The following is a 53,211-nucleotide window of genomic DNA, read 5'->3' on the forward strand; positions in this document are numbered from 1 at the left end:
CTCGGCCTCGGCGACCAGTTCATTGGCGCGGGCGATGTCACGCTCGGACTCCGGGGTGGCATCGCGTTTGTACAGCTCTTCCTTTCGGGCCAGATCGACCTTGGCAAGCTCCAGATTAGCCTCCGCCCGGTCCAGATCGGCTTTCCGGGCCTCCAGGGTCGCCTCATAAAGATCGGGTTCGATGGTGAACAACAGGTCGTCTTTTTTGATAAGCGCACCGTCTTCCACATCCTGAGTTTCAAGAAAGCCGTTCACGCGGGCAACAACATCCACCTTGTTAATGGCCTCGGCGCGCCCGATGAACACGGCCTCATCGGTAATTTCTTCGGTATAGGCCGCTGCAATAGACACTTTCGGCGGCGGCGCGTCGCTTTGATCCTGGGCCAGCGCCGTGAACGAGACGCCCAAACTAGTCAGGGCCGCGATGGCCAAGACCGGACCTCTGTGTCGGAAGAAAGAATTCTTTAATGCAAGGGACATGGCGGGCGCCTCATTAGACCTAAGGATATTGCGCCGGGGCGGCTCTGTTGCCTCGACGAGTCGTGCTGATTTCTTGGCAGGATGGCCGTTTTGGAACTTTATCTCAAGCTTCTTGAATGCGTCAGCCGGGTGGTGCGCCCGGAAATTATTCCGGTTTCAAGCGGACTTACGCCAAGATCCTATGGAGTTTTGGCGCCCAAACCCGGTTTTTGCCCCATTTTAAATGAAAACGGAGGCCAAATGGCCTCCGTAACTAGGTGTCGTGATCCAAAATATCAGTCGCGCTGTCCAGCGAACCTGGATTGCCAGTCTTCGCGCTGTTCGTCCGTGATCTTGGCGAACAGAACGTCCGGCACCGTGAACGTGTGACCGGAGGGCAGGGCGTCCAGCGCGGCAGCAACATCGTCAGGCCAGCTGGTGTCCAAAGTGTTCATTGCGCTCAGCATCTTGGCTGAGGCTTCTGGGATGAACGGTGCGCTGAGTACGGCGTAGAGGCGGATCAGATTCAGGCCCAGACGCACCTGAGCGGCGGCCTGTTCAGGGTCTTCCTTGAAGGTCGACCACGGGGCGGCAGCCTGCAGGTATTCGTTGCCCGCAACCCAGATCGCTCGCAGTTCCTGCGCGGATTTGCGAACCTCCATCGCCTCCATATGCGCTTCATAGGCGCGGACTCGTTTGGACAGCTCATCAATCAGCGCTTGCTCGCGGTCGCCATAAGCGCCACCTTCAGGAACTGCCTCACCAAACTTAGAGCGGCAAAACTTTGTAATGCGGCTGACAAAGTTACCCAGAACATCCGCGAGGTCCTTGTTCACCGACTGCTGGAAGTTCTCCCACGTGAATTCGCTGTCGCTGCTTTCGGGCGCATGGCTCAAAAGCCACCAACGCCAGTAGTCGGCCGGCAGGATTTCCAACGCCTGATCCATGAACACACCACGGCCCTGGCTGGTCGAGAATTGACCACCATCGTAGTTCAGGTAGTTGAACGACTTAATGTAGTCGACAAGCTTCCAACGTTCGGATGACCCAGATTCTTCGTTGTACGTATTGGTGCCCAAAATCGTTGCTGGGAAGGAAAGGGTGTGGAAGGGCACATTGTCCTTGCCCATGAACTGGACATAACGGACATCATCCGCTCCTTTGTCGGTGCGCCACCAGCGCTCCCAGTCGGCCTCGGTCCTGCCGTTGGCATTCGCCCATTCCTTGGCGCAAGCGATGTATTCGATCGGCGCGTCGAACCAGACGTAGAAGACCTTGCCTTCCATGCCGGGCCAGTCCTGATCTCCCTTCTTGACCGGTACACCCCAATCCAGATCGCGGGTGATGCCGCGGTCTTGCAGGCCGTCACCGTCATGCAGCCACTTCTTGGCAATCGAGGTGGTGAGGATCGGCCAATCTTTCTTGCTGTCGATCCACGCGTCCAGCTGATCTTTCATCGCAGATTGACGCAGGTAAAGGTGCTTGGTCTCGCGCACCTCCAGATCGGTCGATCCGGATATGGCCGAGCGCGGTTCGATCAAATCGGTCGGGTCCAGCTGTTTGGTGCAGTTTTCACACTGGTCGCCCCGCGCACGTTCATAACCGCAGTTGGGGCAGGTACCTTCAATGTAGCGGTCAGGAAGAAAGCGGCCATCGGCGTTGGAATAGACCTGTTTTTCGCTGACTTCGCGGATCAGCCCTGCATCGTCCAGCTTTCCGGCAAAATGCTGGGTCAGCGTCTTGTTCTGCTCACTGGAAGAACGGCCAAAATGATCAAAGCTCATACCAAAACGCTTGGCGATGTCTGCCTGAACCTCATACATATCTGCGCAGTATTCTGCCACTGGCTTGCCCGCTTTCGCTGCGGCCAGCTCGGCAGGTGTGCCGTGTTCGTCCGTGGCGCAAAGGAACATGACCTCGTTCCCCCGGCCACGCAGGTAGCGCGCGTACAGATCAGCCGGCAATTGCGAGCCGATCAGGTTACCGAGGTGCTTGATCCCGTTGATGTAAGGGATCGCTGAGGTGATGAGAATCCGAGCCATGTTCCGTTTCCGCGTAACTGTCTGCGCGCCCGTCTACATTATGTAACCGGCCAGCAAAACCCCGGCTTTGGTTCGGACGTCATTTTAGGCACGGGTCGCCGGGAAAATCGGCCTGAGTTGCAGCCTTGGATTGCATCGTATTCTCCGCATGCAATACCTCAGAGTTGTAAATTGGAATCGCAAACTCTTGAATTTCCGCAATGACTTCCCATCTATCATGTATACCACAGTATACAATAACGAGGGCAAACAACTGATGTTCGACTTTCTGCTTGAGGGTGCATTTGTGCCCTTCACTTTGGCGCTTGCGCTTCTGTTCGGCCTGCTTGTGCTGGAACTGATCGCATTGGTCCTGGGTGGAAGCCTTATGGCGGGCGAGGGCGATGTCGATCTGGATGTTGTGGATGCCCCCGATCTGGATGTCGGTGATTTCGGTCTGGATATTGATGCCGACATGGATCTGGGCGATTTCGAATTGGCCGAGATCGAGGCAGACGCGCCAGGCGCGGTCTCTGCGGGACCTTTAGCGTGGCTGGGGATCGGCAAAGTACCGTTCATGATCTGGCTGGTGGTTCTGCTGGCAGGCTTCGGTTTGTCCGGTATGGGCCTGCAACTGACGCTGCGCGACCTGTTAGGCTTTGACCTTCCGCCTTGGATGGCCGCGATTCCCGCCGGTGCCTTTGGCCTGTGGTTTGCACGTGGCTTTGGCGGCATCTTTGCTCGTCTGCTGCCCAAGACCGAGACCGAGGCGATGTCGGAGCGCCTGCTTGCCCGTCGCCGTGGCGTGATCACCCAAGGTACCGCTTCGCGCGGACGCCCCGCCGAGGTGCGCGTCATGGATCGATTTGGCAATACCCACTACCTGCGCGCCGAGCCGTTGCAGGACAAGGACACGCTTGAGCAGGGCACCGATGTGCTTGTGCTGCGCGACCGACGGCGCGACCGGTTCGTTCTGGTCGGCATGTCTGAATAACCAAAATTTCTAACCCCATCACGGAGGATTTTGCATGGAACTCACATTCCTAGCCGTCACAGTTGTGACCATTCTGGCAGTAGTTTTGTTTATCGGCCTTGTGCTTGGCCGTCTTTACCGCCGCGCGACCCGAGAGATCAGCCTGGTGAAAACCGGTGCTGGCGGTAAGAAAGTCATCATGGATGGTGGCGTCATCGTCGTGCCGTTGCTGCACGAAGTCAGCCCCGTCAACATGAAAACCCTGCGCCTTGAGGTTCAGCGCAGCGGTGAGGCCGCCCTGATCACCAAGGACCGGATGCGCGTGGACGTGGGCGTCGAGTTCTACGTTTCTGTCATGGCGACAGAAGAGGGCATCGCACGTGCTGCGCAAACCCTTGGCGACCGTACATTCGACGTCGAACAGCTACGGGAAATGATCGAAGGCAAATTGATCGACGGTCTGCGCGCTGTTGCGGCCCAGATGACGATGGACGGTCTGCACGAAAACCGCGCTGACTTTGTGCAAGAGGTGCAGAATGCGGTGTCCGAAGACCTTCTAAAGAACGGTCTGTCCCTGGAATCTGTTTCGCTGACTGCATTGGACCAGACGCCGTTTGAGGCGCTGGACGAGAACAACGCCTTTAACGCTGTGGGTATGCGCAAATTGGCCGAGGTGATTGCGACCTCAAAGAAAGAGCGTGCGCAGATTGATGCCGATGCCGAAGTCGAAGTGCGCCGTGCAGCGATGGAAGCTCAGCGTCAGAAGCTGTTGATCGAAAAGGACGAAGAGCAGGCGCGCATCGAGCAGACGCAGCAGATCGAAACGCTGCGCGTGGCGCAAGAGGCCGAGGTTGCAGCCCGGACCGAAGACTCGGTACGCGAAACGGAACGCGCACGGATCGGACGTGAAGAAGCCATTCGCGCCGCAGACATCGAGCGTGAGCGTAAAATCCGCGAGGCCGAAATCTCGAAAGAGCGTGAACTGGAAGTCGCCGAGCAAGAGCGCCAGATCATCATCGCGCAGAAATCCGAAGAGGAAAGCCGCGCCCGTGCATCTGCCGATCTTGCCCGTGCCGAGGCAACCAAAGCGACCGAAGCCGTGGCGACCGCGCAGAAGGTGGCCGAGGCCGAGCGTATCAAGCAGATCGCACTGATCGAAGCCACACGTGAGGCCGAGCGTCAGGCAACCGCGATCCGACTGGCTGCGCAAGCTGACAAAGAGGCCGCTGCTGACCGCGCCGAAGCCCGCCGTGAAGAGGCGCAGGCCGAAGCGGACGCTCTGAACATCCGCGCCGAGGCCAAGAAGAACGACATGCTGGCCGAAGCTGAAGGTAAGCGTGCGATCGTCGAAGCAGATAACGTACTGTCAGTTGATCAGATCCGCATGAAGGTTGATTTGGCGCGGATCGAAACCATGCCGTCGATCATCGCGGAGATGGTTAAACCAGCTGAGAAGATCGACTCGATCAAGATCCATCAGGTTGGCGGTATCGGTGGCACCAATGGCGGCGGCGCATCGAACGGTGACAAGCCGGTCGTCAATCAGGCTCTGGACTCGATTATGGGTATGGCCGTGCAGATGCCGGCGCTCAAGAAGCTGGGTGAAGAACTGGGCTTGTCGATGGAAAACGGTGTCGGGGGTGTCGTCAACGGTGCGCTTGAATCGACGGTTGAACCTGCCGAAGAAGGCGGCGTGATCGAAAAAGGATCGCGGACAGAACACTAATCGAAAGGGGCCGGGGTTTTCCCGGCCCTTTTTTATTGCTTTTCACGCGACCGTTTCAGCAGACGACCGATGGTGAACGACGTGCGTGGTGCGTAGACATAGTTGGTCCGCTCTTCGGGCGTCGGGCGTGAGCGCATTCGGGCCAGGCCAAAGATGATCAGGAAAACATGGCCGACCGCCACAAATGCAAACAGGGCTCCGGGTCCGAACTGCTGTATCAATGTCGATGAGATATAGGGTGAGGCTATCGCACCCAAAGCGAACCAGAACATCAGTGCCGCGGATAGCTCTACCCGTTCTTCTGCCGTTGCAAAATCGTTTGCATGAGCGGAAGAGACCGAGAAGATCGGGAAGGTTGTCAGGCCAAAGAAAACAGCGGCCAGCATGACGCCTACCGTTCCTGTTCCGCTGGCCGCCATTGTGACACCGCTGCTGACGACCGCAGCAACGGATAGCCAGATCAGCACCCAGCGCCTGTCATATTTGTCGGCCAGCCAGCCAACCGGGTACTGCGCCAGTGCGCCACCCAATACGAATGACGCCAGGAAGAATGCGATCTGGTCCACGTCCAGCCCAACTTCCTGACCGTAGACCGGACCAACCATCCGAAACGACGCAGAGCTGAGCGCCGCAACGATCACCCCTGCAACAGCCAGAGGCGAGCTGCGCCAGGCCAGTTTGGGCTTTAGCCGAGGGGCGTCGGGTGTTTTCGGCTGGCTGGCCCGTGTCAACGTCAGCGGCAACAGGGATGCACAACACAGAATCGCCAGCAAGTTGTAGGACACGTATGAAGCAGGCGGCAGAACCGCGATGATCAACTGCGCGCACAAAGACGCGCCCATATCCGCGATGCGATAAGTCCCCATGGCGCGGCCGCGCGTTTCGTTTGTGACTTTCGCGTTCAGCCATGCCTCGATCACCGTATAGGCCCCGGCGACACAGGTTCCGGATGCGACCCGAAGGGCTGCCCAGATGTACGGGTTTTCGGTCAACGTATGCCCAATAAGACCCATTGCACCCAAGGCCGTGCAGACCGCAAAAGCGCGCGAATGTCCGACACTGCCCATCAGGCGGGGGGACCACCAGCAGCCAATGAAGAAGCCAACAAAATGGGCCGAACCCAACATACCGATTTGTCCGGTCGTGAACCCAAGCGTGATGCCGGATATCGCATCCAATGGACCAACGCCGCCCGTCGAGAGCTGCAGAAGAATGACAGAAAGAAACAGGGCGGCAAAAGAAATGATCGTGCGCATAGTGCGCCCAGCATTACCCCATCAGCGAGCGTTGCGCGTGATAATTCGACCTCTGCGCGTCGTTTTTTGTCCTTTGGGTGTCAGGCCTTGCGGGTCAACTCGGCCCGGATGTTCAAAGACACGGTATCGGCGACCAGATCGGGATAACCAGAGGCGCCGAATTCGTGGCGGTTCAACGCGCCCGACAGTCGAATTGACAATGCGTTCAGATTATCAGCCTCGCTTCCGGGTTCGCGGTACAAATTGGCTTGCAGGGTCACCGGGCGTGTGACCCCGCGCACAGTCAGGTCTCCGGTGATGGTTGCGCCTTCGGAAATGCGGCCTGTAGGGCCAAGCTGTATTCGGGTGGATTTGAACGTAATGCTCGGAAATTCCTGCGCGTTTAACACGCTTTTGCTTAGCATCGGGCCGCGGGCAAAGGGCAAGCGGGTGCGCGCCGCGGCTACATTCAGCACGACGGTGACACGGCTGTTTTGCAACTGATCCGTGTCGACTCGAATATCTGCTGATTGGATCGGCATCGTGCCTGACTGCGCAACCCCCGAGAGCATGAAGGAAAATCCGACGGACGTCCCGGCTCGAGACAATTCATATTGGACCAACGCAGCATGAGTTGGCCGTGCCAACGGAAGGCTCGCCAGACCCGCAACCAGAAAGCGCCGCGTCAATGATCTCATGCCAAAACCTCTTGTCTGTGGGCGCGCGAGCGGCTGAGCAGAAACAGCAGAATTCCGATGTTCAGGCCGTTCCATAGAATGCCGTTTACGAAAGCCAGTTGGTAATTGCCGGTCACGTCGTAAATCCAGCCGGACATCCATCCCCCCAGCGCCATGCCCATGATCGTCATCATCATGACAAACCCCACGCGCGCGCCGGCCTCTCGCGGGGGCATATATTCGCGCACAATAAGGGCATAGCCGGGAACGATGCCGCCTTGTGATAGGCCAAAAAGCAGGCTGATCAGGTAGAGTGAGGCCATCCCGTCATAAGGCAGGAACAGAAACAGCGCGAGGCATTGCAGGACCGAGCCGATCAGAACCGTCAGAACGCCGCCCAGTTGATCGGCGACCATGCCTGATATTACTCGGCTGATCACACCTCCGAACAGCATCAGGGACAACATCTCGGCGCCGACTGTGGGTCCGTAACCCAGCCCGACGCAATAGGACACGATATGCACCTGAGGCATCGACATCGCGACACAGCACGAAATACCGGCCAGACCGAGGATGTATTGAAGTGCCCGGGGGGAAATGCCAACGCTGCGCGCCTTGATTTGTGCGGCGGACGCGGCGGTACTGTGCGCCTCGGCCGGGACCTGTCGACGCAACAGTAGGGACAGGGGGATCACGACCAGCAGAGTTATGACGGCCAGCGTCAGGTAGACCTGCTGCCAACCGTCGTGTGCGAGTATGCCGGACAGCAATGTCGGCCAGATAGCCCCAGACAGGTAGTTTCCGCTTGCCACCAGACCCACAGCGATCCCGCGCCGTTTCATGAACCAGTGCGAGATGTCGGCGATCAATGGTCCAAAGCCGATGGATGCCCCGAGGCCCAACAGAAGATGTGCGACCGACAACATCACAATATTGGGCGCCAGTGTCGCCAGCAGATAGCTGGTCGCGCTGAGGATTGCGGCCTCGATCAGGGCTTTGGTCACGCCCAGCCGATCCACCAACTGCCCCATCCAAAAATTGCCAAGGGCGAACCCGATCATGGCCAATGTGTAAGGCATCGCGGCCTCGGCCCGTCCGGCGTCGAATTGGGTTTCGATGGCGGGCATCACCACGATGACAGCCCACATTCCCACATTTGCCACGGTTGCGATGATCAAAGTGATCGCAAGTCGCAGCCAGGAGTATCGGCTATCGTGGATCGCGTGGCTCATCCCGAAACGCTAGGGCTCGGCCCTTGCTTTGGCCAGTCACAAACCCCGTGAGGGGCGCGTGATCACACGGGTGTGTCTTCTGTGGCGATCTGTTGCAGGTGCAGACCGGCGCGCGGTTTGGTCTGCGTGGCATGCCAACTGACCGGGGGCAGGGCGCGGGCGCGGCGGCGGGTCAGGGTCCAGCGTCGGGCCTCTGCCTGATGGTTTGCGGCCATGTGCCAGCGCGTCTCTACCCCCTGTGCACCACCGTCACCAGGGGTCAGCAGCACCCCAAGCGGAGCACGCCCCATCGCACCACCCTGTTCCGCAGCCAGATGCATGCGCCGCACTGGCGTCAGCCCTGGCGCGCCCGGCAGATCACCGACAACCAGAGGCATGGCCGCGCTGCGCAGCGCCTCTTCTACGCACCACAGCAGGTCTTCGGACCGGGTCGGGCGCACAAAGATGAACCGGGCGGGATCGGCAAAGGCCATCATGCCATCGGGGTTAAGCTGGCCGGGCTCCCATGCGGGCGCGATCCACAGCACCGGCCCCTGCATCTGCCCCGCCAGCCACATGGCAAAGCTGCGCCGGGCGGGGCCGCAGGCCTCGTGTACGCGGGCCAGTTGCAGTCTGATCTGCGGATGAAGATCTATCCCCGGCACCTCACGTGCGGGTTTGCGGCCAAGAAGATGTGTAGACATGCTGTCAGGCTAGCATGTTCTCACTTTGTTCTCAATTGTGGAATTGCGGCAACGGATGCCTTAACGCGACAAAAGCAGGCGGCCATTGGCGAACTGGATATTCGAGAACCGATGCAGGTAATCCATACCCAACAAGGATTTGTCCAATTCCCCTTCATTCACCCAGGCCGAGATATTCTGGTCCGTGATTGGCCCCAATGCCAGCGTGTCCAGGCGCACGGGCGCGGTCCGCACAACTCCATTGGCCGTGTTTGCCCGGCCGAAATAATTCAACTGATCGGGATCAATGCCAACACGTTCGGCATCCCGCGAGCTTAAAACAATCTGGCTTGCGCCGGTGTCCACCAGAAAGGTGATCGGTTCTCCGTTCACATCAATGGGCAGATAATAGTGCCCGTCGGAGGCGCGCGGAACCTCTATGGTCTGGCCGGTGACAGTCATTTGCGGGGCAGGGCCAACAGTGGTGCGGATGTCTTCCCACAGGCCGACAACGGCAATGACACCGATAAAGATAAAGACCCACGCCAAAGCCTGCTGCAGCGTTTTGTTCAGAGACTGGCGGTTTTGTGCGACAAACCACGCCACAACGGCCGTACCAAGCACGGCTAGATATACCAAACGTCCAATGTTGTCGCCGTCCATAGCGCTCCTCACCATATTCTCCGAAAGATATATGGGGTTTTACGACGCAAAACCAAAGGCCTTGAGGCCGTCCAGGATGAATTGAACCGACAACGCCGCCAGCAGCATCCCCAACAGCCGCGTCAATACATTCAGGCCGGTTTTGCCCAGCAAACGCGCGATCAGGCCGCCGGACAGGAAGAAGGTCAAAACCACGGCCATGACGGCCAGCATGACGATACAGGCCTCGACAATGCCAAGAATGCCCGGGTGCTGTCCGGCCAGCAGGATAATCGTCGCAATTGATCCGGGACCGGCGACCAGTGGAATGGCCAGCGGGAACACGGACGGGTCGTGGTGTTCCTCTTCTTCCTCGACCCGGTCTTCACGGCGTTTGGTGCGTCGTTCGAACAGCATGTCCAATGCAGTAAGAAACAACAACGCGCCCCCGGCGACCTTGAATGCCTCCATCGAGATACCGACAAAGCCCAGCACCGCTTCGCCAAAGGCGGCAAAGGCAATGAGTATGCCAGAGGCCACGGCACAGGTGCGATAGGCCGTCCGGCGACGGGCGCGGGCGTCCATGTCCTGAGTTAAAGCCACAAAAATCGGCGCGGTGCCAAAGGGGTCAATCACCACGAACAGGGTGGTGAAGGCAGTGATGAAAAAGGCGAGGTCGATCATTTGCCGGCACCTGGTTGGAGGTCTAACAGAACGGCCACAGCTTTTTCCGCCAGATTGCTTGGAACATAGACGTGGTCGTGGTGATACCCCGCGACCATGTTTGCCGGAATGTCACTTTGGGCAAGTGCATCGGACACAGCGGCAGTCAAGCCAACGCCTTCTAGTGAGGAATGAACCCGCAGGGTGATGCACTTCATATTGATGGCGCCAGCGGGTGCAGCGTCGATTGGCACGATAAGGGACAGTCCTTCGGCCTCCGTGCAACTGGCCCGCGTCCCTTCGGGCCAGGCTTTGTCATGCGGCCAAACGACAAAGGCAAATTCCCCGTCCTGAAGTTCAGGGCGCATGCCTGCGATCATGGCAGTCGTTTCGATTACGGGTTTCGTCATGTCGCTTCGGCCTTTTCCAGGCGTTCGGCCGCGACGACCCAAAGCGCCTCGGCTTTTTGCATGGCTTCGACCACTTCGGCAAATTTCCGGTTCCACGTTGCAAGATCGTTTTTCCTGTCGTCCTCGTAAAGCGCAGGATCTGCCAGCTTGGCCGACAATTTATCATGCATATCCGTTAGCTTCTCGATCCGGTCCTCGCATTTGCGAAGGTCCGCCCGCAGGTTCAGCACTGCCTCGCGCGAGGGGCGCTTGGGCTTGATCACTTGCGGTTTCTCTTTGGCCGGTTTGTCGCGTCCCAGCAGCATGGTGCGATAGGTCTCGAGATCTCCCTCGAAGGGTTTGACCGTTCCGTCCGAGACCAGCCACAGATGGTCCGCGACCAGCGACAATAGGTGCATATCGTGGCTGACCAGAACCACCGCACCGGAATAGGCGGTCAACGCTTCGACCAGCGCCTCGCGGCTTTCGATATCCAGGTGGTTGGTCGGCTCGTCCAGGATCAACATATGCGGCGCGTCGATGGTGGCGATCAGCAGAGACAGGCGTGCCTTTTGGCCGCCCGATAGACGACCAACTTTAGTTTCAGCCTGATCCGCGTTCAGCCCGAACCCCGCCAGACGCGACCGCCACTTGCCCGGCGCCTCGTTCGGGCGCAGGCGTCGCAGATGGTCCAGCGGCGTTTCGTCCACATAAAGCTCATCCACCTGATGCTGCGCAAAATAACCAATACGCAGCTTGTTGCTGCGGGTCATCTTGCCCGCCATCAGGGGCAGGCGGTCGGACAGCAGCTTGGACAGGGTCGACTTGCCCTGACCGTTCTTGCCCAGCAGCGCGATCCGGTCATCCTGGTCAATACGCAGGTTCAAGCGGCGCAGCACCTCGGTTTCACCATAGCCCGTCACGCCGCCTTCAATCTGAATGATCGGCGGGGACAGCTCTTCCGGCTCGGGGAAGGAGAACGCGCGCAGAGCGGCCTCTTGAGGGGTTGAAACCAGTTGAATGCGCTCGATCATTTTCAAGCGTGACTGGGCCTGAACCGCCTTGGATGCCTTGTAGCGGAAGCGATCCACGAAACTCTGCAGATGGGCGATCCGGGCCTTGGCTTTCACGTTCTCGGATTCCGCCTGTGCCAGTCGTTCAGCACGGCGTTCTGCGAATTTGTCATAAGGAACCGCGTAATAGGTCAGTTTGCGGTCTTCCAAATGCAGGATCGACCCTACCGCGCGGTTTAGCAACCCGCGGTCGTGACTGATGATGATGACGGTGTGCGGATATTTGGCCAAATAGCTCTCCAGCCACAGCGCACCTTCGAGGTCCAGATAGTTCGTCGGTTCGTCCAGCAACAGCAGATCGGGCTGAGAAAACAGCACCGCCGCCAATGCCACGCGCATCCGCCAGCCGCCCGAGAAATCGGAGCAGGGCCGCAACTGGTCGTCATCATCAAACCCAAGACCTTTGAGGATCGAGGCGGCGCGCGCTTCGGCGGACCAGGCGTCGATATCTACCAGGCGGGTCTGAATTTCGGCGATGCGTGTGGGATCGGTCGCGGTGTCGGCCTCGTCCATCAGCGCGCTGCGCTCGGTATCGGCGGCCAGAACCGTGTTGATCAGCGACACATCCGAGGAGGGCACCTCTTGCGCCACTCCGCCAATTCGGGCACGCTTTGGGACATTGATATTGCCTGACTCCAGCGCCAATTCGCCTCGGATCAGTCGGAACAGGGTTGTCTTCCCCGTGCCGTTCCGTCCCACAAGGCCTACCTTGTGGCCGTCGGGAATAGTCGCACTGGCCCCATCGAACAGGGGGCGGCCTTCAACCGCGTAGGTTATGTCTTGAATCCGTAGCATGACGCGCTCTTAGCAGAGCCTTGGTGCCGCCGCCAGCAGCTTGATATGTTCAATATCCAGGCAATGTGTTAGCGCTGATCCGGTTGGCATTACTCGACGGTTTTCATCATGCGCGCGGCTCAGACGCCTCCTTCTTTGGTCACTTTGATCTTCGCCACGGCGTTGTCGGTTTTGTCGTTGAACATGTTCCTGCCGTCGCTTGCGCGAATGGCCGAGGGGTTTCAGGTCGACTACGGTCTGATTAACCTGTCAGTCGCCGGGTATTTGGCGGTATCCGCCGTGTTGCAATTGATCATGGGGCCGTTGTCCGACCGATATGGTCGCAGACCGATCCTGTTGATTTGCATGGCAGTTTTCACAGTGGCATCGGTTGGCTGCGTATTGGCCGAGTCGATCTGGATATTCCTCGGTTTCCGTCTACTTCAAGCAGCGGTGGTGGCCGGACCCGTGCTGTCCAGCGCCTCAATCCGGGATCTCTATGCCCCGAACGAGGCCGCCAGCAAACTGGGCTATGTTGCGATGGCAATGGCTTTGGCACCGATGCTTGGCCCGATGCTGGGCGGTGCATTGGATATGCTGTTCGGTTGGCGAGCCGGGTTCATTTTGTACTCGGTCCTTGGGGCGGGGATGCTGGTGCTCTTGTGGGCGGATATGGGTGAGACGAATACGAACCGATCCGCAACATTCTCAGCTCAGTTAAAGGAATACCCACACCTGTTTCGCGCGCGTCGGTTCTGGGGTTACGCGCTGTGCGCGGCATTCTCGATCGGCGGGTTCTTCAGCTTTATCACCGGTGCGCCACTGGTCGCCGCGGTCTGGTTCGACCTGAGCCCTGCCATGCTGGGTCTGGGGATCGGAATTATTACCGGCGGCTTCATGGTGGGCAATTTCATCACCGGGCGTATCGCAGCACACACGAAGCTGACGACGATGATCCTGATCGGTCGGGTCGTTGCCTCTATTGGGCCTTTCTGCGGGTTGCTGTTGTTCACAGCAGGTCTGGGTTCAGTCTGGGTATTCTTCGGCTCGGCCATTTGCGTGGGGTTTGGTAACGGGCTGACGAATGCCAACGCCTCGGCCGGGGTAATGTCCGTGAGACCCAATCTGGCAGGCAGCGCCGCGGGGCTTTCCGGGGCACTAATCGTGGCGTTGGGCGCAGTTCTGACCTTGATGACCGGCGCGTTTGTTAGCCCTGAAAATGGGCCCTTTCTGGTGTTGGGCATGATGTTCGCCAGCAGCTTTGTCGGATTGCTTGCGGTGCTTTACGTTCGCCGGATCGACGCGTCAGAGCCCTTGCCGGACACAATCTGATCGCCAAGACCCACTGGCGCAATCATTCCACTTTTCATGAGGCACATACCGTGTTAGGCGGCGCGCGATGGATTTCGGCGCGTACCTCGCGCCATATAGTAAGGAGAGGCCGATATGGCACTGGAACGCACATTCTCGATCATCAAACCTGATGCAACCCGTCGCAACCTGACTGGCAAGATCAACGCCAAGTTCGAAGACGCTGGCCTGCGCATCGTTGCGCAAAAGCGCATTCACATGACCAAAGCTCAGGCTGGCAAGTTCTACGACGTACACGCCGAGCGTCCGTTCTATGACGAACTGTGCGAATTCATGTCCTCCGAGCCGGTTATCGTTCAGGTTCTGGAAGGCGAAGGCGCCATTGCCAAGAACCGCGAAGTCATGGGCGCAACCAACCCCGCAGACGCAGCACCTGGCACCATCCGCGCGGAGTTCGCTGAATCGGTTGGCGAAAACTCGGTCCACGGTTCGGACGCGCCTGAAACTGCTGCGGTTGAAATCGCATACTTCTTCTCGGGCATCGAACTGGTCGGCTAATCCGCCGTCAGACGAAGTTCAGGGCCGTATCCCATTGGGGGTGCGGCCTTTTTCGTTTCAGACCTGTTTAAGATCTTTCGGTGCAACGCGTATGCCAATTGCATCCAGATCAGAAATCATCTGGGTTTCCGGGGCGGTACTAACGCTGGATTTTATTACGTCGAACTTTACGCGTAGCGCCTTCTTTTCCTCACCCTTGCAGTCGTTCCAGGGGCGCCCCTGCAATCCCATCACCAGCACGTAGTATCCGATGAAATGCGGTCGGGTGCCCGCCTGCAATAGCCGCGCATAGGCTTCATCCGCTCCCAAATCGCGCAATTCCTGCGCAGAATGAATGCCTGCGCGTGCGCAGGATTGTTCAAATGCCGGGCCGAGATTGCGGATCGATGAAACAGGATCAGACATACCCCCGTCTTAGCCAAATGCCCGGACAGAGTCATTCGGTTGTTCGAGCAAAATCAGATGTTTTGGTCATTGCTGTTGATCAACGGAGTTAGTCGTTGATCGGATCGCAGGAATATGAATTCATGATCACGTACTGGATCCTCGGTGAAAGGGACGCTCTTAATGGCTCGGGTCAAAAACTGTTTTGTTATCCCGGGCACATTCGATGAGGCGGGTTTTACTAAATCTTTGAAAGAATTGGCATTGCGGTTCGAGGCCGCTGAACCTGCTGGAAATTTTGATATTCTGGATTGTCATGACCAATCCCTCAGGGCATCTAGCAAGGTATTGATCCAAACCGATGGGTCATTGTTTTTGTTGCGCGGCGGAACAGCCAAAACCCAGCAGTGCAAGGGTAAGGGCAAGTTCGTGCAGGATTTGCCTGACGGATCCGTCAAAGCGGGTCTAGCGGGCTTTACCAAGTTGCGCGCGTTGATGAGCGTCGGGGCGGGCAGGGCCAAGCACCGATCGTTTGCCATTCTGGGTGACCTGCAAAAGACACAAGTGCGTGGCACGATGATGTTGATGTCCTCGGATCAGGGGCAGGTAACAGTTGTAACCGTTCAACACATGCGCGGATATGACCGAGCGTATAAGACTGTTTGTGAAAAGCTGACGAAATTGGAGGGTGGCAAAAGCAAGGCTAAGCCATTGTTCGACTGGTTGTTTCCCGACGCGACCATATACAAGGCCAAGCCCGAAATCCGCGTTAGTAAACAAGAGCCATCAATCGAGGTCGCCACCGACATCATTCGCACCTATCTGGCGGTCGCGCGCCAGAATGAGGCGGGCGTGATCGATGATATCGATACTGAATTTCTGCATGACTACCGCGTTTCCCTGCGCCGCGTGCGATCTGTGATCAGCCTGTTCAAGGGGGTGCTCTCGCCTGAACAAACCGCTGCATTAAAGCGCGAGTTTTCCGGTCTGATGGAACCCACTGGCCGAGCGCGGGATTTGGACGTCTATCTGTTGGAAAAAGACAGTTACTTCAATCTGATACCGCCGAACCTTCATGAAGGTGCCGTGGCCATGTTTGCGCAATTCGAAAAGGAACGCAGCCAGGCACTTGAACGTCTGTCTCGGCGCTTTCGGACGCAGAGTTATGACAATCAGATGAAAAAGTTGACCGAGCTTTTCGCTGATCCGACAAACCTGCAGCCTGGCCCAAATGCAGATCGGCCTGCCTATGAATACGCGCGCGCCCTGATCTGGAAGCGATATCGCAAAACCTGCAAACTGGCGCGCGGCATTACGCCAAACACGCCTGACGAAGCTGTGCATAATCTGCGGATCGACTGCAAAAAACTGCGTTATCTTATGGAGTTCTTTGCGCCTTTGTTCGACGCAAAGGCATTTAAAACGATCATCAAGCCATTGAAAAAGCTGCAGGATAATCTAGGCCTGTTCAATGATTTCTCAGTCCAACAAGAGGCGCTTCTGAATTTTGTGAAACAGCACACCAATAAGCAAGGTCGCGCTGATGCGCAGTTGGCCTTGTCCGTGGGCGGGGTGATATCTGTTCTGGATCAGCGCCAAATGGCGGAACGTGACCGTGTCATCGCAAGTTTCAAGCATTTCGACAGCCCGGACATCCGGCACCTGTTCCGCAGTTTGTTTCATCAAAAGGAGGGCTGAGGAGTGAAGATCATTGCCTGTTACAGCAACAAGGGCGGTGTGGGTAAAACCGCGACCTCGGTCAATCTGGCCCGTGCCTACGCAGCAGCGGGGCACAAAGTTCTGCTGTGCGATCTGGACCCGCAAGGGGCATCCGGGTTCTATCTGCGCGTCAAACCATCCAAAAAGCTGACAGATGCAAGGTTCTTTGAGGATGTCGCGCGGTTTACCAAGTCCATTCGCGCCAGTGACTTCGAGGGGCTGGACGTGCTGCCAGCAAACATGACCTTTCGGGATTTTGACGTCTTCCTGTCACGGATGCGGAACACGAGGTCGCGGCTGAAAAAAGCGCTGATCTCTGCGGGCAGCGATTATGAGGTGATCATTCTGGATTGCCCGCCCAACTTTTCGACCCTGTCGGAAAACATCTTCAAAGCGGCCGATCAGATTGTGGTTCCGGTCATCCCGACGACCCTGTCTGAACGGTCTTTCGATCAGTTGGTCGGGTTTTTTGATGCCAACAAGTTGTCGAAGAAAAAGCTGACGGCATTCTTCTCTATGGTGCAACAGCGCAAGACCCTGCACCTTGAGACTATGGATGCGATGCGAAAGCTCTATCGCAAGCGGTTCCTGCGCAGCTCAATCCCGTTTGCGGCGGATATCGAACGGATGGGGCAGAACCGTGCGCCGGTCAGTGAATTCGCCCCGCGCAGCGCCGCCAGTTTGGCATATCAAAAGCTGTATGATGAGATGGAAAACGGAGTGGTTTCAAAGCGATGAGCACCGAAATTGAACGCAAGTTTCTGGTGGCGGAACTGCCCGATCTGAGCGGCGCGGATAGGGCCGTCGTACGTCAAGGCTATCTGACTGCACCAAGCGATTCCACGGAACTGCGTCTGCGGCAGAAGAATGACGGGTACTTTTTAACGCTCAAAGGGGCGGGCTCCTTGGTGCGGGTGGAACGCGAGGCCGAGATCACGGCCGAGCAATTCGAAACCTTCTGGCCGGAAACCGAAGGACGTCGGGTTGAGAAAGAACGCTATACCGGAAAAATGCCAGACGGTCGGGTGTTTGAGCTGGACATCTTTCTGGGAAACCTCGCGCCGCTGCGGCTGGTCGAGGTGGAGTTCGACACAGAGGCCGAGGCGCAGGCATACACGCCTCCCGACTGGTTCGGAACAGATGTGACGGCAGATAAACGTTATAAAAACAAAATGATGGCGATCAAGGGTGTGCCAATCTAGGGCATACGCGCCAGTTTGATTGTTGCCTCAAGACCCGGGTCGCAATTGCGCGCCTCGAATGCGCCCTGATGCATGTGTGAAATCGCTGCCACCAGCGCCAGGCCCAGGCCTGAGTTGCGCTCGGTCCTTGCGGGATCGAGCGTCACAAAGGGCACCTGCAGGCGTGGCAAATCCTCTTCAGGGACACCCGGACCCCGATCACGCACGCTCAGGCAGGTGTAGGGACCGCTTTCTGACAGGGTGATCGTGATCGCCGTCTTTTCCGGGGCATAACGCATGGCATTTTCCAGAAGATTCGACAGCGCTTGAGATAGAAGCGGGCGGTGTCCCTGAACAGTGTTGGCGGTGCCGACGACCTCCAGCGAGATGCCCTGATCGGCGGCAACTGGTTCGTACAGCTCGACGACGTCACCAATCAGTTGCTGCAGATTCACGGGTTCGAATTGTTCCCGCCCGACGCCAGCCTCGGCGCGTGAGATTTCAGTCAATTGCCCTAGAACACGCAGCACGTGGTCGATCTCGGCCGCAGCGCGGGCCACGTCGACCTCGCGGTCCAGATCACTTTTGGACGGGTCAGACAGCGACTCGACCCTTTGCCGCAGACGGGACAGGGGGGATCGCAAGTCATGCGCGATTGAATTTGAGGTTGTGCGCAGATTGCTGATCAGTTCCTCAATCCGATCCAACATGCTGTTCAAGGTTCCGGCCACTTGATCCAGCTCATCCCCGGTTCCGCGCAAGGGCATGCGGCGGGACAGATCACCTGACACGATGTTTTCCGCCGTTCCCGCAAATTCGGACAGGCGCGTGAACACCAGCCGGGTGAAAAGCCAGCCGGTTAGAAGGCTCAGCGCCAACGCTATCGCAAGCGCCAAGCCAACCGCGCGCAACAGCGCCCTGTCGAATTGTTGCCGCGCAAGGGCATCGCGCCCAACCAGCAGGCGTTCGCCGCCGGGCAAGCGCACCGAGGCGGCCGAGATCGGCACCAATTGGTCGTTATCGGCGCGTCGAAGATCCAGATCGACCCAACCGCTGCCTGCTGTAACATCCGCAGGCCAGTGCTTGAGGTTTCCGGCCAGCTTTACACCGAACCGGTCAGTCAAAAGATACAAAGCATCCCGTTCGGACGCGGTTGGAATCCTGCGTTCAATGGCCTGCAACAGCCCAAACAGGCCGCGCCGTTCATATTCATCAGCCAGACCGGTTAATTCGGCGGATACCACTGAACGGGTCTCGCCCTCGATACTGCGATTGGCGGTGAAGTATACAAGCCCCAGCACGATTGCGGTCAGCAATGTGCTGAGGACCATGCTGGCAAGGACGAGGCGGGTACGGGAATTATTGAACGAAAGTCGCAAGTTATCCATCGGATATCATGTAACCCGCACCTCGAACCGTTTCAATCAATGGCGGCCTGTCGCCTTCATCCAGCTGGCGGCGCAGCTTTGATATATGGACGTCGACCACATTGGTATTCGGGTCGAAATGATAATCCCAGACACCTTCCAGCAGCATTGTGCGCGATACAACGCGGTTCTTGCGGCGCAGAAAGAACTCAAGGATCTGGAACTCACGCGGGGTCAGGGAAATCTCTTGTCCGTCGCGAGTGACTTTACGAGTCAGCAAGTCCATCTCAAGATCGCGGCAGGTCAGCGTCGCGGTCTCCTCAGATTCCTGCGGGCGTCGCAACAGGGCTTCGATCCGCGCATGCAGTTCTTGGAACGAAAACGGTTTGACCAGATAGTCATCCGCACCCGAACGTAAGCCCTTGACCCGTTCGTCAACCGCACTCATCGCGGTCAGCATCAGGGTAGGGGTCTTGACCCCGGCCGCCCGCAAAGATCGGATTAGCGAAAGGCCATCAAGACCTGGAAGCATCCGGTCCAGCACAATGGCGTCAAACCCACCATCCGTGGCGTGGTACAAACCCTCGCGCCCGTCTGCGGCCTGCTCGACCACATAACCTTCCTCGCCAAAGCCCTTGGCGATGAACTCACGAGTGTCCTCGTCATCTTCGACGATCAGCAGGCGACGGCTCATATTTTGCGTTCCTTTCTAGCGGGATTTAAACACAAAAATCCGGCAAAGCACATGATTTGCTTAAATTACGTGCCGGGTGCGTTGCAGCGCACCCGGCAGTCTCAGCGGAATGCGGACAATTCAATCCGCCGAGGAGGCGTACGCCAGAAATCCCCATCAAATGGCGCACGCGGACTTCGGATCAGGCGATTTCTACCGCCACGAAGATTTGGTTTCCGCCACGGTTGATCAGCACCAGCGCAGGATCAGTCTTTTCGCTGTCCAGCGCGGCCTTCAGCGCGTCGGGTGAGGCGGTTTCCTGACCCCCCAGCTTTACGATCACGTCGCCGCGTAGCAGGCCGGCCTTGGCAGCAGGGCTGTCTGGCTTCAGATCAGTGACGACCACGCCGTCGACATTCTCAGCAACGCCCATCTGAGCACGGTTGCTGTCGGTCAGCGGTGCGACGGTCACGCCCAATGCAGTGCCCGAGATACCTTCGTCCACGGATTTGTCGATCTCAGCCGAGGCGCTTTGATGCTGACCGATTGTCAGTTCAATCTGCTGTTCCTTGCCATCGCGCAGAACGGTCATGACACTGTCGGTACCGACTTTGGTTGTGCCCACAAGGATCGGCAATTCACTGCTGGAGTCGACGGATTCGTCGTTGAAGGTCAGGATGACATCACCTTGCTCAAGCACGCCCTCGGCCGGGCTGCCTGCGACGACATCCGACACCAGCGCGCCGGTTGAGGCGTCGATACCCATCGCTGCTGCGATCTCGGGGCTGACATTCTGGATCGAAACACCCAGCCAGCCGCGGCTGACCTGGCCGTCATCGCGCAGATCGGCCGCGATATGTTCAACGATGTTCGAGGTCACGGCAAAGCCAAGACCAACCGAACCGCCGGTAGGAGAGTAAATGGCCGAGTTAACGCCAATCACTTCGCCTTCCATGTTGAACAGCGGACCGCCCGAATTGCCTTTGTTGATGGCTGCATCGGTTTGAATGAATTCAGCGTAAGGTCCGGCCGAGATGTTGCGGCCCTTGGCCGAAACGATGCCCGTGGTCACGGTCGAATGCAGGCCAAACGGATTGCCGATCGCCACGACATCTTCACCCACGCGGATAACGTCGCTGTCACCGATCTCGACGGCCTGCAACGCTTCGCCAGCGTCGATCTTCAGAACGGCGATATCGGTCAGCGGGTCGGTGCCCACAATCTCGGCCTCGAAACTACGATCGTCGCTCAGACGGACGGTCACGGTCGATGCATTGTCGACAACATGGTGGTTGGTGATGATGTACCCGGCTTCGTCCAATACAAAACCCGACCCCAGACCTTGGGATGGTCCGCGCTGCGGTGCCTGAAAGCCCTCAGGCGCGCCGAAGCGCTTGAAGAACTCACCAAAGGGGTGGTCTTCCAAATCAAAATTCTGTCCTTGTCCCGGCGCTTGTACGGGTACGATGTCCTGTTCCGCGATGATGGTCACCACCGACGGCGACACGCCTTCGACCAGATCGGCCAGGGCTTCGTCGGCCAGCGAGGGCAGGGCAGTCGTGGCCAGCAGCGCTGCACCAAGGGCGGATGCGCCAACCAAGCCAGTGGCGCGTGGCAAAAGCAGTGAGGATTTACGGATGCTCATTTTAGTCTCCTGTTTATATCGCGCGATAGCAGGCGCGCGTTAACCGAGGAGATGAGGCATCAGTCTGTGAGTTTCCTGTGCTCAGGATTAAGACATCTTAATTTAGCCACAAACAGGGTGTTTTATATCGACGGTCCGAAGAGAAGCCCAGCGAATCGCTAGTCGCGAATCATCCATTGTCGCCAATTTTAGAGTCAAATCCTGAATCATCCTGAATTGATTCAGTTTTGGTAACAAAGGATCACTGGAAGTCTTTGGCGGAAAAACGCTCGTCTCTTGGTTGTGGTGCGTTTCTACAACCTGAACAAAACAAGTGCATCTTTTGTGCAAAGGTTTAAATATGCTTAATAAAGAGTATACATAATGTCCGATGTGACCTAGGGCGTATAGCTTATTGATCGTCTATAGGTTGATTTCGCCTCGGCGAGATGTTGCGCAAAAGCCAATCCGAGACGCCAAAAATTAACCGTTCCTTCCAGTTTTACATTGTTTGGACGCACCGTTTGGGTGACGATGATCTTGCCCATACGAAGGGGGAGCCGACGGCACTAGGGGGTGCCAACGGCTTGTCACAGTCACTGGAAACGTTGAGCGGCATGTTAACGAGGGGGTCTTGTTTAGGTTCAGCGGCGGAATAGCCAGGGTGCCATAGGCATTTTTGGCAGCGTTTTCAGGATTGGTGAAAAGTGGTAGTCCTGTGTTGGGCAAGCGGCCTGGTCGGTATCGACCGGGCCGTTTCTATTTTGGCAGGCCGGTTATGTGGCCTTCCCGGCCCGCCAGCGTGCCCAATCTTCGGGAGTGTCCAAATCCAACAGGGCCTTTTGACCGGGTAGTGGTTGAAGATGCACTGCATTCTTATGCGCCTGCACAACGGACTGAGCGCCCTCATCGCCTGTAAGTTGCCTTAGCTCTCTGAACAGCGGACGGGCAAACACAACCGGATGGCCGGGCATTCCTTTGGCTGTCGCCCCACGCCAGATCAAGCAATTTGGATATTCTTGGACAGACCCTGCGACCTGTTTCAGGTCACTAACTGTGATTTCCGGCAAATCTGCCAGTAAAACCATGACAGCCCCGGCATCGGCGGGCACATGCGCAAGAGCACCGCGCAAACTGGCGTTCATGCCCTCATCAGCGTCGGGTATTTCAACTGCAACAACATCCATACCTTTCAAGGCGTCCTGGCGAGGATGCGGAGTAGGCGGAAGCGCAACGATCACCGGGCCTACCTGCAACGCTGTGTGTGCGGATCGCCGTAGCAGGGGCATGCCATCGACGCTTTGCATCAGCTTGTCCGTGCCAGCCATGCGGCGGGATTGTCCGGCGGCCAGAAGGATAATGGGAATGTCTGTCATACCTTCACATAGCCGCCATAGCCGTCTTTTGTCATCCCCGCATACGTTCACCGTCCGCATCGAACAGTGGGGTTGAGATCACGCGCGCCTTGCGCATCTGGCCCAGAATCTCAATCTCGACCTCCAAACCCTCACATATGCGATCCGAGGGCAGGAAACCTATTGCGATGGATTTGTCGGCATAGTGGGAATACCCGCCCGAGGTGCAGAACCCGACGACGACGCCATCCAGCCAGACCGGTTCATAGGCATTTAGGTCGGCGTCGTCAGCATCCACTTCGAATGAGACCAGCTTACGCGCGGTCCCCTCGGACCGTTCCAGTTCGGCCGCAGCTCGACCGATAAAGTCCGTGTTCTTCGTGAATGCGATAAAGCGATCCAGCCCGGTTTCCGCGGCAGAGTAGTCGGGTGAGAACTCGCGCATCCACGAGCCAAAGAACTTGTCCAACCGCAGGCTCATCATCGCGCGCATGCCAAAGGGCACCATACCGTGGGGCTTACCGGCCTGCCAAAGGGTCCACCACAATTGCCGTTGGGCCATCGGATCACAGTAGATTTCGTACCCCAGATCGCCCGTGTAGCTGACCCTTTGAACGGTGCAGTCGGTCATACCGATGGTCATGCGGCGAACATCAAGGAACCTGAGGTCCGAGATGTCCGTACGGGTACAGGCGGCCAGAACCTCAGTCGCCTTGGGACCTGCGATCTGAAAACCGTTCAGACGATCGCTATTGTTATCAATTGTAACGCCGTCATCCTGATGCTGCAGGAACCACCGCATATGGAAGGCCTGGCTGCCATATGACGCCGTTAGTTGGAATTCGGTTTCGGCCAGACAGGAAACGGTGAAATCCCCGATCAACTTGCCTTTGGGCGACAGCATTGGTGTCAGCGACAGGCGTCCAGGCTTTGGAATGCGGCCAGCCATGATGCGGTCCAGCCAGTCGCGCGCACCCGGGCCGGTGATGCGATACTTGCCGAAATTGTGGACCTCGTTGATGCCGACACCATTGCGCACAGCGCGCACCTCGCGCCCGGTCGCCTCGAACGCATCCGAGCGGCGGAATGAGGGCGTTTCATAGCCCGGCTCATCACCCTGCGCAAAATAGTTCGCAACCTCCAGCCCGTATTGCTGACCCCAAACCGCGCCCAGATCGCTGAAGATATCGTACATCGGGGTGGTCCGGTTCGGACGCGCGGCAGGCAGTTCTTCGTTGGGGTAGGCGACACTAAAGCGTTTCTGATAGTTCTCGATCACCTTCGGGCGCGTATAGCCAGGCCCGATCCAGTCGCCGAAGCGGGCGACATCCATGGCGAACACGTCGCGTTCGGGCTCACCTTCGATCATCCACTGCGCCAGCGTCAGGCCAACCCCGCCGCCCTGACTGAACCCGGCCATCACGCCACAGGCGGACCAGTAGTTGCGCATGCCCGGCACCGGCCCGACCAGCGGGTTGCCATCGGGCGCAAAGGTAAACGGTCCATGGATCACCGATTTGACGCCAGCCTCGGCCAGAACGGGGAAGCGTTTGTAGGCAAATTCGATACTGTCGGTGATCTTGTCGTAATCATCGGGCAGAAGTTCGTGGCCGAATTCCCACGGTGTGCCATCGACAGCCCAGGGTTTGCAGGGCTGTTCATAGAACCCAATACACAGCCCGCGCCCTTCCTGCCGCAGATAGCTCTCTCCGGCGGGATCCATCACATGCGGATGCTCGCCGCCAGCGTCGATGATCGCCTCGATCTGAGGGATCGAGTCTGTCACCAGATACTGGTGTTCCATCGGGTGTATGGGGAAATAGACGCCCGCCATCGCGCCAACCTCGCGCGCCCAAAGGCCACCGGCATTGACGATGTGTTCGGCATGGATCGTACCCTTGTCGGTGACCACATCCCATGTCCCATCGGTGCGTTGGATGGTCTCGCGTACCATGCAGTGCGTTTCGATCGTAGCGCCTCCCATCCGGGCCGCTTTGGCATAGGCATGGGTGGTCCCCGACGGATCCAGATGACCGTCCAGCGGATCATAAAGCGCACCGATGATCCCGTCGGTGTTGGTGATCGGAGCGATCTTTTTGATCTCATCCGGACCAACGATTTCCGTCTCCAACCCCATGAACCGATGCTTGGCGCGTTCCGCCAGCAACATGTCGAACCGATCCTGATCATCTGCCAGCGTCACTCCGCCCACATGATGCAGACCGCAGGACATGCCGGTAATCTCTTCCAGCTCTTGATACAGTCGGATCGTATATCCCTGCAGCGCCGCCATGTTGGTGTCGCCGTTCAGGGTGTGAAACCCACCCGCCGCGTGCCAGGTCGACCCGCTGGTCAGCTCGGACCGTTCCAACAGCATCACGTCCGTCCACCCCAGCTTGGTCAGGTGATAGAGTACGGAACATCCAACGACTCCGCCGCCGATGACTGCAACTTGGGTTGTGAGTTTCATGCACGTCTCCTGATGCCTATGCCGTCAGTCTCAATAGGAAAGCTGCCTTTGCAATAGCTTCAGCGACAGAAAGTGTCGCGGAAGGCGATCCGGGTTCAGCACCTGCTGGCGACGCCAAACAGGAAGGATACGGTGGTTGTCTAAAAGAAAACCGGCGCTCGGATCAGAACGCCGGTGGATTCTTGCAGTTCTTTGGGTTGTCCTCAGAGAGGTCGAACTTTCAGTTCTGTGATCCGGTTGCCTTGACGTTTTGTCACCTCAAAGCGGAAGCCGTGAAAGGAAAAGACCTGACCGACGGTTGGGATCATCTGCGCTTCGTGAATGACCAGACCGGCGATGGTATTTGCCTCAACGTCGGGCAGGGACCAATCCATCGCGCGGTTGGCGTCGCGGATCGTGGTGGCCCCTTCAACCAGAAACTGCCCATCTTCGGTTCGGGTCACGGATACGTCTTCGTCGATGTCGAACTCGTCCGCGATCTCGCCCACGATTTCCTCGAGGATATCCTCAAGCGTGATCAGCCCGCGCAGTGAACCGTATTCATCCACCACCAGCGCAAAGTGGCTGTGCATCCGCAGGAATTCGCGCATCTGATCGTCCAGAGTGGTGGTTTCCGGAACAAAATAGGGGTCGTTCGCGACCTTGAGGATGTCGAATTCTTTCAGTCGGTTATCAGCGTTCTCACTGCCGTCGGCATGGGCGTACATCGCACGGAACAGGTCCTTGGCGTGGACGACACCAACGATGTTTTCCTGTTCGTCGCGAAACACGGGCAGGCGGGTGTGGCTGCTTTTCAGACATTGCTGAAGGATGGCCTCGGGCGAGGCGTCTGCATCGATCATCTCGATATTCGAGCGGTGCAACATGATCTCTTCAACCGTACGATCGCCCAGATCCAGCGCGCCAAGGATACGGTCGCGGTCTTCCTTTTCGACCACGCCTTCGGAATGTCCAAGCTGCAACGCTCCGGCGATTTCCTCGCGCACGGCCAGAATGTTGCTGTCCGGGTCGATCTGGACGCCGAACAGGCGCAGAACACCGCGTACCAGCAGGCGCACGGCTGCAACGATAGGCGAAAAAACCGTCACGACGACGCCGATGATCGGTGCCACGGCTGCGGCCGCCTTTTCCGAATTGGTGATCGCGTAGGTCTTGGGAAGAACCTCGGCAAAGATCAGGACCAGAAGGGTCATCACCAGCGTTGCCAGCGCAACGCCGCTTTCACCGAACAGGCGTGTGAAAAGCGCGGTCGCCAGCGACGCAGCAAGGATGTTGACAAGGTTGTTGCCCAACAGGACCGAGCCGATCAGCCGTTCGTTGTCGTCCGTGATTTCCAGCGCCTTTTGCGCACCGCGTGAACCCTTGTCGGCCTGTACACGCAGTTTTCCGCGCGATGATGCGGTCAATGCCGTTTCAGAACCCGAGAAAAAGCCCGATAGGACAAGCAAAAGAAGAATGGCGCCTGTGGTAAACCAGAATGCGCCGTCGATCAGAGAAGCAGAAGAGGGTTCCATCGGTCCTTGGTTGTTCGTGATACTGCATCCGTTATGGGGGTGCGCATGCTGTGGATCAAGGGGTTAGCCGTCGTCATCGCCGTCTTTAGCCAGCGGGTGATGCTGCAACACAAGCTCTGAAAGGCGTTCGTCCAGGACATGGGTGTAGATTTCCGTGGTCGCCACGTCGGCATGGCCCAGCAGGGTCTGGATCGACCGCAGATCAGCGCCATTGGCAAGAAGATGCGTGGCAAAGGCATGGCGCAGGGTGTGTGGTGTCACTTTTTCCGGGGAAACGCCACCTTCTACGGCCAGTTCCTTGACCAGCAGAAAAAACCTGTGCCGGGTCAGATAGCCGGATTTGCCGCGAGAAGGAAACAGGAACTTGGAACGCTGAGCACCGTCTGCAACCTGCTTGCCCTCGGTCTCGTCCCTGATAAGCAACCACGCCGCCAACGCATCGCGCGCCGGAGGGGACAGTGGCACCATCCGTTCCTTGCCACCTTTGCCCAGCACAAGCAGCATGCGAGGGTCACCTCTGGCCGAGGAGACCGGCAGCGAAACCAATTCAGTTACCCGCATTCCCGTGGCGTACAGAACCTCCATCAGGCAGGTGTTGCGCACCCGTTCTGCATCCTTGCGACCGGTGCGGCGCGCGGCCTCAAGCAAACGATCGACTTCGGCGACATCCAATGTTTTGGGCAGCCGTTTTTGCCGACCGGGGCCTTTGATCTGAATGGCGGGGTTAGCTTCAAGCCAACCTTCTTCAAAGGCGAACCGAAACAGTTGCTTGATCGCCGACAACCGACGTGCGCGCGTGGAACGGGACAGGCCCTGTGCGTCGCAGTCTATCAGGTATTGTTCGATTTGTTCTCTTTGTGTGTCGGGAAAACCCGTCTTTCGACGTTCCAGCCAGGCCGAGAATTCTTTCAGATCGCGGCCATAGGCTAGCAGCGTATTGGTCGCGGCCCCCAATTCGGCGGCCTGAGCTTGCAAAAAGGTGGAAATCCACAAGTCCTGTGTCGCTGGGGCGGCCACAGTCAACCGTCCTGCAGGATCAGCAAGTTCAGCGCGGCGCGGCGGGCGGTGTCCTCAAGACCCACCCGGCGCAGCGTCGCAATGGCTGCTGTCAGATCGACTAAGTTGCCGCGTGCCCCGTGTGCAAACCGCTGCATGGTCTCCAAGATCGCTTCACCCAGCTGATCATTGTTTAGCATCGTTTCGATATTCGACGGGACCGGAGCAGCCCATGCAAACCCTTGCGCAACCGCATCCGCCAGAGGCGAAGGAGAGCGCGCGCGCCCCGGATCGCCTTGCGCTAACGCCGCCAGAAAGTGATTTTCGTCGGATTGACCGGGCACAGAAAGGGCCGCTGTTTCATACAGTTCGGACAACAGCAGGATACGCCAGCGCAGCTGTTCCGCCGACGGATCCGTCAGCTCTATCTGCGACAGGCGTTCTGCGAACAATTCTGCAAAGGGTACCTCTAATCCGATCAGGCGCATTTGCGTCCACACAGTATTTAAAGCTCGGGCGATTTTGTCGGGATTGCGCGAATCCAGTGCAGACTCGAACCGTTGCACGGACGAGACCCTGTCCCAAACTGCGCCGGACGCGGCCGGAGAGCGCTCGGTATACAGACCCAGCAACTGGTTGGGGGTCAGCGCGCCAATGCGGGTCAGCCGCTCAGCCGCTTCGATCTGCGCTTTCCACCCGGCTACGTCCCGCAGGTCGGCATTTGCAAAGGCACGGGGCAGAGGGGCCGATGGCAGGCGTTCCCCGATCGCCTCAAACAGGCGAAAGGTGAGTGGGCTGGGATCATCTGGTTGCGGAAGGTATTCGGCTTCTTCAAGCAACTCGGGGCTGAGAAAGCGATCCAGCACATCCAGCTCATCTGGTGGCAATATCTGCAATGCGTGCGCCGCTTCCAGCGTTAGGGCGGCTGATGGCCAGTCTCCGCGTCGGGCCTTGCAGAAAATCTGTGCGGCGTAGTCCTGCGACAGGTGTGGCTTCGCGATCAGCGACGTACAGCTGCGATCCTCGTCCCCGGTGAGCAGGGTGGCGTCAAACCAGCGCTGGAACCTTTCGCGTGTGTCGGTCGGACCGGCCAATTGGACCAGCGATTGCGCCGGGTCGGCTGCACCAAGTTGCATCAACCGGTCGATGCGGGCGAGCAGCAGGGTTTCTTCAGCACCCGAACCAGCTGGTGCGCGAGCCTCTGACAGGATCAGAGTAAACAGTAATCGCTGCATCGCGGGGTTATAGCGAACCGGCACGTCGGTGATCAGCTCGGCCAGCCGGTCGGCATCACTATTCTGCCAAAGATGCACCGGCAGGCCAGTAACAGACGACGACACAAGCCCCAACGGCTGTGACAGCGCCTCAAGCGGAGAGACTTGGATATCCGGCTGAATGCCCGTCTCTGTGACTGGTGGTTCCAACAGGACAGTCCCCGGCAGGTTTTTCGGAGGGTCCGTCAGCCAATCGATGACAGAAAGAGGAGCCTGTTGCGCCTGCGCTGAACCAGCCAGCAATAGTCCAGCCAGTGCGGCTTTATTCAACATTCAGGATTACCGGCTCTCGTATCTCGTCCTGTGGGGCCGAGAAATCCACCCCGAATATCGGACCCAGATAGGCATATCCCACCAGCCCGACAAAACACAGGCAAACAATATATATCAGGAACTTGATCAGACGGCCCATTGCTCAACGCTGCCCCAATTTTGTCTTTTGCCATAGTTATAGCTGGCATTTTTCGTAAGATCACGTCATTCACGTTGAAATGAGCGAAATTAAGCATAACGCCCACACAGAAGGTACTGATGCGGTCTTTGAACTGCACAAAACCGTCGTTCTTGTTGGCATGATGGGGGCCGGAAAGACGGCTGTGGGCCGTGCTTTGGCCGCAAGGCTGGGTGTTCCCTTCCTCGACAGCGACGCCGAGATCGAATCGGCCGCCAATATGACCATCCCCGAGATATTTGAGCGTGATGGTGAACCGTTCTTTCGCGCCAAGGAAAGTCAGGTCATCGGACGTCTGCTGGACGAGGAAAAAGGCATCCTGTCAACTGGCGGCGGCGCTTTTCTTTCCGATCAGAACCGCCAGATGATCACCGAACGCGGGGTCTCGGTCTGGCTGCGGGCTGACTTGAAGGTGTTGTGGAACAGGGTCAAACATAAGGACACACGGCCTTTGCTGCGCACGGCTGACCCATATGCGACCTTGCGCGCCTTGTATGAAGCCCGCGTCCCGGTTTATGCGCAGGCAGGTCTGACAGTTGAGTCCGATGGCGAAACCTCGATTGAAAATATGGTGGACCGGGTGGTGGAGTCGATGTTGACGCGCCCCGACGTATTGGAACGGAAGTAAATGCACCAAACCGTACATGTAGAGCTGGGCGAACGCTCGTATGACGTGGAAATCGGGCCCGACCTGCTGGCACAATCCGGCACGATGATTGCACCCTTGTTGCACCGGCCCAAGGTCGCCGTTCTGACGGATGAGAACGTGGCCGGGTTACATCTGAATGCGTTGCGGGATGGCCTGGCAACAGCTGGAATCGAGATGACCTCGCTGGCCTTGCCCGCAGGAGAATCCACCAAAAGCTGGCCGCATTTCGAGCGCGCGGTTGAATGGCTTTTGTCGGAAAAGGTAGAACGCGGCGATGTGGTGATTGCCTTGGGTGGCGGGGTCATCGGTGATCTTGCGGGATTTGCTGCGGCCGTTTTGCGGCGCGGTGTCCGTTTTGTCCAGATACCGACCTCGTTGCTGGCACAGGTGGACAGTTCTGTTGGCGGAAAAACCGGCATCAACGCTCCACAGGGCAAAAACCTGATTGGGGCATTCCATCAGCCGTCTCTGGTTCTGGCGGACACCTCGGTTCTAGGCACCATGACTCAGCGGGATTTCCTGTCGGGCTATGGCGAGGTGGTCAAGTACGGCCTGCTGGGCGATGCAGAGTTCTTTGAATGGCTCGAAAGAAACGGTCCCGACGTTTCGGGTGGCGATATGGCCGCGCGCGTGCGGGCGGTTACACGCTCGGTTCAGATGAAGGCCGATATCGTAGCCCGCGACGAGACTGAGCAGGGCGACCGTGCGCTGCTGAACCTTGGGCACACTTTCTGTCATGCGCTGGAAGCGGCCACCGGGTATTCTGATCGCCTGTTGCACGGCGAGGGTGTCGCTATCGGTTGTGCACTGGCGTTTGAGCTGTCCTCTCGTCTTGGGCTGTGCTCACAGGAGGAACCGAGCCGTGTTCGGGCACACTTGCGCGCGATGGGAATGAAAACCGATCTGGCGGACATTCCCGGAGATCTGCCGGATGCCGAAGCGCTGGTTGACCTGATGGCGCAGGATAAAAAGGTCATCGACGGGCAGTTGCGGTTTATTCTTGCCCGCGGGATCGGCCAGGCTTTTGTCACTTCGGATGTCCCACGCGACGCTGTGCTGACAGTGCTGGAAGACGCCTTGGCAACGGCCTGATCAGCGTCCGCGGATCACCATCAATTCACCGATGTTTTCGCGGTTGATGTAGCCAACCATTGTCCCGGCCTGCGTGCAAACTGCGACGGCGGGAGCACCCTTGTGTAGTTTCCCCAGCACGGTTTCCAGGCCGGTGGTCAATTCAACGCGCGGGATCTCGGTTTCCATGATCGAAGTTGCCAGATCCGACCGAGGTGCCTCTTGCGCCATGGCAGTGAACAGCGTGCCGCGTGCTATAAAGCCCAGCAGGTCTCCATTCGGACCCAACACGGGGAATTCGTGTTGCGTGGTGTGAATGACGGCCTGTGCGGCAGTTGCAAGCGTGTCGTTGGGCGATAGGGCGTGAAACTCGGTAATCATCGCGTCGCGGGCCAGCACCCGCCGCGCGACCGAGCGCATGGCCACATCGTGGCTTTCCGCATTGGCCGCGACGAACACAAAGACGGCGATCAAAACCAGCAGAGGGTTACCTGTGCTCAGACCGAGAAAACCAAACGCCACCGCCACGACCTGACCCGCCAGAGCGGCGATACGTGTGGCTTTTACCCGGTCCATCTTCAGACATAAAAGCGCGCGGAATACCCGACCGCCGTCCATAGGGAAGGCCGGGATCATGTTGAATACGGCCAGCAACAAATTCACATAGGCAAGCCGGTTCAACAGTCCGGCACTGGTCGAATCGATCCGGGCTAGGGAGTCCAGCGTCATTCCTGCCCCCATGGCCATCAAAACGATCCAGATCACAATATTTACCGCCGGCCCGGCCAGAGCGACCCAGACTTCTTCCATGGGCTTCTCGGGCATCCTTTCGAGCCGGGCAAGCCCGCCGATAGGCAGCAAGGTGATGTCAGGGGTTTTGATGCCGTAACGCCGCGCCATCAGCGCGTGGCCGAACTCATGCGCGACAACGCAGGCAAACAGGGCCAGAACAAAGATCAGGTTGTCGATCGCGGCGGGCACCCCGCCTTTGGAATAAGCCGCAAAGGCGACCCAGCCCAGTAGTAGGAAAAAGGTGACATGGACCCTCAGTTCCGACCCCAGTACCCGGCCGAGAGTGAAGGACCATGTCATGTTTCGTCTCCGTTTGCCTTAGAACGGAATCTCGTCGTCGTCGATTCCGCCGGATGCAGGTGCAGGGGCAGGGGCGCTGGACTGTCCGCCATACGGATCGCCATAGCCGCCGCCCGCCTGACCACCGCCATAGCTGCCTGACTGTCCGCCGCCATAACCGCCTCCGCCGCTGCCTTCGCCGCGTGCATCAAGCATCACAAGGGTCGAGCCGAATCCCTGAAGAACAACCTCAGTCGAATAACGGTCTTGCCCAGATTGGTCCTGCCATTTGCGGGTCTGCAATTGCCCTTCGAGATAGACCTTCGAGCCTTTGCGCAGATATTGCTCCGCCACGCGGACTAGCCCTTCATTGAAGATCGCGACCGAGTGCCACTCGGTGCGCTCACGACGCTCGCCAGTATTGCGGTCCTTCCAGTTTTCGGATGTGGCGATGCGCAGGTTGCATACTTTGCCCCCGTTTTGGAAATTCCTAACTTCAGGATCCCGGCCAAGATTTCCGACCAGAATGACCTTGTTGACTGAACCTGCCATATATTTCCCCGTTCTTGTCTGTGTCGAGCGCGCCCGAATCTGACGCGAAGTTTCTACGCGACCCTATACGGCCTGCGTCATGGTTAAAACACAGTTGATGTGTGCAACGGTTGGCAAGAAACTACGCAGGTTCTGTTTACCAAGCTTTTATTCTTGCCTGAAATACCTATAGTCATTCGGGTTCGAGAGCGAGCGGGATTGGCATAAATGCGTTTTCAAGTTGGTTGTTTTTCTGTTCTGTGCCTTGCGCTGGTTTCGGGTCCAGTTGCAGCTGACACCCTGTCTACCAAAAGCCGTAAGGATATTTTCCTCAAACAATCCAAGATTCTGGACTCGCGCGCAGCCACCCAATACCGCGATTCTGAACGGCTGAAGCCGAAGACCGCGCAGCCAACTCAGGTCATCAAACGGTATAATGGTAAATATCGCGGTCAATACCTGGCGCTGGCGCGGCAAGCAGCCCGGAAACACAGTGTCCCGGAAGAACTATTCCTGCGACTGGTTCAACAGGAAAGCGGATGGAACCCGCACGCGGTTTCCCACAAAGGGGCACTTGGTCTGGCACAGCTGATGCCTGGCACCGCGCGCCTTTTGGGTGTGAACCCGCATGATCCGAAACAAAATTTGGAAGGCGGGGCCCGTTATTTGTCGTGGCAGTACCGCAAGTTCAAATCCTGGCGTCTGGCGCTGGCGGCTTATAACGCCGGCCCGAAAGCCGTGGAAAAGCACGGCGGCGTTCCGCCCTACAAAGAAACCCAGAACTATGTGAAAGTGATCTGGGGCGGCTGATAAACAACCAACCCAAGTCAGAAAAGAACCGGCACTGTGGCCGGTTCTTTGCGTTTGGGCTGTTACTCGGCCGCGATTTTGATGACCGGCTCCATGCGGGCCAGAACGTCTTCGGACAGATGGCATTTAACCTGATGTCCGTCAGCCAGGGTTTTCACCGGCGGCACATCTTTCTCGCACAGCCCGCCCGGCACTTCGGATTTCCATCGACAGCGCGTCTGGAAAGGGCACCCCGGGGGTGGGTTCATGGCCGAGGGGATATCACCATCAAGAACGATATGCGCTTTTTCAACCGACGTATCCGCGATGGGAACAGCACTCAGCAGGGCCTCGGTATAGGGGTGATAGGGCGGCGAGAACACTTGATCGGTGGTTCCCAGCTCGACCACATGGCCCAGATACATCACCATCACCCGGTCGCTGAGATAGCGCACAATCGACAGGTCGTGACTGATGAACAGCAAGGTCGTCTTGTGTTCGCGCTGTATCTCCATCAACAGGTCGGTCACCGCCGCCTGAACGGACACATCCAAAGCCGACACAGGCTCGTCCGCAACAACGATCCGCGCATCGCCGGCAAAGGCGCGCGCGATACCGACGCGCTGTTTCTGTCCACCGGACAACTGACGCGGCATCCGATCGGCAAAGGCGCGCGGTAGCTTCACCAGATCTAACAATTCCAGCATGCGTTGTTTTCGTTCAGCCTCGGAATTGCCGATGCCAAAAATTTCCAACGCGCGGATGATCTGCCGCCCAACGGTCATCGAGGGGTTCAGAGTGTCAAACGGGTTCTGGAATACCATTTGAACTTCGCCCACGGTTTTGGCATCCCGCTCTTCGATCGGCACATCTTCGATGTTGCGGTTGTCCAGTAGGATTTGCCCATCTGTGGCCGTTTCAAGCCCCATCAAAACCTTGGCAAACGTGGATTTACCGCACCCGGATTCGCCTACAATCGCCAGCGTCTCAGACTCATGTGCCTCAAAGCTCAGTGTTTCGTTGGCTTTGACTACCTTCTTCTCACCGCCCCCGAACAACGCATTGGCGGCTACCTCATAGTATTTCTTGAGGTTGTCCATTTTCAGGACAACGCGACCGATTTCACCTTTTTCTTTCTTGTCGGCCAAAGTGATCGGGGCGTTCCAGTCAATCTCCTTGAACTTCAAACAGCGTGTGTGGTGGCGGTCATTGCCGGGCACAGGCTCCATCAGAATGTTTTGCGCGTCGCAGCGGCCTTCCTCGAAATAGTCGCAGCGCGGGCCAAAGTTACAGCCTGACGGGCGTTCGTGGGGCAGGGGAAAGTTCCCGGGAATGGCCACCAGTGGGCGGGCGTTCTTGTCTGCCCCCGGCAACGGGATCGAGCGGAACAGCGCCTGCGTATAGGGGTGCTGCATCTCGTCGAAAACATCGTGGATCGAGCCGCGCTCGACTGCCTCACCCGAATACATCACACAAAGCCGGTCACAAGTTTCCAGAACCAGACCAAGGTTGTGGGAAATGAACAGCATCGAGGTGCCGTATTTCTTACCCAAATCCCTGACCAGCTCGACTACGGCGGCCTCAACCGTCACATCCAGTGCGGTTGTCGGTTCATCCAGAATCAACAGCGCCGGCTTCGACATCAGCGCCATCGCGATCACGATACGCTGCTGCTGCCCCCCTGACAGTTGATGGGGGAACGAATTCAGCATCCGCTCGGGGTCGGGCAGGCGTACGTCCGTTACCACTTCCAATGCGCGTGCATAGGCCTCTTCCTTGCCGACTCCCTCGTGGATCATCGGCACTTCCATCAATTGCTTGCCGATCTTCATCGCCGGGTTCAGCGAGGCCATCGGCTCCTGATAGATCATCGCGATCTCATTGCCGCGGATGTCGCGCAATTCATCCGCGCTCATCTCTGCCAGATCGCGCCCTTTGAACTTGATCGAACCGCCGACAACCCGCCCGTTCTTGCCGAGGTCCTGCATGACCCCAAGTGCCACAGTGGACTTTCCGCAACCGGATTCTCCGACCAGTCCAACAGCCTCGCCGGGCTGTACGCTGACCGAAAAATCCATCACGGCGGGAATTTCCCGAAGGCGGGTGAAGAAAGAAATCGAAAGTTTGTCGATCTCAAGAATTGGGCCGTCATATTCCGCCAATTTGTTCATCTTGTATCTCCTCGCGAGAGTCCGGGGATCCCCTTCATCTGGCTAAAAATATCCTTGGGGGGTCCGGGGGCAAAGCCCCCGGTCGCTCTCACGTCAGTCCTTCAGGCTTTCTTCGCGCAGGCCATCTGCCAGCAGGTTCAGACCAAGAACCAGCGACAGCAAGGCAAAGGCAGGCGGAAGGGCAGGGTGCAGATAGATAGAAAGTAGCTTGCGCCCTTCATTGATCGTAGAGCCCCAATCCGGGCTTTCCGGCGGCAGCCCCAATCCGAAGAAACCCAAGGTCCCCAACAGGATTGTGGTATAGCCGATGCGCAGACAGAAATCGACGATCAGCGGACCACGTGCATTGGGCAGGATTTCCCACAGCATGATGTACCACGGGCCTTCGCCACGGGTCTGTGCCGCAGCCACGTAATCCCGTGTTTTGATGTCCAGCGCGAGACCGCGCACGATGCGGAACACGGTGGGTGAGTTCACGAAGACAACCGAAACAAACACCACGAGGATACCGCCAGGGATATCGAACAGGTCCAGATAGGTCGGCAAGCCCCAAATGCCGTAATCATCGGTGTTGATGATGTAGCCATCGGTCGAAATCAGCGACAGATACAGCCACAGCGCGATACCCAGAACCCCGATCAACAGCGGAGTGCGGAAATTCGGGCGGGTGTAATACCGCGAGTTCAGCAGAACGCCGATGAACAAGATCGGGAATATGAACAAAACGGCTGCCATATAGTTAGGCACGCCTGTCGCCACGATTTCGGGTGTTACCAGCAGGTAGAACAACAGGATTACCGGGAAAGCCAGGATCAGGTTGGCAAGGAAGGACAGGAACGTGTCCAGACGTCCTCCGTAGTACCCTGCTGGAAGACCCAGAGTGATCCCGACCATAAATGCGAACATGGTCGCAAGCGGTGCGATCTGCACCACGATCCATGCGCCTTTGACCATGCGACTAAAGACGTCGCGGGCAAGGTTGTCGCCGCCCAGAAGGTACCAGGCATACTCGCCGTCTTCAGGGTTTTGCAGGGGCGTTCCAGGCACTTTGTTCTTCATGCCAGAGACCTGACTCAGCGGGTCATGTGTGATGATCAGATCCAGCGCACCGAAGATACCGGTGAAGACCCAAAACATCACAAGGCCGAAGCCGATCATGCCGATGGGGCTGTCGAACAGTTTGCCGTACAGCCCGAGGCGTCGTTTGAAGGCGATCGACATTGCAAATAGGATGATCAGAGACAACCACACAGGCAGAAATTGCTGTGAGATCGCGCCGACGATCCCGGCACTGGTACCCATGACGATGCCAAGAACGATATACGCCAGCGCAAGGACGACACAGGCGAAAAAGCTGTATCTCAAGGCTGATTGGGTCAATCCCCGCAATCCTGTGCCTGAGCTGAGCGTGCCGTCCGCATTCAAGCTCAACGGGGCTTCGGGTAGGACGATGCTGCCGATGATCCAGACGACGATAGATACGACCAACGCAGCCAGCGCGATCATCAGGATAGGGTTTAGAATGGCGATAGAGCCGGTCCAGCTAAGAGGTTCCATGATCTATCTCCCTTACGAAATACGGATGCGCGGGTTGAGGTAGACATAGCCGATATCGGATATCAGCTGCGTCACCAGCACCACAAAGACCGACACGACCGAAATCGCCAGCAAGAGCTGAATGTCGTTGTTGCCCGCCGCCTGTACCAGTGCCCAGCCGAAACCCTTGTAGTTGAATAGGGTTTCAACAATTACCACGCCATTCAGCAGCCATGGGAACTGCAGCATGATGACAGTAAAGGGGGCGATCAGAGCGTTGCGCAGCGCGTGCTTCATAACGATGTTGCCAAAGGAAACACCCTTGAGACGCGCGGTACGGATGTATTGTGCGGTCATCACCTCGGTCATCGAAGCGCGGGTCATCCGGGCGATATAGCCCATCCCGTAAAGCGCAATGGTCAGAACCGGCAGAAAGAAGTTCTCAAAGGTCGGATTGTCCATCGCTTGCGTTGCAGTGCCCTTGAACCATTTCAGGCCCACGGTGGACGAGGTGAAGATCGCGATGAAGATCACGCCTGATACGTATTCCGGCGTCGCCGTCGTGATGATCGAGAAGGTGGAGAGGGACCGGTCAAGCGCTGATCCTTCGCGCATCCCGGCCAATACTCCGACCAGTAGCGCGGATGGCACCATCAGGACCAAAACCCAAAACATCAGATAGCCGGTGTTGCCCAGGCGTTTGCCAACAATGGTGCCGACCTCGTCTTTGAACACGCTGGAATAGCCCCAGTCGCCTTGCAAAACACCGCAATATCTGGAGGTCGTTTCCTCGGTCGACCCCGGTCTGGTACACGTTCCAAGGAACGTGCCGTCATCAAGTGTCTTGGTATAGCCTGGCAAAACCCCCAGCCATTGACCGTATTTGACCAGCGTTGGTTGCAGATAACCGCGATTGTCCAACCAGGTCTCAACCTGTTCGTCGGACATCCGCTGGTTGCCCTGCGTTTTCGCAAGCTTTTCCAGGTTCGGGTAGAGGTTGGTAAGAAAGAAGACCACGAAAGTCAGGCACAATGCAGTAAGAAGCATGACGCCGAACCGTCGGAGGATGAATAGTCCCATGATGGCCCCTGTTGTTCGGGTGTTCCGCAGATCATTGGACCATTGTCTGGCCTCGGACATCCGACCCCGTGTCGGCCTGTCTGCGGCTGGAAAGGGGCGCCCTGTTCAGGCGCCCCCATTAACGTCTGGCAGGTTTTAGGCCGCCCAGCCCCACTTATAGTGGTGATGCTCGAAGGAGACATGCATGTCGGTGCCGACAAGCCCGTCCTTCATGTGGCGATACAGCGAACGCCAGTATGGCTGAATGGTCACGCCTTCTTCCTGGATCATCGTCTCGCCCTTGGCGACCACTTCGCGGCGCTTGTCGGCATCCGCGATGGCCAGCGCTTCGGTCAGAAGCGCGTCAAACTCGGCATTTGCCCAGCCGAATTCGTTCCAGGCTTCACCGGTACGATAGGCCAGAGCCCAGATTTGCACGCCCAGTGGGCGGTGGTTCCAGTTGGTCGAGCTGTAGGGGTATTTCGCCCAGTCGTTCCAGAACGTGTTGCCCGGCAGAACGGTCCGCTTGACCTTGATACCCGCGTCACGCAGCTGCGCTGCAACCGCGTCGGTGGTGTTCCGGCGCCAGTCATCGTCGATCGAGATCAGCTCGTGCTCGAAATCGATCATTCCGGCTTCTTCCATCAGCGCGCGCGCGCCTTCTGGGTCGACCTTCTGCGGCGGCAGTTCGTAATAGTCCGGGTGGATTGGACCAACATGGTGGTTTTCCGCAGGCGAACCGCGACCGCCGTAACCCAATTCCAGACAGATCGAGTTATCAACCGCCATTTGCAGAGCCTGACGCACACGCTTGTCTTCGTAAGGCTTCTTGCCGTCGATCTCGGCCAGCTGGTTCGGGCGGATTACGATGGTGTTCATAGTCACAACTTCGGATTTGATGTACCCGAGGCTGTCCATCACGTCGATGAATTCACCAACCGATTCATACAACATGTCGACTTCATCGGATTCCAGCGCGGCCAGCCATGCGGACGGGTCGGTGCCGTAGTCAATGTAGACGATGCTATCCAGCGCCGGGCGACCAAAGATCTCTTCGCCCCACCAGGTGTGGTTCTCGTTGCGAACGAGGGTGGCTTTCACGCCGACTTCCAATTCCTGCACCAGATATGCGCCGGTGCCCACATTGTTAAGCAGATCGGTTTCACTGAACGAGCTGTGTACGATAGCTGCCGGATAGTCCGCCATGCCTGCGATCAGCGAGATATCAGAGGCCGGCAGGTTCAGTTTGACGGTGTTGGCATCGACAACTTCGATTGCGCCGTCAATGGCCTGACCAGATTCAGGATCGATCAGTGTCGCAAAGCGACCTGCCATCGAGTTGGTTTCCGAGCTTTTGTCACACCAGCGCCCGATGTTGCGGGCCACATCTTCCGCGGTGAAGTCGTCACCGTTGTTCCATTTGACGCCCGGACGGACTTTCAGAGTGTAAACGGTTGCGTCGTCGTTGACTTCCCAGCCCTCCAGCAACATGCCGCGGAACGTACCGTCCGAGTTGTACTCGACCAGATACTCGAGCGTGCCGCGGGTGACGTTCGCGATCTGCGACCAGTCATAGGTGCGTGGGTCCTTCAGGGCGCGCACTTCCTGCTGAACGCGAAGGGTGCCGCCTTCTTTCTTTGCATCTTCTCCGGCCGCACGCGCTGGGGCGGCCAGTCCGATCATGCCATAGGCTGCGGCGGCGGTGACCCCAAGACCCGTGGTGCGGGTCAAAAACTCGCGTCGGTTCAGTTTGCCGTCCCGATATTCCTGTGCGTGCATTTCTGCCGCCCAGTGCATCGGTGCTCCGGTCATCGTTTGATTATTCATTAACGTTACTCCCTGTGAGACAGTATTTTTTTGGATGAAGTGGCGAACCGCTCAGGCCGGAATGCTCCGGCCGGCAGGTTCATTAGTCTTCTGATCTCGGATTTCGGACATCCCCATGACCGACATTCGGCACCAGAATTTTGGTGAGGTCAATGTTCGAAATCGTCATTCGAGGTACAAAAACGACATTGACGGGCGGTGTTTACCGCTATCAGCTTTTTTTGCCCCAGGGGAATCCCTTGGCAGGTTCAGTTTCGCGGCAGTGGATTCGCCGCGAATTCTCTGCATGTGTGTTCGCGATCAGTGCGACTTCAACCGCATCAGGTATCACTTTGATAAGTCGATCCGATTCCAACTTTTCATGCGGGCGCGAAACCAGGTGCGCTGTCGTTTGGCGAATTGGCGGGTCGAGATCGTGGCCCGTTCGCGGGCTTCATCCAACGTCATGGTGCCGTCGATATAGGCCATCAACTCGGGTACTCCGATGGCCTTGAATGCCGGAAGCGACGGATCATAGCGGTCCCGCATCCTTTCAACCTCGGTCAATGCACCGGTGTCCAACATCAGGTCAAAGCGGCGCGTGATGCGGTCCAAAAGCCATTGTTTATCCACGTCGAAAACGATGGGCACTGTGTTCTTCACGTCCAAAACCGGGGGTGGTGTGGCGTCTTGCCAGTCACTGAGGTTTCGACCGGTGGCATTGTACACTTCCCATGCCCGCTGAACACGGGCGCGGTTTTGTGTGTCGATCCGGGCCAGTGTCTGCGCATCCACACCCGCGATCAGAGTCTGCAAGGTTAGGCTGTCTGCCTCGGCCCGGATTTCGGACGGTGTAGGTGGAATATCGGCCATACCTTCGGTCAGCGCAGAAAAATATAGGCCGGTGCCCCCTACAATAATGGGGCGTGCGTCGCCGGTCAGCAGTGGTTTCACCTCGCGCAGCCAATGGCCGGTGGAGTAGTCCTGATTATATGAGATATGTCCGTACAGAAGATGCGGCGCACGGGCTTCTTCTTCAGCAGACGGGCGGGCGGAAAGCACGCGCCAGCAATCGTAGACCTGGCTGGCATCGGCATTCACGATGTCGCCGCCGAACTGTTCGGCGATCAACAGGGCAAGGGCGGACTTTCCGGACGCGGTTGGACCGGCAATCAGAACAGGTTTCCCATCAGGAATGGGGGGCAGGCGGTCCAATATCTGCGATCTCGCGGGTTCGGTCATCTCGGACTGCCTTATTCCTTACCAATCGCATTGAACCTGCGGCGGTTTTGCTTCATTTTGCGCCTGAAAATAAACCCGTGCCAGCCCGGAGCGCAACATGACCATTTCCCCAACCACCGACACCGCCGAAATCACAAAGGCAAGGTATGATCGCGTAATGCTGAAAATCTCGGGCGAGGCGCTTATGGGCGATCAGGGGTTCGGCCTGCATCCGCCCACAGTTCAGCGCATCGCGCAAGAGATCAAATCGGTGCACGATTTGGGTGTCGAGATCTGCATGGTTATTGGCGGCGGCAATATCTTCCGCGGTCTCAGCGGATCGGCACAGGGGATGGAACGGACTACGGCTGATTACATGGGCATGCTGGCAACGGTCATGAACGCGCTGGGGATGCAGTCCGCGTTGGAAGAAATCGGCGTTTTCACCCGGGTAATCTCAGCCATCCGCATGGACGAGGTGTGCGAGCCCTACATTCGCCGCCGTGCCGTGCGCCACCTTGAGAAAAAGCGGGTCTGCATCTTTGCCGCCGGAACCGGAAACCCGTATTTTACCACCGACACTGCCGCGACCCTGCGCGCCAATGAAATGGCATGTCAGGCGATCTTCATGGGTAAGAACGGCGTCGATGGTGTTTATGATAAGGACCCCAAGGAACACGCGGATGCCGTGCGGTACGACACCGTCAGCTATGATGATGTTCTGGCCAAACGCCTGCGGGTCATGGACGCGTCGGCCATTGCACTGGCGCGCGACAACAATCTGCCGTTGATTGTCTTCGGGCTGGACGAACCGGGCGGGTTCCGGGGCATTTTGGCCGGTGAGGGGACCTACACCAAAGTTCAGGGCTAAACCGCTTTACAGTTTGCTTAAAAGCCGGGTTTGGATGCCCGGCTTTTTTGTGCGCGTTTAGCAAACCTGAACGCTTGACGAACCATCTCAGTCCTTGCAATTTGACCGCGTTCCTGCGCCGGACGGTAGCGGGGGCTGTCTGCGCCTATCGCGCGGACTGGGCTGGAAGACCTGCCATGATTTCTGAGGGTTTCGAAATCATGCTCGGACACCTCTTGAATGAACGCGCATGATCAAGGAGAGACGTGCGATGAGCACTCTGGATATCAATTTTGTCCGGTCACAGTTTCCGGCCTTTTCCGAGCCCAGCCTGCAAGGGCAGGCATTCTTCGAAAACGCTGGTGGGTCATACACTTGCAAGCCGGTTCTCGACCGCCTGACGCGGTATTATACCCAGCGCAAAGTGCAACCCTATGCACCCTATGAGGCCAGCCGTCTTGCCGGCGAGGAAATGGACGAAGCCCGGGCACGCATGGCAGCAATATTGGGCGTCGAGACGGATGAGTTGAGCTTTGGCCCTTCGACCACGCAGAATACCTATGTCCTGGCGCAAGCATTCCGACAATGGATGCAACCGGGTGAGGCCATCATTGTCACCAATCAGGATCATGAGGCGAATTCAGGTCCGTGGCGGCGGCTAGCGGACGAGGGAATCGAAATCCGTGAATGGCAGATTGATCCCGAAACCGGGTCGTTGAATCCGATGGATCTGGAGAACCTGCTGGACGAAAACGTGCGTCTGGTGTGTTTTCCCCATTGCTCGAACGTGATCGGAGAGATCAACCCGGTTACCGAGATTACCGCGATTGCCCATGCGGCGGGGGCATTTGTATGCGTTGACGGCGTATCCTACGCACCACACGGGTTTCCGAATGTGGGTGATCTGGGGCCGGATATCTATCTGTTTTCGGCCTACAAAACATATGGGCCGCATCAGGGTTGTATGGTCATCCGGCGTACGCTGGGCGAGATGCTGCCGAACCAGGGGCACTATTTCAACGGCGACGTGCTGTACCAACGGTTTACTCCCGCGGGACCGGACCATGCCCAGATTGCGGCCAGCGCGGGCATGGCGGATTACATTGATCTGCTGTGCGACCATCATAGCGGGCCAACCGGCGAAGCGGCCGAGCGTGGTTCATTCGCCCATGATCTGATGCGCTCGCAAGAGGTCGCATTGCTGCAACCGGTTCTGGATGCGGTCAAAGACCGCAACGCCGTTCGCCTGATCGGAACATCCGATGCCAGCCGCCGCGCGCCGACTGTGGCCCTGGCGTTGAACCGCAATGCCGAAGCGGTTGCCGCCGATCTAACTGGATATGGAATCATGGCCGGCGGAGGTGATTTCTATGCCGTGCGCCCGTTGACCGCGATGGGGGTTGATCCGGATCAGGGCGTGCTGCGGGTCAGTTTCACGCACTATACGTCTCAACAGGAAATTGATCAGCTTTTGAATGCACTAGACGACATTTTGTGATCCAATTCCCCTGCTGCTTCGTAACCGAAGAAAGAAGAAAAGAGCAGGGCGGACATGGAACAGCAGCGGTCACCGATCATAATGTGGTTCCGACGGGATTTGCGCCTGTCGGATCACCCTGCACTGAGCGCCGCGCTTGAGAGCGGGCGACCGATCATACCAGTTTTCATTCTGGACCACACGGTCCAGGCTTTGGGCGCAGCGCCGAAATGGCGTCTTGGATTGGGCCTAAAGGCTTTTGCCCAGGCGCTAGAACAGGCTGGCAGCCACCTGATCCTGCGGCATGGGGATGCGCTGACCGTTCTGCGGCAGCTTGTCGTCGAAACCGGCGCAAGCGATGTGTTTTGGACCCGCGCATATGACCCGGACGCCATTGCCAGAGATACGAAGATCAAGACGGCTCTGACCGATCAAAGTGTCACGGTTAAATCCTTCGCCGGCCATCTTTTGTTCGAACCTTGGACAGTGGCGACAAAAACAGGGCAGCCGTTCCGTGTGTTCACTCCAATGTGGCGTTCAGTGCGCAGCCGGGATGTTCCGGCCCCAAACAACGCTGTGTCTCATCTAAAACCGCCCGCGATGTGGCCCGTTTCTGAAAACCTTGAGGATTGGCATCTGGGCGCGCAGATGCGCCGCGGAGCATCCGTGGTCACACCCCATGTCCGACCGGGCGAAACCGCAGCTTTTGAGGCGTTGCATCAATTTCTGGACCGCATCGCCGACTATTCAGATCGCCGGGATCGTATGGACTTGGACGGAACATCTAACCTGTCCGAGTATCTGTCTTTAGGTGAAATAGGTCCGCGCAGTGTCTGGCACGCAGTTCAGCGGGCCGGGATGACGGGAGTTCAGGGGGGCGAACCCTATTTGCGCCAATTGGTCTGGCGCGAGTTCGCTTATCATCTGATGTATCACACTCCATCCTTGCTCAGCGGTAATTGGAAGCCGGAGTGGGATAGGTTTCCCTGGAACACTGATCCGGACCAGCCTGAAGTGGTCGCTTGGAAGCAGGCGAAAACCGGCGTCCCGGCAGTCGATGCCGGGTTACGGCAGATGTATGTGACCGGGCGAATGCACAATCGGGCCCGGATGATCGTGGCGAGTTACCTGACCAAGCATCTGATGACCCATTGGAGAATTGGCATGGATTGGTTCGCGGATTGTCTGGTCGACTGGGACCCGGCGGCAAACGCGATGGGCTGGCAATGGGTTGCAGGGTCGGGGCCGGATGCGTCGCCATTCTTTCGCATCTTCAATCCGCAAACCCAGCAGGAAAAATTCGATCCGCAATCGGACTTCGTTCGGCAATGGATTGCTGAGGGGCAGAGCAATCCACCAGCAACAGCACTGGCGTATTTTGATGCGGTTCCGAAGTCATGGAACCTCAGCCCACAGGACCCATACCCGCAACCCGTTGTCACTTTGGCAGCCGGTCGGGCGCGTGCATTGGCGGCCTATGAGGGCCGAAAAAACCAGTAACGAATTGAAAACTTGCCATAAACACAAACTCGGCCTAGCCTGTTTGCGCGGCCGCACAGAGGAGAGCGGATGACTTTGATGACCACCGAGGGGCAGAAAGACCTGCCCAGGTACTTTGCGCAAGTATTCAAAATGGTTAGCCGGATGCAGTCCGGCCGATTGGACATCGGACTGCCGGATGGTCGTGTCTTCCGAACCGAGGGCACCAAACCTGGGCCGGTTGCGCGTGTGGATATCCACAATCCAGACGTTTTCGCCCGCCTGGTCCGTGAAGGTGAACTTGGTTTTTCCGACGCATATCTGGAAGGTGACTGGAGCACGCCGGACCTGCGATCCTTTATGGACCTGGTGCATATGGGTAATGAAACGGTCTACGACGATTTCACCGGAAAAGTCCTTGTGCAGATGTATGAGCGGCTGCGGTTCTGGTTGCACCGCAATAACCGGACACAGGCCAAAAAGAACATCTCGTACCATTATGATCTGGGCAATGATTTCTATGGTTTGTGGCTTGATGACACGATGACCTATTCCAGTGCACTGTTCGAAACAGGGCAGGAAAGTCTGGAAAAGGCGCAAACCGCAAAATACGCCAGCATGGTCGATGAAATGGGTGCAAAACCCGGAGATCACATTCTTGAGATTGGCTGTGGCTGGGGCGGCTTTGCTGAATACGCTGCAAAAGAGCGTGGCCTGCAGGTCACAGGTCTGACGATCAGTCAAGAACAGTTGAAGTTTGCCAGGCAGCGTATTGAAAATGCTGGTCTTTCGAATTTGGTTGAATTCAAATTGCAGGATTACCGGGATGAGCGTGGCCAGTACGACGGAATCGCATCGATCGAGATGTTCGAAGCGGTAGGTCAAAAGTACTGGCCTGTGTATTTCGACACTGTGCGTGAGCGATTAAAGCCCGGGGCGCAAGCGACCTTGCAAATTATCACTGTCGCGGATCATCGATGGGATGTTTATCGTAACGGCATTGATTTCATTCAGAAATATATTTTCCCGGGCGGCATGCTTCCGGCGCCTTCCATTTTGAAGGAACAAGTTGCTCAAGCGGGTTTGAAAGTCGTCAAATCGAAAGAATTCGGTAAAAGCTATGACCTGACCCTGCGCCGCTGGTATGACACGTTCAACGGCAAGTGGGACGAAATCTCGGAAATGGGCTTTGATGAGCGTTTTCGCCGCATGTGGAATTATTATTTGACCGCCTGCGGAGCAGCCTTTGACACCGGTAATTGCGATGTGACACAGATCACTATAGCGAAACCGAGTTAAGGAACGGACTTCAGAAATGCCCACTGCCCCCAAGCTTGTTTCTGGCTTATGCCTCTTGATCGTGGCGTTCTTAGTTTCGAGTATGGTCATTGAAAACGGTGATGAAGGTAAGAACTATGGCATGTTTACCTACGTAAACATGGCTTTGGGCGTGATTTGCGGTTGGTGGATCATGGGCAAGCGTGCTGGCCGGGGCTGGACTGCCGCTATCAACAATGGATTGACCGGAATAGTGGCGCTGGTGTTCTGGGGCCTGTTTGTTCAGGGTGTCAACGAAATGCTCCGTCTGGCAATGCGGCATAGGTACGACGGCCCGTTCGAGGCACTGATAGCTATATTCAAAATCGGTGTTGAATATGGTCAACAACTGGTGGTTCCCGAAATCTTGTGGACTTTGCTCATCGGAGCTCTTGTCACTGGGCTGGCCACTGAGGAAGCAGCCCGCCGGTGGCGGTGAGCTGACAACTTAAAGTACGAAAGAACCCAACAGTGTCAGATCTGTTCTTTTATGGCACGCTGCGGCATTTGCCATTGCTGGAGCTTGTCTTGGGACGTCCAGCGTCCAAACTTGAATTTTCCCAAGCCACTCTGAAGGATCATGCAGTCCATAGCGTGCGGGATCAGGCCTTTCCCATGATTGTTCATGAGGAAGGCAGTCTGGCCAAAGGGTTATTGCTCCGGGGATTGAGTGAGGAAGATCAGAACCGTTTGGTCTTCTACGAGGGTGGTTTTGATTACGACCTGCGGGAGCAGACAGTTGATCTGGCCGACGGGTCGATATCGCAAGCCCTTGTGTTCTACCCTGAGCCGGGGCTTTGGAACCGCGGCGGTCTCTGGTCGCTGCAGGGCTGGTTGGATGTGTGGGGCGCGATGACGATGCTCGCCGCGCAAGAGGTTATGGGTTTTTACGGCAAGGTTGATGCGGAACAAATTGCGCGAAGCTTTCCGTCGATCCGGACGCGAGCATGGGCAAAGCTGGCTGCCCGTCAACGTGCGACAGGTGATGCACGAGACACTGCCAAAGACGTCATCGTGCACGATCGTAAACCGGCCTATGTCAATTATTTCGGGATGGAAGAAGTCGCGTTGCAGCATCGCCAATACGATGGCTCGATGGGCAAAGTGCTGAACCGCAGCAGCCTGATGCAGGGCAGCGCCGTGATCGTCCTGCCATATGATCCCGTGCGCGACACGGTTTTGTTAGTTGAACAATTCAGGGCACCGATCTTTCTGGCTGAAGATCCTGAACCTTGGATGTGGGAGCCGGTCGCCGGGATGATCGACCCAGGCGAAACGCCGGAACAAGCGGCCCTGCGCGAGGCCGAAGAAGAAGCCCAGATTGCGCTGAACCGGCTGGAATATGCAGGCGGCGCGTATTCCTCCAGCGGGTCATCGACTGAATATCTATACCTTTATGTCGGGCTGGCTGATCTGATCAAGACCATCGAAGATGGTGGGTTGGCAACGGAGGGTGAGGATATCCGAACCCAGATTCTGCCTTTCAGTGAATTCATGGACAGGGTCGACAGTCATGGGTTCAAGGATTTGCCGCTTTTGGCGGTGGCCCATTGGCTTGCACGTCACCGTGAGCGCCTGCGCGGATGATTTTCGCCGCTTGTGGTCGTCGCGCACCACAGGTAAATCTGCGTTGATCCGAAATGAAATGAGGGCGCCATGCGCATTGCACGAGACCTTGCCGACGCAGTCGGAAAAACCCCGCTGATCCGCCTGCGTCGCATCAGCGAAGAGACCGGGTGCGAGATTCTCGGCAAGGCCGAATTCATGAACCCCGGCCAGTCGGTCAAGGATCGTGCGGCGCTCTACATCATCCGCGATGCCATTGCGCGTGGTGACCTGAAACCGGGCGGCACCATTGTCGAAGGTACGGCGGGTAACACCGGGATCGGTTTGGCGCTTGTTGGTGCGTCGATGGGGTTCAAGACCGTCATTGTCATCCCGGAAACGCAGTCCGAAGAGAAAAAGGACATGCTGCGACTAGCTGGGGCTCAGCTGGTTCAGGTTCCGGCCGCACCGTATCGCAACCCTAACAATTTCGTACACTATTCCCGTCGTTTGGCCGAAGAACTGGCGCAGACCGAGCCCAATGGCGCGATCTGGGCCAACCAGTTCGACAATGTGGCGAACCGTCAGGCGCATGTGGAAACAACCGGTCCCGAAATCTGGGAACAGACCGATGGCAAAGTTGACGGGTTCGTCTGTGCCGTGGGCTCGGGCGGTACATTGGCGGGCGTAGCGGACGCGTTGCAGCCCAAAGGCGTCAAGATCGGTCTGGTCGATCCGATGGGGGCTGGGCTGTATTCGTATTACACCACCGGCGAAATCGCGATGGAGGGCGGCTCGATCGCCGAAGGCATCGGTCAGGTGCGCATCACCAAGAACCTTGAAGGGTTCAAACCAGATTTCGCTTATCAGATGTCGGATAACGAGGCGCTGCCTTACATCTTTGACCTGCTGCGCGATGAAGGCCTAGTCATGGGCGGTTCAACCGCCATTAACATGGCTGGTGCGGTACGTCTGGCCAAAGATCTGGGTCCGGGCCATACCATCGTGACCATACTGTGTGACTATGGAACTCGCTATCAATCCAAGCTGTTCAACCCGGATTTCCTGCGTGAAAAGGAATTGCCTGTCCCGGACTGGATGACCGAAGCGCCACGTAATATCCCCGGCGTTTTTGAGGACGTGTGATGCTGCGGCGTGTTCGCCTGTTCCTGAACCTTGTTGCGGTATGTTTTGCGATACTTAGCGGCCCCGCTGCCGCGCAGCTAACCGATCGTCAAAGCGAGTATTATCAGGGCTGGGTCAAAACGGCGGACCGCGCGGAGACGGTAATCGAGGACAATCGCGCGTCGAACGCTTCGCTCGAAAACCTGCGCTCAGAGATCAACGGCTATAGAGATGATTTCAATCGGGCCCGCGGTGCAAACACGGAACGCATCCAGACGCTGGAAAATCAGATCAAGGCCCTAGGTGCTGCGCCCGAAGGCGACGCGACTGAACCGGAAGATATTGCCACACTACGAACGCATCTAGACGAGCAGCTGAACAGTTTGCGCGTCCCGCAGATCATCTCACAAGAGGCATTCAGCCGGGCCAATGGTCTGATATCTGAGATAGACAAACTATTGCGAGACCGTCAGGCGAAAGAACTTTTGGAGCGCGGACCGTCGCCCCTGAACCCCACCCACTGGCGGCCGGCCTGGGTTGATGTGAATGAAGCTGCGCAAGCGTTGTTCAACGAAGCGCGGCGGAACCTGAGTACTGACGTAGTACATGAACGTTTGCGTGCACGTGGGCTGGGTATTCTGGCTTTGGTGTTCGTTGCTGGTGTTCTGCTGTTTTACGGCAAGCGCTGGTCGGAAGCTGCTGGTGCGCGTCTGCGAGCCCTAGGGGGGCAGGGAAGTGGCGTATGGACGTTCCTGACCTCGTTGCTGCGTATTATCCTCCCTTGGTTCGGCGTCTGGCTTCTGGTTCAGGCGGTTGTGATGACAGGTGTCCTGGGCCTGCGCGGGACGCTGTTGATGGAAAACGTGCCGTATTGGGCGGCGATCATCCTGTATTATGACTGGATTGGCCGACAGGTTTACGTGCTGCAAGCGGCGCAGGGGTTCAAAAAACTGTCCCGCCAGAAAGTCACTGAGTTACGCGTCTACCTCGATTTTCTTGCCGGGCTCCTGATCCTGCATGAACTGGTGAACTTGTTCGATCAGATCGAAAATATCTCGGATGCGACGCGCGCTGTCGTCGCCTTTCCGGTCATCGTCGCAACAGCTTTGATTCTTCTTCGCGTCCGTCGCGTCCGCAGCGTTGATGTCCCAGTCGATGCTGATGAGCCGTCCGCAACGGCCCGCGCTGCCGGGTTCAGCCAGCTGGTCGAGTTCATTCGACGCGCTTTGTTCTTCCTTGGGATCGCCAGCCCGATTTTAGCGATGCTGGGGTATACGAATGCGGCTGAAGCAATCGTTTTCCCGGCCGTGCGTTCATTGGTTCTTATTGCCGCGCTGGTCATCGTCCAACGCTTCCTGACGTCTGTTTACGGATGGCTCGGCGGGCAGGGCGATAAGGCCAAGGACTCGCTGTTTTCGGTTCTCATCGGCTTTGCAATGGCCATTCTGGCAATGCCGGTCCTCGCGCTTTATTGGGGCGCGCGTGAAACCGACCTGCTAGAAGCCTGGTCGCGCCTGCTGCAGGGGTTCGACATCGGCGGCGTAACCATCTCGCCCAGCAATTTCTTTACCTTCCTAGTCATATTTGCCGTCGGCTATGGCCTGACCCGAATGCTGCAAAGCGGGCTGCGCAATTCGCTACTGCCAAAGACCAGTATTGATCCAGGCGGGCAAAACGCGATTGTTTCGGGCACCGGGTATGTCGGTATTTTCCTGGCCGCGCTGGTTGCGATTACGATTGCCGGGTTCAACCTGTCTTCGCTGGCCATTGTTGCCGGTGCTTTGTCGGTCGGGATCGGCTTTGGTCTGCAGACCATCGTGTCGAACTTTGTTTCGGGCATTATCCTGTTGGTCGAGCGTCCAATCTCGAAAGGGGATTGGATCGACGTGAATGGGATGATGGGCTACGTCCGCGATATCTCGGTTCGCTCTACGCGGATTGAAACGTTCGACCGCACGGATGTAATCGTTCCAAACTCGGACCTGATCAGCGGCGTTGTCACGAACTACACCCGCGGCAATACGATTGGGCGGGTGATTGTTCCGGTCGGGGTCGCCTACGGAACTGATACCCGGTTGGTGGAAAAAATCCTGGGTGAGATTGCGAATGCGCATCCGATGGTTTTGGCCAATCCAGCCCCCAGCGTGGTGTTCCAGGGGTTTGGTGCAGATTCTCTGGACTTTGAAATCCGGGCCATCCTACGCGATGTGAACTGGGTGCTGTCGGTCAAATCGGACATGAACCATGAGATCAACAAACGCTTTGTCGCTGAAGGGATCGAGATCCCGTTTGCACAACGAGACGTCTGGTTGCGTAATCCCGAGACGTTGCAGGGCGGCGCAGCCCAACCCACCAAGGAAACCGACGAAACACCGGCGGTAAAGCCATCCTCAGCGCCTGTCGAGATGACTGAGACTGATTTGGCTGATGGTGACGGGGACGAGATTTAAACGCCTTAGCAAGGCTTTCGATTTCAGGTGAAATTTCACCTCAATGGGGCCTTGCAAATCCCTCGGCGATAGTTCAAATAACGCCGGCACGGAGAGGTGGCCGAGTGGTCGAAGGCGCACGCCTGGAAAGTGTGTAGGCGGGAGACCGTCTCCAGGGTTCGAATCCCTGTCTCTCCGCCACTCATACCTGTCTCAATTCAGTTGTATTTTCTGACCCGGAATTGTTCCGCAATTCCCGCGAGTTGGCGCATGCGCTTTCAATCAGAGACAGAGCGGTTCGTACATTCAGAGGACAATTCAGGCCCCAGTCTCAGTGCCGCATTTTGGCGGGGTCGCTTTGGGCTGGATTTCCCTGATACCCGGCAATTTACAGGGAATTTTCGTGAAACGGGTTCGAATGCAGGCGTTTCACATGTCAGAACTGCATGTTTTACAGAGGTTTATGTTGCAAATTCCCTAAAAAGTGGAACAGGGAATTATCTCGTGGGAACAGGGAATTGTGCCGACGGATCAGGGAGGGCGAACCCTGTATCAGGGACGCAGGATCTGGAGCTATCAAAAGCCGAACTGGCGTTGCTGTTCGGTCCAGTCAAGTGGGTGGGTAACGCTGACCAGACGCTTGAGTGTGAGTTCGGGCGGCTGGGTGCCGTCGAGAATCGCGGCCGGAATCTTCGGTGAGAGAAAGGCGAGCTGAGCACGGGTACGGATGAAGGCGCCAGGGACGCTTTCGCTGCGTGCAATCTCCATCAGTTGAACTCCGGCTTTCAGATCACGGGCCCAGCCATGGGCGCGGATCAGCATTGACCGGAGATGGGGATCGGGTTGGGGTGCCATGTCTCCGGCGATGACCTTGGCCTCGACACCGCGGCGGCGCAGATCGAAGGGTGCGGTGACGTGGGTGAGATCCGAGTGCAGATGGTCTGCAGCAATGCCAAGTGCGCATGTCAGAGTTTTGGGGTTCAATTCGAGGTCGATCTGTCCTCGTGCAATTCTGCCGTTGGCCAGAATATCAGCGCCAACCTGACCGGTTTGGCATTGAAGCCGGGTTACTAAATCCGCAACTGAAGTCTGAACTGCCTCCGCTGACCCGGCCTCCGGCTGCGCCAGTACCTGGTGCGCGGCGGCGGCGTCTTGCAGATGTCTGACGATGACATCCATGACTGCGTTTTCCAGCGCAGGGCCAGGCAGTCGCCAGCCGGAGATATCCTTGCCACCCGAGATCAACCGATTGGAGACGTAATAGCGTAACCGTCGGCCTTTGCGCGTGGTGTGGGTTGGCGTCAAGCGATCACCAGTTTCATCCTGCAGTGAACCCGTGAGCCAGGACCCGGGGTCAGTGGTACGTTGGCGCGTATCGGGTGTAGGGTCTGCACGGGATCGCTGCGACGCTTTGCGCATTTTTTCCTGCACCCTGTCCCAAACGGGCACTGTCAGAAGAAACTTATTGAGGCGGGCATGGCGAGCACTTAGCGTCGCAGGATGACAAGACGCAGCCCTTTTCGCTACTTCAAGACGAGCCCCGAGATCATCCGTCTGGCCGTCATGATGTATGTTCGGTTTCCGCTTTCGCTTCGCAATGTTGAAGATCTTTTGCACGAGCGCGGCATCGAGATCAGCCACGAAACTGTGCGTTATTGATGGAACAGATTTGGCCCGATGTT

Annotated in this window: 46 protein-coding genes, 1 tRNA gene and 1 pseudogene (1 of these 48 running past the window's edge); 20 read left to right on the forward strand and 28 right to left on the reverse strand. The window is 57.4% G+C overall.

Features of this window, described 5'->3' with window-relative positions; translation table 11 throughout:
- A protein-coding gene (locus DK510_RS11050) for an efflux RND transporter periplasmic adaptor subunit (protein WP_109312135.1) crosses the window boundary here: on the reverse strand, positions 1-480 show its start. 687 nt of this gene lie to the left of the window's left edge; the window shows 480 of its 1,167 coding nt (coding positions 1-480); its start codon is at positions 478-480; its stop codon lies off the left edge, out of view.
- 275 nt (positions 481-755) lie between these two features.
- A complete protein-coding gene (metG, locus tag DK510_RS11055) occupies positions 756-2,501 on the reverse strand; it encodes a methionine--tRNA ligase (RefSeq protein WP_109312136.1) in 1,746 nt (581 codons plus the stop codon).
- Positions 2,502-2,757: 256 nt separating this feature from the next.
- Between metG and DK510_RS11060 the strand changes: the two genes are divergently transcribed.
- Both DK510_RS11060 and DK510_RS11065 read left to right on the forward strand, forming a co-directional pair.
- Positions 2,758-3,474: an OB-fold-containig protein gene (locus tag DK510_RS11060; RefSeq protein ID WP_109312190.1), complete on the forward strand. Its 717-nt coding sequence runs from the start codon at positions 2,758-2,760 to the stop codon at positions 3,472-3,474.
- Positions 3,475-3,508: 34 nt separating this feature from the next.
- Positions 3,509-5,179, forward strand: coding sequence for a flotillin family protein (locus tag DK510_RS11065; RefSeq protein WP_109312137.1), 1,671 nt, complete (start codon positions 3,509-3,511; stop codon positions 5,177-5,179).
- Positions 5,180-5,211: 32 nt separating this feature from the next.
- Here DK510_RS11065 and DK510_RS11070 read toward each other — a convergent pair whose 3' ends face one another.
- The 8 genes from DK510_RS11070 to DK510_RS11105 all read right to left on the reverse strand — a co-directional run bounded on the left by DK510_RS11070 (position 5,212) and on the right by DK510_RS11105 (position 12,547).
- Positions 5,212-6,435 (reverse strand): MFS transporter, encoded by a 1,224-nt coding sequence (locus DK510_RS11070; protein WP_058273806.1) that lies wholly within the window; start codon positions 6,433-6,435, stop codon positions 5,212-5,214.
- A gap of 80 nt (positions 6,436-6,515) precedes the next feature.
- Complete coding sequence (locus DK510_RS11075) at positions 6,516-7,112, reverse strand: YceI family protein (RefSeq protein ID WP_109312138.1); 597 nt, start codon at positions 7,110-7,112, stop codon at positions 6,516-6,518.
- A complete protein-coding gene (locus DK510_RS11080) occupies positions 7,109-8,323 on the reverse strand; it encodes an MFS transporter (protein WP_109312139.1) in 1,215 nt (404 codons plus the stop codon). Before DK510_RS11080 ends, DK510_RS11075 begins: the two co-directional genes overlap by 4 nt.
- 62 nt (positions 8,324-8,385) lie before the next feature.
- Positions 8,386-9,006: an ImuA family protein gene (locus tag DK510_RS11085; protein WP_109312140.1), complete on the reverse strand. Its 621-nt coding sequence runs from the start codon at positions 9,004-9,006 to the stop codon at positions 8,386-8,388.
- Positions 9,007-9,066: 60 nt separating this feature from the next.
- Positions 9,067-9,648, reverse strand: a complete 582-nt coding sequence (locus DK510_RS11090; protein WP_058273802.1) for a TIGR02281 family clan AA aspartic protease — start codon at positions 9,646-9,648, stop codon at positions 9,067-9,069.
- A gap of 39 nt (positions 9,649-9,687) precedes the next feature.
- Positions 9,688-10,311, reverse strand: coding sequence for a MarC family protein (locus DK510_RS11095; RefSeq protein WP_058273801.1), 624 nt, complete (start codon positions 10,309-10,311; stop codon positions 9,688-9,690).
- Positions 10,308-10,700 (reverse strand): ACT domain-containing protein, encoded by a 393-nt coding sequence (locus DK510_RS11100; protein WP_109312141.1) that lies wholly within the window; start codon positions 10,698-10,700, stop codon positions 10,308-10,310. The genes DK510_RS11095 and DK510_RS11100 overlap by 4 nt, the downstream gene beginning before the upstream one ends.
- The gene (locus DK510_RS11105; RefSeq protein ID WP_109312142.1) at positions 10,697-12,547 is read right to left on the reverse strand and encodes an ABC-F family ATP-binding cassette domain-containing protein; all 1,851 of its coding nucleotides are present in this window, start codon (positions 12,545-12,547) and stop codon (positions 10,697-10,699) included. The genes DK510_RS11100 and DK510_RS11105 overlap by 4 nt, the downstream gene beginning before the upstream one ends.
- 108 nt (positions 12,548-12,655) lie before the next feature.
- On the opposite strand from DK510_RS11105, the gene DK510_RS11110 reads away from it, so the two are divergent.
- Both DK510_RS11110 and ndk read left to right on the forward strand, forming a co-directional pair.
- Positions 12,656-13,858, forward strand: coding sequence for a multidrug effflux MFS transporter (locus tag DK510_RS11110; RefSeq protein ID WP_199913461.1), 1,203 nt, complete (start codon positions 12,656-12,658; stop codon positions 13,856-13,858).
- A 114-nt stretch (positions 13,859-13,972) separates the two neighbouring features.
- Positions 13,973-14,395, forward strand: a complete 423-nt coding sequence (gene ndk / locus DK510_RS11115) for a nucleoside-diphosphate kinase (protein ID WP_058273797.1) — start codon at positions 13,973-13,975, stop codon at positions 14,393-14,395.
- 57 nt (positions 14,396-14,452) lie between these two features.
- On the opposite strand, the gene DK510_RS11120 is transcribed toward ndk, so the two are convergent.
- On the reverse strand, positions 14,453-14,800 hold the full coding sequence (locus DK510_RS11120; protein ID WP_109312143.1) for a TfoX/Sxy family protein: 348 nt from the start codon (positions 14,798-14,800) through the stop codon (positions 14,453-14,455).
- Between the two features lie 162 nt (positions 14,801-14,962).
- On the opposite strand from DK510_RS11120, the gene DK510_RS11125 reads away from it, so the two are divergent.
- From DK510_RS11125 to DK510_RS11135, 3 genes are read left to right on the forward strand one after another with little or no spacing between them, the layout of a single operon-like run.
- Positions 14,963-16,477: a CHAD domain-containing protein gene (locus tag DK510_RS11125; protein ID WP_109312144.1), complete on the forward strand. Its 1,515-nt coding sequence runs from the start codon at positions 14,963-14,965 to the stop codon at positions 16,475-16,477.
- 3 nt (positions 16,478-16,480) lie between these two features.
- Positions 16,481-17,236: a ParA family protein gene (locus tag DK510_RS11130; RefSeq protein WP_109312145.1), complete on the forward strand. Its 756-nt coding sequence runs from the start codon at positions 16,481-16,483 to the stop codon at positions 17,234-17,236.
- Entirely contained in the window at positions 17,233-17,700 is a 468-nt protein-coding gene (locus DK510_RS11135; protein WP_109312146.1) for a CYTH domain-containing protein, read from the forward strand. The genes DK510_RS11130 and DK510_RS11135 overlap by 4 nt, the downstream gene beginning before the upstream one ends.
- Here DK510_RS11135 and DK510_RS11140 read toward each other — a convergent pair.
- The 9 genes from DK510_RS11140 to DK510_RS22970 all read right to left on the reverse strand — a co-directional run bounded on the left by DK510_RS11140 (position 17,697) and on the right by DK510_RS22970 (position 29,364).
- On the reverse strand, positions 17,697-19,067 hold the full coding sequence (locus DK510_RS11140; RefSeq protein WP_109312147.1) for a HAMP domain-containing sensor histidine kinase: 1,371 nt from the start codon (positions 19,065-19,067) through the stop codon (positions 17,697-17,699). The genes DK510_RS11135 and DK510_RS11140 overlap by 4 nt on opposite strands.
- Entirely contained in the window at positions 19,060-19,740 is a 681-nt protein-coding gene (locus DK510_RS11145; RefSeq protein ID WP_058273791.1) for a response regulator transcription factor, read from the reverse strand. Before DK510_RS11145 ends, DK510_RS11140 begins: the two co-directional genes overlap by 8 nt.
- A gap of 181 nt (positions 19,741-19,921) precedes the next feature.
- Positions 19,922-21,364, reverse strand: a complete 1,443-nt coding sequence (locus tag DK510_RS11150) for a Do family serine endopeptidase (protein WP_109312148.1) — start codon at positions 21,362-21,364, stop codon at positions 19,922-19,924.
- A 755-nt stretch (positions 21,365-22,119) separates the two neighbouring features.
- Entirely contained in the window at positions 22,120-22,719 is a 600-nt protein-coding gene (locus DK510_RS11155) for an NTP transferase domain-containing protein (protein WP_109312149.1), read from the reverse strand.
- Between the two features lie 31 nt (positions 22,720-22,750).
- Entirely contained in the window at positions 22,751-25,168 is a 2,418-nt protein-coding gene (locus DK510_RS11160; RefSeq protein WP_109312150.1) for an FAD-dependent oxidoreductase, read from the reverse strand.
- A 203-nt stretch (positions 25,169-25,371) separates the two neighbouring features.
- On the reverse strand, positions 25,372-26,682 hold the full coding sequence (locus tag DK510_RS11165; RefSeq protein WP_109312151.1) for an HlyC/CorC family transporter: 1,311 nt from the start codon (positions 26,680-26,682) through the stop codon (positions 25,372-25,374).
- 63 nt (positions 26,683-26,745) lie between these two features.
- Positions 26,746-27,699 (reverse strand): site-specific tyrosine recombinase XerD, encoded by a 954-nt coding sequence (locus tag DK510_RS11170; protein ID WP_109312152.1) that lies wholly within the window; start codon positions 27,697-27,699, stop codon positions 26,746-26,748.
- Positions 27,700-27,701: 2 nt separating this feature from the next.
- Complete coding sequence (locus DK510_RS11175; RefSeq protein WP_109312153.1) at positions 27,702-29,225, reverse strand: hypothetical protein; 1,524 nt, start codon at positions 29,223-29,225, stop codon at positions 27,702-27,704.
- Positions 29,215-29,364, reverse strand: coding sequence for a hypothetical protein (locus DK510_RS22970; RefSeq protein ID WP_170557697.1), 150 nt, complete (start codon positions 29,362-29,364; stop codon positions 29,215-29,217). The genes DK510_RS11175 and DK510_RS22970 overlap by 11 nt, the downstream gene beginning before the upstream one ends.
- Before the next feature lie 79 nt (positions 29,365-29,443).
- On the opposite strand from DK510_RS22970, the gene DK510_RS11180 reads away from it, so the two are divergent.
- Together DK510_RS11180 and aroB are read left to right on the forward strand one after the other, a co-directional pair.
- Complete coding sequence (locus DK510_RS11180; protein WP_058277741.1) at positions 29,444-30,031, forward strand: shikimate kinase; 588 nt, start codon at positions 29,444-29,446, stop codon at positions 30,029-30,031.
- Entirely contained in the window at positions 30,032-31,144 is a 1,113-nt protein-coding gene (gene aroB, locus DK510_RS11185) for a 3-dehydroquinate synthase (RefSeq protein ID WP_109312154.1), read from the forward strand.
- Here aroB and DK510_RS11190 read toward each other — a convergent pair whose 3' ends face one another.
- Together DK510_RS11190 and ssb are read right to left on the reverse strand one after the other, a co-directional pair.
- Positions 31,145-32,215 (reverse strand): site-2 protease family protein, encoded by a 1,071-nt coding sequence (locus DK510_RS11190; protein ID WP_109312155.1) that lies wholly within the window; start codon positions 32,213-32,215, stop codon positions 31,145-31,147.
- A gap of 18 nt (positions 32,216-32,233) precedes the next feature.
- Positions 32,234-32,746 (reverse strand): single-stranded DNA-binding protein, encoded by a 513-nt coding sequence (ssb, locus tag DK510_RS11195; protein ID WP_109312156.1) that lies wholly within the window; start codon positions 32,744-32,746, stop codon positions 32,234-32,236.
- Between the two features lie 207 nt (positions 32,747-32,953).
- Here ssb and DK510_RS11200 point away from each other — a divergent pair, with 207 nt between their 5' ends.
- Complete coding sequence (locus DK510_RS11200) at positions 32,954-33,535, forward strand: lytic transglycosylase domain-containing protein (RefSeq protein WP_109312157.1); 582 nt, start codon at positions 32,954-32,956, stop codon at positions 33,533-33,535.
- Between the two features lie 62 nt (positions 33,536-33,597).
- Here DK510_RS11200 and DK510_RS11205 read toward each other — a convergent pair whose 3' ends face one another.
- The 5 genes from DK510_RS11205 to miaA all read right to left on the reverse strand — a co-directional run bounded on the left by DK510_RS11205 (position 33,598) and on the right by miaA (position 41,328).
- Complete coding sequence (locus DK510_RS11205; RefSeq protein WP_109312158.1) at positions 33,598-35,685, reverse strand: ABC transporter ATP-binding protein; 2,088 nt, start codon at positions 35,683-35,685, stop codon at positions 33,598-33,600.
- 93 nt (positions 35,686-35,778) lie between these two features.
- Positions 35,779-37,242, reverse strand: coding sequence for an ABC transporter permease (locus DK510_RS11210; RefSeq protein WP_109312159.1), 1,464 nt, complete (start codon positions 37,240-37,242; stop codon positions 35,779-35,781).
- A gap of 12 nt (positions 37,243-37,254) precedes the next feature.
- The gene (locus DK510_RS11215) at positions 37,255-38,301 is read right to left on the reverse strand and encodes an ABC transporter permease (RefSeq protein ID WP_058274233.1); all 1,047 of its coding nucleotides are present in this window, start codon (positions 38,299-38,301) and stop codon (positions 37,255-37,257) included.
- A 135-nt stretch (positions 38,302-38,436) separates the two neighbouring features.
- Positions 38,437-40,107: an ABC transporter substrate-binding protein gene (locus tag DK510_RS11220; RefSeq protein WP_109312160.1), complete on the reverse strand. Its 1,671-nt coding sequence runs from the start codon at positions 40,105-40,107 to the stop codon at positions 38,437-38,439.
- A 327-nt stretch (positions 40,108-40,434) separates the two neighbouring features.
- Complete coding sequence (gene miaA, locus DK510_RS11225) at positions 40,435-41,328, reverse strand: tRNA (adenosine(37)-N6)-dimethylallyltransferase MiaA (RefSeq protein WP_109312161.1); 894 nt, start codon at positions 41,326-41,328, stop codon at positions 40,435-40,437.
- 97 nt (positions 41,329-41,425) lie between these two features.
- Here miaA and pyrH point away from each other — a divergent pair, with 97 nt between their 5' ends.
- The 9 genes from pyrH to DK510_RS11270 all read left to right on the forward strand — a co-directional run bounded on the left by pyrH (position 41,426) and on the right by DK510_RS11270 (position 51,730).
- Entirely contained in the window at positions 41,426-42,178 is a 753-nt protein-coding gene (gene pyrH / locus DK510_RS11230) for a UMP kinase (RefSeq protein WP_109312162.1), read from the forward strand.
- A gap of 250 nt (positions 42,179-42,428) precedes the next feature.
- A complete protein-coding gene (locus DK510_RS11235) occupies positions 42,429-43,655 on the forward strand; it encodes an aminotransferase class V-fold PLP-dependent enzyme (protein WP_109312163.1) in 1,227 nt (408 codons plus the stop codon).
- 54 nt (positions 43,656-43,709) lie between these two features.
- Positions 43,710-45,134 carry a deoxyribodipyrimidine photo-lyase gene (locus DK510_RS11240; protein ID WP_109312164.1) on the forward strand — a complete coding sequence of 475 codons (1,425 nt, stop codon included), beginning with the start codon at positions 43,710-43,712 and terminating at the stop codon, positions 45,132-45,134.
- A gap of 69 nt (positions 45,135-45,203) precedes the next feature.
- Positions 45,204-46,412, forward strand: a complete 1,209-nt coding sequence (locus DK510_RS11245; protein WP_109312165.1) for a cyclopropane-fatty-acyl-phospholipid synthase family protein — start codon at positions 45,204-45,206, stop codon at positions 46,410-46,412.
- A gap of 16 nt (positions 46,413-46,428) precedes the next feature.
- A complete protein-coding gene (locus DK510_RS11250; protein ID WP_109312166.1) occupies positions 46,429-46,869 on the forward strand; it encodes a TrgA family protein in 441 nt (146 codons plus the stop codon).
- A 32-nt stretch (positions 46,870-46,901) separates the two neighbouring features.
- Complete coding sequence (locus tag DK510_RS11255; RefSeq protein ID WP_109312167.1) at positions 46,902-48,017, forward strand: NUDIX domain-containing protein; 1,116 nt, start codon at positions 46,902-46,904, stop codon at positions 48,015-48,017.
- 69 nt (positions 48,018-48,086) lie between these two features.
- The gene (locus DK510_RS11260; protein WP_109312168.1) at positions 48,087-49,121 is read left to right on the forward strand and encodes a cysteine synthase A; all 1,035 of its coding nucleotides are present in this window, start codon (positions 48,087-48,089) and stop codon (positions 49,119-49,121) included.
- Complete coding sequence (locus DK510_RS11265; protein ID WP_109312169.1) at positions 49,121-51,550, forward strand: DUF3772 domain-containing protein; 2,430 nt, start codon at positions 49,121-49,123, stop codon at positions 51,548-51,550. Before DK510_RS11260 ends, DK510_RS11265 begins: the two co-directional genes overlap by 1 nt.
- Positions 51,551-51,640: 90 nt before the next feature.
- Positions 51,641-51,730, forward strand: a tRNA-Ser gene (locus tag DK510_RS11270).
- 375 nt (positions 51,731-52,105) lie between these two features.
- On the opposite strand, the gene DK510_RS11275 is transcribed toward DK510_RS11270, so the two are convergent.
- Positions 52,106-52,948 (reverse strand): hypothetical protein, encoded by an 843-nt coding sequence (locus DK510_RS11275; RefSeq protein ID WP_109312170.1) that lies wholly within the window; start codon positions 52,946-52,948, stop codon positions 52,106-52,108.
- An 81-nt stretch (positions 52,949-53,029) separates the two neighbouring features.
- On the opposite strand from DK510_RS11275, the pseudogene DK510_RS11280 reads away from it, so the two are divergent.
- Positions 53,030-53,182 (forward strand): annotated as a pseudogene (locus tag DK510_RS11280) (IS6 family transposase); the annotation flags it as partial.
- Between the last annotated feature and the right edge of the window lie 29 nt (positions 53,183-53,211).

It is taken from the genome of Ruegeria sp. AU67, from assembly GCF_900312795.1.
Classification (GTDB): Bacteria; Pseudomonadota; Alphaproteobacteria; order Rhodobacterales; family Rhodobacteraceae; genus Ruegeria; species Ruegeria atlantica.

Excerpts from the sequence above, each read along its gene's own strand:
- metG (WP_109312136.1), bottom strand. The coding sequence starts at position 2,501 with ATGGCTCGGATTCTCATCACCTCAGCGATCCCTTACATCAACGGGATC.
- DK510_RS11060 (WP_109312190.1), top strand. The coding sequence starts at position 2,758 with ATGTTCGACTTTCTGCTTGAGGGTGCATTTGTGCCCTTCACTTTGGCG.
- DK510_RS11065 (WP_109312137.1), top strand. The coding sequence starts at position 3,509 with ATGGAACTCACATTCCTAGCCGTCACAGTTGTGACCATTCTGGCAGTA.
- DK510_RS11070 (WP_058273806.1), bottom strand. The coding sequence starts at position 6,435 with ATGCGCACGATCATTTCTTTTGCCGCCCTGTTTCTTTCTGTCATTCTT.
- DK510_RS11075 (WP_109312138.1), bottom strand. The coding sequence starts at position 7,112 with ATGAGATCATTGACGCGGCGCTTTCTGGTTGCGGGTCTGGCGAGCCTT.
- DK510_RS11080 (WP_109312139.1), bottom strand. The coding sequence starts at position 8,323 with ATGAGCCACGCGATCCACGATAGCCGATACTCCTGGCTGCGACTTGCG.
- DK510_RS11085 (WP_109312140.1), bottom strand. The coding sequence starts at position 9,006 with ATGTCTACACATCTTCTTGGCCGCAAACCCGCACGTGAGGTGCCGGGG.
- DK510_RS11090 (WP_058273802.1), bottom strand. The coding sequence starts at position 9,648 with ATGGACGGCGACAACATTGGACGTTTGGTATATCTAGCCGTGCTTGGT.
- DK510_RS11095 (WP_058273801.1), bottom strand. The coding sequence starts at position 10,311 with ATGATCGACCTCGCCTTTTTCATCACTGCCTTCACCACCCTGTTCGTG.
- DK510_RS11100 (WP_109312141.1), bottom strand. The coding sequence starts at position 10,700 with ATGACGAAACCCGTAATCGAAACGACTGCCATGATCGCAGGCATGCGC.
- DK510_RS11105 (WP_109312142.1), bottom strand. The coding sequence starts at position 12,547 with ATGCTACGGATTCAAGACATAACCTACGCGGTTGAAGGCCGCCCCCTG.
- DK510_RS11110 (WP_199913461.1), top strand. The coding sequence starts at position 12,656 with ATGCGCGCGGCTCAGACGCCTCCTTCTTTGGTCACTTTGATCTTCGCC.
- ndk (WP_058273797.1), top strand. The coding sequence starts at position 13,973 with ATGGCACTGGAACGCACATTCTCGATCATCAAACCTGATGCAACCCGT.
- DK510_RS11120 (WP_109312143.1), bottom strand. The coding sequence starts at position 14,800 with ATGTCTGATCCTGTTTCATCGATCCGCAATCTCGGCCCGGCATTTGAA.
- DK510_RS11125 (WP_109312144.1), top strand. The coding sequence starts at position 14,963 with ATGGCTCGGGTCAAAAACTGTTTTGTTATCCCGGGCACATTCGATGAG.
- DK510_RS11135 (WP_109312146.1), top strand. The coding sequence starts at position 17,233 with ATGAGCACCGAAATTGAACGCAAGTTTCTGGTGGCGGAACTGCCCGAT.
- DK510_RS11140 (WP_109312147.1), bottom strand. The coding sequence starts at position 19,067 with ATGGATAACTTGCGACTTTCGTTCAATAATTCCCGTACCCGCCTCGTC.
- DK510_RS11145 (WP_058273791.1), bottom strand. The coding sequence starts at position 19,740 with ATGAGCCGTCGCCTGCTGATCGTCGAAGATGACGAGGACACTCGTGAG.
- DK510_RS11150 (WP_109312148.1), bottom strand. The coding sequence starts at position 21,364 with ATGAGCATCCGTAAATCCTCACTGCTTTTGCCACGCGCCACTGGCTTG.
- DK510_RS11155 (WP_109312149.1), bottom strand. The coding sequence starts at position 22,719 with ATGACAGACATTCCCATTATCCTTCTGGCCGCCGGACAATCCCGCCGC.
- DK510_RS11160 (WP_109312150.1), bottom strand. The coding sequence starts at position 25,168 with ATGAAACTCACAACCCAAGTTGCAGTCATCGGCGGCGGAGTCGTTGGA.
- DK510_RS11165 (WP_109312151.1), bottom strand. The coding sequence starts at position 26,682 with ATGGAACCCTCTTCTGCTTCTCTGATCGACGGCGCATTCTGGTTTACC.
- DK510_RS11175 (WP_109312153.1), bottom strand. The coding sequence starts at position 29,225 with ATGTTGAATAAAGCCGCACTGGCTGGACTATTGCTGGCTGGTTCAGCG.
- DK510_RS22970 (WP_170557697.1), bottom strand. The coding sequence starts at position 29,364 with ATGGGCCGTCTGATCAAGTTCCTGATATATATTGTTTGCCTGTGTTTT.
- DK510_RS11180 (WP_058277741.1), top strand. The coding sequence starts at position 29,444 with ATGAGCGAAATTAAGCATAACGCCCACACAGAAGGTACTGATGCGGTC.
- aroB (WP_109312154.1), top strand. The coding sequence starts at position 30,032 with ATGCACCAAACCGTACATGTAGAGCTGGGCGAACGCTCGTATGACGTG.
- DK510_RS11190 (WP_109312155.1), bottom strand. The coding sequence starts at position 32,215 with ATGACATGGTCCTTCACTCTCGGCCGGGTACTGGGGTCGGAACTGAGG.
- ssb (WP_109312156.1), bottom strand. The coding sequence starts at position 32,746 with ATGGCAGGTTCAGTCAACAAGGTCATTCTGGTCGGAAATCTTGGCCGG.
- DK510_RS11200 (WP_109312157.1), top strand. The coding sequence starts at position 32,954 with ATGCGTTTTCAAGTTGGTTGTTTTTCTGTTCTGTGCCTTGCGCTGGTT.
- DK510_RS11205 (WP_109312158.1), bottom strand. The coding sequence starts at position 35,685 with ATGAACAAATTGGCGGAATATGACGGCCCAATTCTTGAGATCGACAAA.
- DK510_RS11210 (WP_109312159.1), bottom strand. The coding sequence starts at position 37,242 with ATGGAACCTCTTAGCTGGACCGGCTCTATCGCCATTCTAAACCCTATC.
- DK510_RS11215 (WP_058274233.1), bottom strand. The coding sequence starts at position 38,301 with ATGGGACTATTCATCCTCCGACGGTTCGGCGTCATGCTTCTTACTGCA.
- DK510_RS11220 (WP_109312160.1), bottom strand. The coding sequence starts at position 40,107 with ATGAATAATCAAACGATGACCGGAGCACCGATGCACTGGGCGGCAGAA.
- miaA (WP_109312161.1), bottom strand. The coding sequence starts at position 41,328 with ATGACCGAACCCGCGAGATCGCAGATATTGGACCGCCTGCCCCCCATT.
- pyrH (WP_109312162.1), top strand. The coding sequence starts at position 41,426 with ATGACCATTTCCCCAACCACCGACACCGCCGAAATCACAAAGGCAAGG.
- DK510_RS11235 (WP_109312163.1), top strand. The coding sequence starts at position 42,429 with ATGAGCACTCTGGATATCAATTTTGTCCGGTCACAGTTTCCGGCCTTT.
- DK510_RS11240 (WP_109312164.1), top strand. The coding sequence starts at position 43,710 with ATGGAACAGCAGCGGTCACCGATCATAATGTGGTTCCGACGGGATTTG.
- DK510_RS11245 (WP_109312165.1), top strand. The coding sequence starts at position 45,204 with ATGACTTTGATGACCACCGAGGGGCAGAAAGACCTGCCCAGGTACTTT.
- DK510_RS11250 (WP_109312166.1), top strand. The coding sequence starts at position 46,429 with ATGCCCACTGCCCCCAAGCTTGTTTCTGGCTTATGCCTCTTGATCGTG.
- DK510_RS11260 (WP_109312168.1), top strand. The coding sequence starts at position 48,087 with ATGCGCATTGCACGAGACCTTGCCGACGCAGTCGGAAAAACCCCGCTG.
- DK510_RS11265 (WP_109312169.1), top strand. The coding sequence starts at position 49,121 with ATGCTGCGGCGTGTTCGCCTGTTCCTGAACCTTGTTGCGGTATGTTTT.
- DK510_RS11275 (WP_109312170.1), bottom strand. The coding sequence starts at position 52,948 with ATGCGCAAAGCGTCGCAGCGATCCCGTGCAGACCCTACACCCGATACG.